General features: G+C 67.1%; 54 protein-coding genes, 1 tRNA gene and 1 other RNA gene. 35 read left to right on the top strand and 21 right to left on the bottom strand.

Annotated elements, in window-relative coordinates:
• Positions 1–15: 15 nt before the first annotated feature.
• From ACFSC3_RS08130 to ACFSC3_RS08110, 5 genes are all read right to left on the bottom strand, one after another.
• On the bottom strand, positions 16–1,551 hold the full coding sequence (locus tag ACFSC3_RS08130; protein WP_380939906.1) for a hypothetical protein: 1,536 nt from the start codon (positions 1,549–1,551) through the stop codon (positions 16–18).
• A 175-nt stretch (positions 1,552–1,726) separates the two neighbouring features.
• Positions 1,727–3,013, bottom strand: a complete 1,287-nt coding sequence (glyA, locus tag ACFSC3_RS08125; RefSeq protein WP_380939905.1) for a serine hydroxymethyltransferase — start codon at positions 3,011–3,013, stop codon at positions 1,727–1,729.
• Positions 3,010–3,735, bottom strand: coding sequence for a type 1 glutamine amidotransferase (locus ACFSC3_RS08120; RefSeq protein ID WP_380939904.1), 726 nt, complete (start codon positions 3,733–3,735; stop codon positions 3,010–3,012). Before ACFSC3_RS08120 ends, glyA begins: the two co-directional genes overlap by 4 nt.
• 2 nt (positions 3,736–3,737) lie before the next feature.
• On the bottom strand, positions 3,738–4,565 hold the full coding sequence (pdxY, locus tag ACFSC3_RS08115; RefSeq protein WP_380939903.1) for a pyridoxal kinase: 828 nt from the start codon (positions 4,563–4,565) through the stop codon (positions 3,738–3,740).
• Positions 4,562–5,242 carry a YggS family pyridoxal phosphate-dependent enzyme gene (locus ACFSC3_RS08110; protein ID WP_380940891.1) on the bottom strand — a complete coding sequence of 227 codons (681 nt, stop codon included), beginning with the start codon at positions 5,240–5,242 and terminating at the stop codon, positions 4,562–4,564. Before ACFSC3_RS08110 ends, pdxY begins: the two co-directional genes overlap by 4 nt.
• Between ACFSC3_RS08110 and ACFSC3_RS08105 the strand changes: the two genes are divergently transcribed.
• The 3 genes from ACFSC3_RS08105 to ACFSC3_RS08095 all read left to right on the top strand — a co-directional run bounded on the left by ACFSC3_RS08105 (position 5,144) and on the right by ACFSC3_RS08095 (position 8,800).
• Complete coding sequence (locus ACFSC3_RS08105; protein ID WP_380940930.1) at positions 5,144–5,533, top strand: hypothetical protein; 390 nt, start codon at positions 5,144–5,146, stop codon at positions 5,531–5,533. The two genes, ACFSC3_RS08110 and ACFSC3_RS08105, sit on opposite strands and share 99 nt — an antisense overlap.
• On the top strand, positions 5,488–6,948 hold the full coding sequence (gene pdxR, locus ACFSC3_RS08100) for a MocR-like pyridoxine biosynthesis transcription factor PdxR (protein ID WP_380939902.1): 1,461 nt from the start codon (positions 5,488–5,490) through the stop codon (positions 6,946–6,948). The genes ACFSC3_RS08105 and pdxR overlap by 46 nt, the downstream gene beginning before the upstream one ends.
• Positions 6,949–7,096: 148 nt before the next feature.
• Entirely contained in the window at positions 7,097–8,800 is a 1,704-nt protein-coding gene (locus tag ACFSC3_RS08095) for a glycoside hydrolase family 43 protein (protein ID WP_380939901.1), read from the top strand.
• 12 nt (positions 8,801–8,812) lie between these two features.
• Here the strand turns inward: ACFSC3_RS08095 and ACFSC3_RS08090 are convergent, their stop codons facing one another.
• The gene (locus ACFSC3_RS08090; RefSeq protein WP_380939900.1) at positions 8,813–9,880 is read right to left on the bottom strand and encodes a LacI family DNA-binding transcriptional regulator; all 1,068 of its coding nucleotides are present in this window, start codon (positions 9,878–9,880) and stop codon (positions 8,813–8,815) included.
• Between ACFSC3_RS08090 and ACFSC3_RS08085 the strand changes: the two genes are divergently transcribed.
• The 4 genes from ACFSC3_RS08085 to ACFSC3_RS08070 are packed head-to-tail and all read left to right on the top strand — an operon-like array spanning position 9,812 to position 13,845.
• The gene (locus ACFSC3_RS08085; RefSeq protein WP_380939899.1) at positions 9,812–11,401 is read left to right on the top strand and encodes an oligosaccharide MFS transporter; all 1,590 of its coding nucleotides are present in this window, start codon (positions 9,812–9,814) and stop codon (positions 11,399–11,401) included. The two genes, ACFSC3_RS08090 and ACFSC3_RS08085, sit on opposite strands and share 69 nt — an antisense overlap.
• Positions 11,402–11,405: 4 nt before the next feature.
• A complete protein-coding gene (locus ACFSC3_RS08080; protein WP_380939898.1) occupies positions 11,406–12,596 on the top strand; it encodes a glycoside hydrolase family 88 protein in 1,191 nt (396 codons plus the stop codon).
• 25 nt (positions 12,597–12,621) lie between these two features.
• A complete protein-coding gene (locus ACFSC3_RS08075; protein ID WP_380939897.1) occupies positions 12,622–12,858 on the top strand; it encodes a hypothetical protein in 237 nt (78 codons plus the stop codon).
• Positions 12,859–12,870: 12 nt separating this feature from the next.
• The gene (locus ACFSC3_RS08070) at positions 12,871–13,845 is read left to right on the top strand and encodes a hypothetical protein (RefSeq protein ID WP_380939896.1); all 975 of its coding nucleotides are present in this window, start codon (positions 12,871–12,873) and stop codon (positions 13,843–13,845) included.
• Positions 13,846–14,100: 255 nt separating this feature from the next.
• Here the strand turns inward: ACFSC3_RS08070 and ACFSC3_RS08065 are convergent, their stop codons facing one another.
• Positions 14,101–15,123 (bottom strand): alpha/beta fold hydrolase, encoded by a 1,023-nt coding sequence (locus ACFSC3_RS08065; RefSeq protein ID WP_380939895.1) that lies wholly within the window; start codon positions 15,121–15,123, stop codon positions 14,101–14,103.
• 241 nt (positions 15,124–15,364) lie between these two features.
• A complete protein-coding gene (locus ACFSC3_RS08060) occupies positions 15,365–15,625 on the bottom strand; it encodes an ArsR/SmtB family transcription factor (RefSeq protein ID WP_380939894.1) in 261 nt (86 codons plus the stop codon).
• A gap of 208 nt (positions 15,626–15,833) precedes the next feature.
• On the opposite strand from ACFSC3_RS08060, the gene ACFSC3_RS08055 reads away from it, so the two are divergent.
• The 5 genes from ACFSC3_RS08055 (at position 15,834) to ahpF (ending at position 20,314) form a co-directional block, all read left to right on the top strand.
• On the top strand, positions 15,834–16,556 hold the full coding sequence (locus ACFSC3_RS08055) for a hypothetical protein (protein WP_380939893.1): 723 nt from the start codon (positions 15,834–15,836) through the stop codon (positions 16,554–16,556).
• Positions 16,553–16,978: a hypothetical protein gene (locus ACFSC3_RS08050; protein WP_380939892.1), complete on the top strand. Its 426-nt coding sequence runs from the start codon at positions 16,553–16,555 to the stop codon at positions 16,976–16,978. Before ACFSC3_RS08055 ends, ACFSC3_RS08050 begins: the two co-directional genes overlap by 4 nt.
• Positions 16,975–17,880: a 3'-5' exonuclease gene (locus ACFSC3_RS08045; RefSeq protein WP_380939891.1), complete on the top strand. Its 906-nt coding sequence runs from the start codon at positions 16,975–16,977 to the stop codon at positions 17,878–17,880. Before ACFSC3_RS08050 ends, ACFSC3_RS08045 begins: the two co-directional genes overlap by 4 nt.
• A 229-nt stretch (positions 17,881–18,109) precedes the next feature.
• A complete protein-coding gene (gene ahpC / locus ACFSC3_RS08040) occupies positions 18,110–18,673 on the top strand; it encodes an alkyl hydroperoxide reductase subunit C (protein WP_380939890.1) in 564 nt (187 codons plus the stop codon).
• Between the two features lie 60 nt (positions 18,674–18,733).
• Positions 18,734–20,314 (top strand): alkyl hydroperoxide reductase subunit F, encoded by a 1,581-nt coding sequence (gene ahpF, locus ACFSC3_RS08035; RefSeq protein WP_380939889.1) that lies wholly within the window; start codon positions 18,734–18,736, stop codon positions 20,312–20,314.
• 320 nt (positions 20,315–20,634) lie between these two features.
• Here ahpF and ACFSC3_RS08030 read toward each other — a convergent pair whose 3' ends face one another.
• The 6 genes from ACFSC3_RS08030 to ACFSC3_RS08005 form a co-directional block, all read right to left on the bottom strand.
• On the bottom strand, positions 20,635–21,207 hold the full coding sequence (locus tag ACFSC3_RS08030) for a hypothetical protein (protein WP_380939888.1): 573 nt from the start codon (positions 21,205–21,207) through the stop codon (positions 20,635–20,637).
• Between the two features lie 169 nt (positions 21,208–21,376).
• Complete coding sequence (locus tag ACFSC3_RS08025; RefSeq protein WP_380939887.1) at positions 21,377–22,099, bottom strand: hypothetical protein; 723 nt, start codon at positions 22,097–22,099, stop codon at positions 21,377–21,379.
• 735 nt (positions 22,100–22,834) lie between these two features.
• Positions 22,835–23,575, bottom strand: coding sequence for a hypothetical protein (locus tag ACFSC3_RS08020; RefSeq protein ID WP_380939886.1), 741 nt, complete (start codon positions 23,573–23,575; stop codon positions 22,835–22,837).
• An 88-nt stretch (positions 23,576–23,663) separates the two neighbouring features.
• Positions 23,664–24,491 (bottom strand): hypothetical protein, encoded by an 828-nt coding sequence (locus ACFSC3_RS08015; RefSeq protein ID WP_380939885.1) that lies wholly within the window; start codon positions 24,489–24,491, stop codon positions 23,664–23,666.
• A 3-nt stretch (positions 24,492–24,494) separates the two neighbouring features.
• Complete coding sequence (locus ACFSC3_RS08010; RefSeq protein ID WP_380939884.1) at positions 24,495–25,184, bottom strand: hypothetical protein; 690 nt, start codon at positions 25,182–25,184, stop codon at positions 24,495–24,497.
• Between the two features lie 122 nt (positions 25,185–25,306).
• A tRNA-Gln gene (locus tag ACFSC3_RS08005) sits at positions 25,307–25,380 on the bottom strand.
• Positions 25,381–25,457: 77 nt separating this feature from the next.
• Here ACFSC3_RS08005 and ACFSC3_RS08000 point away from each other — a divergent pair.
• Both ACFSC3_RS08000 and ACFSC3_RS07995 read left to right on the top strand, forming a co-directional pair.
• Entirely contained in the window at positions 25,458–26,567 is a 1,110-nt protein-coding gene (locus ACFSC3_RS08000; RefSeq protein ID WP_380939883.1) for a Ppx/GppA phosphatase family protein, read from the top strand.
• A complete protein-coding gene (locus ACFSC3_RS07995) occupies positions 26,564–27,235 on the top strand; it encodes an RlmE family RNA methyltransferase (protein WP_380939882.1) in 672 nt (223 codons plus the stop codon). The genes ACFSC3_RS08000 and ACFSC3_RS07995 overlap by 4 nt, the downstream gene beginning before the upstream one ends.
• Positions 27,236–27,565: 330 nt before the next feature.
• On the opposite strand, the gene ACFSC3_RS07990 is transcribed toward ACFSC3_RS07995, so the two are convergent.
• Positions 27,566–28,723: a PQQ-dependent sugar dehydrogenase gene (locus ACFSC3_RS07990; RefSeq protein WP_380939881.1), complete on the bottom strand. Its 1,158-nt coding sequence runs from the start codon at positions 28,721–28,723 to the stop codon at positions 27,566–27,568.
• Positions 28,724–28,863: 140 nt separating this feature from the next.
• Here ACFSC3_RS07990 and ACFSC3_RS07985 point away from each other — a divergent pair, with 140 nt between their 5' ends.
• The 15 genes from ACFSC3_RS07985 to ACFSC3_RS07915 all read left to right on the top strand — a co-directional run bounded on the left by ACFSC3_RS07985 (position 28,864) and on the right by ACFSC3_RS07915 (position 46,129).
• On the top strand, positions 28,864–29,865 hold the full coding sequence (locus ACFSC3_RS07985) for a glycosyltransferase family 2 protein (protein WP_380939880.1): 1,002 nt from the start codon (positions 28,864–28,866) through the stop codon (positions 29,863–29,865).
• Between the two features lie 149 nt (positions 29,866–30,014).
• Positions 30,015–30,557, top strand: coding sequence for a ribosome maturation protein RimP (gene rimP / locus ACFSC3_RS07980; protein ID WP_380940890.1), 543 nt, complete (start codon positions 30,015–30,017; stop codon positions 30,555–30,557).
• 5 nt (positions 30,558–30,562) lie between these two features.
• The gene (nusA, locus tag ACFSC3_RS07975; protein ID WP_380939879.1) at positions 30,563–32,212 is read left to right on the top strand and encodes a transcription termination factor NusA; all 1,650 of its coding nucleotides are present in this window, start codon (positions 30,563–30,565) and stop codon (positions 32,210–32,212) included.
• 126 nt (positions 32,213–32,338) lie between these two features.
• Complete coding sequence (locus ACFSC3_RS07970; protein WP_380939878.1) at positions 32,339–33,037, top strand: DUF448 domain-containing protein; 699 nt, start codon at positions 32,339–32,341, stop codon at positions 33,035–33,037.
• Positions 33,038–33,045: 8 nt separating this feature from the next.
• Positions 33,046–35,802 carry a translation initiation factor IF-2 gene (gene infB, locus ACFSC3_RS07965; RefSeq protein ID WP_380939877.1) on the top strand — a complete coding sequence of 919 codons (2,757 nt, stop codon included), beginning with the start codon at positions 33,046–33,048 and terminating at the stop codon, positions 35,800–35,802.
• A 146-nt stretch (positions 35,803–35,948) separates the two neighbouring features.
• Complete coding sequence (gene rbfA, locus ACFSC3_RS07960) at positions 35,949–36,335, top strand: 30S ribosome-binding factor RbfA (RefSeq protein ID WP_380939876.1); 387 nt, start codon at positions 35,949–35,951, stop codon at positions 36,333–36,335.
• 12 nt (positions 36,336–36,347) lie between these two features.
• Positions 36,348–36,947 (top strand): thymidine kinase, encoded by a 600-nt coding sequence (locus ACFSC3_RS07955; protein WP_380939875.1) that lies wholly within the window; start codon positions 36,348–36,350, stop codon positions 36,945–36,947.
• A 1-nt stretch (position 36,948) separates the two neighbouring features.
• On the top strand, positions 36,949–37,947 hold the full coding sequence (gene truB, locus ACFSC3_RS07950; protein ID WP_380940889.1) for a tRNA pseudouridine(55) synthase TruB: 999 nt from the start codon (positions 36,949–36,951) through the stop codon (positions 37,945–37,947).
• Between the two features lie 25 nt (positions 37,948–37,972).
• Entirely contained in the window at positions 37,973–38,242 is a 270-nt protein-coding gene (gene rpsO, locus ACFSC3_RS07945; RefSeq protein ID WP_380939874.1) for a 30S ribosomal protein S15, read from the top strand.
• A 207-nt stretch (positions 38,243–38,449) separates the two neighbouring features.
• Positions 38,450–40,816, top strand: a complete 2,367-nt coding sequence (pnp, locus tag ACFSC3_RS07940; RefSeq protein ID WP_380939873.1) for a polyribonucleotide nucleotidyltransferase — start codon at positions 38,450–38,452, stop codon at positions 40,814–40,816.
• A gap of 188 nt (positions 40,817–41,004) precedes the next feature.
• Complete coding sequence (locus ACFSC3_RS07935; protein ID WP_380939872.1) at positions 41,005–42,963, top strand: radical SAM/SPASM domain-containing protein; 1,959 nt, start codon at positions 41,005–41,007, stop codon at positions 42,961–42,963.
• 64 nt (positions 42,964–43,027) lie between these two features.
• Positions 43,028–43,999, top strand: a complete 972-nt coding sequence (gene bla / locus ACFSC3_RS07930) for a class A beta-lactamase (protein ID WP_380939871.1) — start codon at positions 43,028–43,030, stop codon at positions 43,997–43,999.
• Complete coding sequence (locus tag ACFSC3_RS07925) at positions 43,996–45,147, top strand: serine hydrolase domain-containing protein (protein ID WP_380939870.1); 1,152 nt, start codon at positions 43,996–43,998, stop codon at positions 45,145–45,147. The genes bla and ACFSC3_RS07925 overlap by 4 nt, the downstream gene beginning before the upstream one ends.
• Positions 45,148–45,261: 114 nt before the next feature.
• Positions 45,262–45,825 (top strand): outer membrane protein, encoded by a 564-nt coding sequence (locus tag ACFSC3_RS07920; protein WP_380939869.1) that lies wholly within the window; start codon positions 45,262–45,264, stop codon positions 45,823–45,825.
• Positions 45,826–45,862: 37 nt separating this feature from the next.
• On the top strand, positions 45,863–46,129 hold the full coding sequence (locus ACFSC3_RS07915) for a UvrB/UvrC motif-containing protein (RefSeq protein ID WP_380939868.1): 267 nt from the start codon (positions 45,863–45,865) through the stop codon (positions 46,127–46,129).
• Positions 46,130–46,137: 8 nt separating this feature from the next.
• Here the strand turns inward: ACFSC3_RS07915 and ACFSC3_RS07910 are convergent, their stop codons facing one another.
• Positions 46,138–46,905, bottom strand: coding sequence for a class II aldolase/adducin family protein (locus ACFSC3_RS07910; RefSeq protein ID WP_380939867.1), 768 nt, complete (start codon positions 46,903–46,905; stop codon positions 46,138–46,140).
• Between the two features lie 119 nt (positions 46,906–47,024).
• Here ACFSC3_RS07910 and ACFSC3_RS07905 point away from each other — a divergent pair, with 119 nt between their 5' ends.
• Positions 47,025–47,387 carry a DUF4440 domain-containing protein gene (locus tag ACFSC3_RS07905; RefSeq protein ID WP_380939866.1) on the top strand — a complete coding sequence of 121 codons (363 nt, stop codon included), beginning with the start codon at positions 47,025–47,027 and terminating at the stop codon, positions 47,385–47,387.
• Between the two features lie 294 nt (positions 47,388–47,681).
• Here ACFSC3_RS07905 and ssrA read toward each other — a convergent pair.
• Positions 47,682–48,036: a transfer-messenger RNA gene (gene ssrA / locus ACFSC3_RS07900) on the bottom strand.
• 39 nt (positions 48,037–48,075) lie between these two features.
• Between ssrA and ACFSC3_RS07895 the strand changes: the two genes are divergently transcribed.
• Complete coding sequence (locus tag ACFSC3_RS07895) at positions 48,076–48,507, top strand: RrF2 family transcriptional regulator (RefSeq protein WP_380939865.1); 432 nt, start codon at positions 48,076–48,078, stop codon at positions 48,505–48,507.
• Positions 48,508–48,640: 133 nt separating this feature from the next.
• On the opposite strand, the gene mscL is transcribed toward ACFSC3_RS07895, so the two are convergent.
• Entirely contained in the window at positions 48,641–49,078 is a 438-nt protein-coding gene (gene mscL / locus ACFSC3_RS07890; protein ID WP_380939864.1) for a large conductance mechanosensitive channel protein MscL, read from the bottom strand.
• Between the two features lie 95 nt (positions 49,079–49,173).
• On the opposite strand from mscL, the gene ACFSC3_RS07885 reads away from it, so the two are divergent.
• From ACFSC3_RS07885 to ACFSC3_RS07870, 4 genes are all read left to right on the top strand, one after another.
• Positions 49,174–49,764 (top strand): LemA family protein, encoded by a 591-nt coding sequence (locus ACFSC3_RS07885; protein WP_380939863.1) that lies wholly within the window; start codon positions 49,174–49,176, stop codon positions 49,762–49,764.
• Between the two features lie 105 nt (positions 49,765–49,869).
• Positions 49,870–50,718 carry a TPM domain-containing protein gene (locus ACFSC3_RS07880; protein ID WP_380939862.1) on the top strand — a complete coding sequence of 283 codons (849 nt, stop codon included), beginning with the start codon at positions 49,870–49,872 and terminating at the stop codon, positions 50,716–50,718.
• On the top strand, positions 50,718–51,389 hold the full coding sequence (locus ACFSC3_RS07875; protein WP_380939861.1) for a TPM domain-containing protein: 672 nt from the start codon (positions 50,718–50,720) through the stop codon (positions 51,387–51,389). The genes ACFSC3_RS07880 and ACFSC3_RS07875 overlap by 1 nt, the downstream gene beginning before the upstream one ends.
• Positions 51,386–51,910: an NUDIX hydrolase gene (locus ACFSC3_RS07870; protein WP_380939860.1), complete on the top strand. Its 525-nt coding sequence runs from the start codon at positions 51,386–51,388 to the stop codon at positions 51,908–51,910. The genes ACFSC3_RS07875 and ACFSC3_RS07870 overlap by 4 nt, the downstream gene beginning before the upstream one ends.
• A gap of 257 nt (positions 51,911–52,167) precedes the next feature.
• Here the strand turns inward: ACFSC3_RS07870 and ACFSC3_RS07865 are convergent, their stop codons facing one another.
• From ACFSC3_RS07865 to ACFSC3_RS07855, 3 genes are all read right to left on the bottom strand, one after another.
• The gene (locus ACFSC3_RS07865; protein WP_380939859.1) at positions 52,168–52,449 is read right to left on the bottom strand and encodes an ETC complex I subunit; all 282 of its coding nucleotides are present in this window, start codon (positions 52,447–52,449) and stop codon (positions 52,168–52,170) included.
• A 10-nt stretch (positions 52,450–52,459) separates the two neighbouring features.
• Positions 52,460–54,967 (bottom strand): ATP-dependent helicase HrpB, encoded by a 2,508-nt coding sequence (hrpB, locus tag ACFSC3_RS07860; RefSeq protein WP_380939858.1) that lies wholly within the window; start codon positions 54,965–54,967, stop codon positions 52,460–52,462.
• A gap of 152 nt (positions 54,968–55,119) precedes the next feature.
• Entirely contained in the window at positions 55,120–56,568 is a 1,449-nt protein-coding gene (locus ACFSC3_RS07855) for a helicase HerA domain-containing protein (protein ID WP_380939857.1), read from the bottom strand.
• Positions 56,569–56,647 lie beyond the last annotated feature (79 nt).

Genomic DNA, 56,647 nt, shown 5'->3' with positions numbered 1-56,647 from the left:
GGTCGTTGGGAACGATTATGCGCCGTCGTTCGACGCGAGGGCCGCGAGAGCGTCGCCGAGCATGATCACGCCCTCACCCTTCGCGAACCGATCGAAATCGCTCCTGAGCTGATCGGGAACTTCGACATCTGCGGCGTGGAATGCGTATCGCTCCAGGAGGATGGGCTTGCCGAATTCGAGCAGCAGCCGGTCGTCGTCGTGAACCCGATCGACGACAGGAAACTTTTGAACCGCGCCGAAGCACCAGTCGCCGACCTGAACGACGCCGTAGCCGACTGCCACTCGGGCGACGGGGACCGGAACGTCAGGCAGCAGCACCGCTTCGAGGCGCATGTCCGTCGCCGTCACGAACCGATGGAAGAGTTCGACGCTCGTGACGGAAGCGACGACTTCGGCGATCGAGACTTCCGGGCGAACGGTCTTCAGATGCCTCGAGGCGAGATCGAGCGCTGTGACAAGCTCCGCGAGATAGGCCAGATCGTCCCGTCCGGGCAACGGATCCATCGTCGCGGCCGCACCGAGGGTGAGTCTGTCGTCGATGCTTACCCGGACGTCGATCCCCCCTTGACCGGCCCAACTTGCGAACCTGAGCGTCTTCCCCAGCTCGGCTGGATGCTGGCGTTCCGCGTCGTCGAGGCGTCCGTTGATCGTCGCCGTTCCTCCTGTCGACCATATGATGTCGACGAACGAGCCGCGGAACCGGTATTTGTAGGACTCCTCGGGCAGACCGAGGTCCGGCGGCATGAGGAGGTCCGCCGCCGTTTCGATCTCATGGCCGTCCGGGCCTCGCATTCGGATATCGGCCGTAGCAGCGGGATGCGCCTGCATCGAGGCATGGAAGACGTCGCCATTCTCCAGCGGCATCGGCAACGGCATGTCGATCCCGAAGCGACGCGCGTTGAGTTCGAAGCCGGTCACCGGAATGGAGTCGGTGAGGCCTATGGCGTGATCGATCAGTTCCTCGACGGACGTAAGCGGCCCGACGCTGATCTTGCCGACGATCTGCGGGGACGGGACGAGCGCCGCCTTCGCAGCGGCGTAGTTGGGCCCATGCGTGCGGACGGTCCTCGCCATCCAGGCGATCAGATCGCTCTCGTCGCGAAGATCCTCCGGGCGCATCGTGAAGCGGAACCACTTGCCGCGGAAGTCGAGCACGGAGAAGCCCTTGGCGCTTTCCGCCCGCGCCCGCTGGAGGATGCGCTCCAGCAGATCGTCCCAGACGTGGACCGCATGCCACTCGACGTCGGAGCCGTCTCCGGGGATCGTAGCCAGCGCGACGAAGCACGGGTTCGGGCTCATAGCGAGATTGAGGGCGTTGCTGAGCTTCATCCTGACGCCGAGTCCGTCGGCTTCGTGGCTCTTCGTCTGCACGAAGGTTGTCGGCATGCGGATCTGCATGTCTGCCGACAGTCCTTCGATCGGCTCGTGCGGGAACTCGACGGCGTGGTCCCAGCCATGCTCGTCCTCGATCGCCGGATTGCACGTGACGCCTGCCTCGGAGCAGAGAAAACTGAAGCGCTTTTCGCCGGAACGGCCGAGGAATCGGGACATTTGGACCCAATACCGCAAGCCGTGGCCGCTGACGAATAATCACAATCTCGCCGTCAGCGGAGCGGGGGCGACGTCACCGCCGCCCGAAGCCGTGAGCCTCGGTCGCCCGCCCGCTCGACCGCCGACAATGGTCCTCGCCGATTGCGGAGTCCGCTCGCGGCGAGGTCCGGTCGCATCAGGCCCCGTAGATGGGGAAGCGTTCACAGAGATCTCGCACGCGCGCGCGGACGTCAGCCTCGACCTGCGGGTCCCCCGTCTCGCCTCGGGCGCGCAAGCCGTCAAGAACGTCGGCGACCATGTGACCAACCTCCCGGAATTCCGCGACGCCGAAGCCGCGGGTGGTTCCTGCGGCCGACCCGACGCGGATTCCGCTGGTCCTGGTGGGCGGCAGCGGGTCGCCGGGTATGCCGTTCTTGTTGCAGGTGATGCCCGCACGTTCGAGCGCCTCGTCCGCGTCCTTCCCCGTGATCCCGAGCGGCGTCAGGTCGACGAGGGCGAGGTGCGTGTCGGTCCCGCCGGAAACCAGATCGGCGCCGCGCTCCTTGAGCGTCGCCGCCAGCACCTTCGCGTTTTCCACCACGCCAGCGGCGTAGTCCCGGAAGTCCGGCCGCAAGGCTTCGCCGAGCGCCACTGCCTTCGCCGCGATGACGTGCATCAGCGGGCCGCCCTGAAGGCCGGGGAACACCGCCGAGCCGATCTTCTTCGCGATCGCCGCGTCGTCCGTGAGGATCATGCCACCGCGAGGTCCGCGCAGCGTCTTGTGGGTGGTGGTCGTCACGACATGGGCATGGCCGAACGGCGTTGGATGGGTGCCTCCGGCCACCAGACCCGCGAAATGCGCCATGTCGACCATCAGGATCGCGCCCACCTCGTCGGCGATGGCGCGGAAGCGCGCGAAGTCGATGTGGCGCGGGTAGGCCGAGCCTCCGGCGATGATGATCCGGGGGCGACGGTCCTTCGCGAGCTCCTCCACCTGCTCGTAGTCGATGCGGTGATCGTCGCTGCGGACGCCATACTGCACCGCGTCGAACCACTTGCCGAGCATCGCCGCCTTCGCGCCGTGCGTGAGGTGCCCGCCGGCATCGAGACTCAAGCCCAGGATCGTTTCGCCCGGTTTGGCCAAGGCTAGCATGACCGCGCCGTTGGCCTGCGCGCCGGAGTGCGGCTGGACGTTGACGAACCTGCAGCCGAAGATCTGCTTCGCGCGATCGATGGCGAGGGTCTCGACCGTGTCCGATGGCGCGCAGCCCTGATAGTAGCGTCTTCCCGGATAGCCTTCCGCATACTTGTTGGTGAGGACCGACCCCTGCGCTTCGAGCACCGCGCGGCTGACGATGTTCTCGGACGCGATCAGCTCGATCTGCGACTGCTGGCGGACGAGCTCCTGCGCGATGCCGGCGCCGACGGCGGCGTCCGCGCCGGCGAGCGTGTCGCTGAAGAATCCAGACGGTCGCACGCTCATGCCTCCCCCGCCTTGCCGTATTCGGCCTCGAGCGCGTCGAGAAAGCCGTAGAGTGCGTTGTTCATCTCGCCGTAGTCGTTGGCGCGCAGGTCATCCGCCTGCTGGACGAAGCGATGCTCGGTTAGGGTGGGCAGCTCGGGCGACGCGGCGATGAGGAGCTCGATCACTTCGGGCGTGAATTCCAGGTGGCACTGGAAGCCGTAGACGATCGGAGTGTATTCGACGATCTGGCGCGGGCAGCCCTCGCTCACGGCGACGATCGTGGCGTCGGGAGTCAGGCCGGGCATGTCGTTGTGCCAGTGACCGACCGCCAGCTCGTCGCCGAAGTGGGAGAATTTGGGGTTGGCGTGGCCTTCCTCGGTCAGCGTGATCGGGAACTTCCCGATCTCCTTCTCCGGACTTTTCCAGTGGGGCGCCCCCAGCGCCTCGCCGATCAGCTGCGAACCGAGGCAAACGCCGACAACCGCCTTGCCCGCGGCAATCGCTTTCCCGATGAGGGCCTGCTCCGAAGCGGCGTCGAAGTGCGCGCATTCGTCCGTGGTCGTCGAGGGCGACTGCGGGCCGCCCATGACGATCAGCAGGTCGATGCCGGCGACGTCCTGGGGCAGCGTCTCGCCGTCGTGGAGGCGGGTCAGCGTGACGCCGTGCCCGCGCTCGCGGGCCCAGACCTCGTAGGCGCCTGGCGCCTCGAAGGCTTCGTGGACGATGAAATGGACGTTCAAGCTCAATCTCCCAGTCGAGGTTCGAAGGTGTGGCCAACGATGCGCATTTCGCTCGAGCCGGCGGCGCAGGTGCGCTCCAGCACGGCGAAGACCGCGCGTGTCGCTCCGGCCGCCGCGGCATGGGCGTTGTCTCCGGCGATCAGTCGCGTCACGAGGAGGGCGGTGAACAGATCGCCTGTGCCGCAGGGCCTGATCGGCAGCAGCGGAACCCCGCAACGGCTGGCGGAGTCCGCGGTGCAGGTCAGCGTCTCGACCGTGCCTTGCGGGGTGTCGTCCAGCCGGCAGCCCGTCGCCACCACGGCGCCGATGCCGCGTGCCCGGAGCAGGTTCGCGGCATCCGTCACGGCGGCAGCGACGTGGATCTCGCATCCGCTCAGCAACGACAGCTCGTAGCGGTTGGGGGTGATCACGTCCGCCATCGGCACCAGGACGTCGCGGAAGACGGCGATCAGCCCCGCCTCGACAAATACGCCGAGGTCGTCGTCGCCGATAACCGGATCGCAGACATGGGTCATTCGGTGGTTTCGCGCCTTCGCTCGCGCGATGAAATCGGCTACAACCAGGCCGGTCTCCACCGAGCCGAGGTAGCCGGTCACGACCACGGCCGCATGGTCGACCAGCCCGCGCTCCTCCACGCCGCACAGCAGGTCCGCCACCAGATCGGCCGGCATGGTTCGGCCGCGGACGGTCGGGTAGTGCGGATGGTTCGAGAGCAGCACCGTCGGCACCGCCGCAACGTCGAGCCCGGCGGCCTGCATCGGGAACACCGCAGCGCTGTTGCCGACGTGGCCGTGGACGACCTGGCTCTGGATCGAGATCACATGCGTCATGCGCCGACGAGGCCCGGCCAATAGTGGCTGTCCGGGGTCGGCCGGCGACCGAAGATCGCCTGGCCGACGCGAACGACGTCGGCGCCTTCCTCGATCGCCATCTCGAAGTCGCCCGACATGCCCATCGAGAGCTCGGCTATGCGCGAGTCGCGCCGGGCGGCCTCGTCGCGCAGCCGCCGCAGCAGTCGAAAGCAGGTGCGCACCCTCACCATGTCGTCGCTGAAAGCCGCCAGCGTCATCAGGCCCCGCGGTCGAAGCCGCTCGAAGCGCGGCAGCGTGTCAATGAAGGGCAGCAGGGCGTCGGGATGCAGCCCGAATTTTGTGTCCTCGTCGGACGTGTTGACCTGAACGTAGACGTCCAGCGTGCGGCCGTCGCGAGCCAGCCGCGCGTTCAATGCGTCGGCGAGCCTCATGCTGTCGAGCGCGTGGAATTCGTCCGCGAAGCGCGCGGCGTTCGCCGCCTTGTTGGTCTGCAGGTGTCCGACGATGCTCCAGCGGATCGGCAGATCGGACAGCGCGTCGCGTTTGCCCGCCGCCTCCTGGATCTTGTTTTCGCCGAACGACGTGACGCCCGCCGCGTGGGCGAAGCGCAGGATGTTGGCGGGCACCGTCTTCGTGATCGGCTGGAGGCGAACGTCGGCACGTGGGCGGGAGCTCCGGGCGCAGGCGTCGGCGATCCGCGCCTCGACCTGAGCCAGGTTGGCGCGGAAGGTTGCTTCGGGGTTCTCGCCGAACCGGGCGGCATCGACAGACGAAATCACGCCGCCGCGCCCAAGATCACGGCTGACGGTGTGTCCGAGACCGTCGGCGATGCGATGATTGTAGGTGTGAAGATTGGTCTCGCTCTCGCCGTTGCCGTGTTCTCAAATGCGCTTTATCGGACGACTGGCGCTGCAAGAACGGCCAGTTCGGAGGAATTCACGTGGTCCAGTCGTCGCGTGTCGGCGCACACCGTCGAAGCGGCATAGGTGCAAGGCAGATCGCCGATGCGCTGAAGGATCAGCTTCTCGCGGGCGTGTTCGGCTCGGACCGGCGGCTGCCGTCGTCGCGAGCGCTCGCGCAGGAGCTCGGGGTGTCGCGAACCACGGTCACGGCCGCATACGACCAGCTGCTCGCGGAAGGCTTCATCGAAGTGCGTCAGGGCAGCCGCCCGAGGGCGGTTGCCGCCATGATCGGTTCACCTGCTGCGCCGATCCCCGCGCAGGCGCATGCAGCGGCGAGGCTGTCGGCCTATGCCCTGCGCGTCAAAGGCCACGAACCCGAGGCCAAATCCGATCACGCTCCGCTGTTCGCCGACTTCCGGCACGGCGTTCTGTCCGCGACCGACTTTCCGGTCACCGCATGGAAGCGGGCGATGAACGCGGCGATCGACAGACGCGCGGCATCGCTCGATTACGGCTCGCCGAGCGGATCTCTGCGACTCCGAAAGGCGATTCAGGGGTATCTGTGGAGGGCCCGGACGATCCGTTGCGATCCGGAGCAGATCATCGTCGTGGCGGGTGCGCAGCAGGGGTTCGATCTGTGCGCTCGCCTCCTTCTCGATCCTGGGGACCAGTTCGTCGCAGAGGACCCGTGCTACCCGACCGCCAGAAGCGCATTCGCCGCCGTCGGGGCCGACTGCGTCGCCATCCCCGCAGATGCGTCGGGTCTGGAGACGAGGAGGCTAAGCGACGTCGAAGCCCGTCTGGCGTATGTCACGCCCTCGCACCAGTTCCCCCTCGGGGGAGTCCTGCCGGTGTCTCGTCGACAGGAGCTTCTGCGGTGGGCTCGGGACCGGCAGGCCTATGTGATCGAGGACGATTACGACAGCGAATACCGCTACGACATTCACCCGGTGCCGCCGCTGCACACACTGGATGACGGCGAGCGCGTCATCTACGGGGGAACGGTCTCCAAGACGCTCTCGCCGGGTCTGAGACTTGGCTATCTCGTGGTACCGCCCGGGCTTGCGCGGGTGTTCGCGGCCGCCAAGGATCTGTCGGATCGCCACGCGTCGCTGAACGAGCAGGCCGCGTTAGCTTCGCTGATCGAGGACGGCGGCTACGAAAGACATGTCCGCCGAGTGCGGCGATTGAACCACGAGCGGCGGGCGACGCTGCTGAACGCCCTGGATTATGGCTTGGGGGATCGGGCGACGGTCGAAGGGGCCGACGCGGGACTGCACGTCGTGCTGTGGCTGAACGAAGTGCCTCGCGATCGGGAGGCGGCGCTGGTTCTCGCGGCCCGGGCGGCGGGAGTCGGCCTCTACGGGATCGGTCCGCTCTATCATGGTTCCGGCGAGGGCGTGCGGCCGGACAGAGCCGGCTTCGTCATGGGCTATGCGTCGCTCGACACGCGTCGGATCGAGCGCGGCGTGCATGCGCTCGCGGGATTGGGTCTTTAGGTAGTTTGATGACACACGAGACGATCGCGAGTTGGCGGATCGACAATCCGTCCTTCCGCGCGTTAGATATCGATATCTATATAATAATCGTGACGAGGATGCTTGCGCCATGCGGATCAGACTTTCGAAGCGGGCGCGGTCCGCGTGCTTGGCTTTCGGCCAAGTCGCGTGCGGTATTCTGCTGTTGGGCGCGGTCGACGGGCCTGAGCGGACGTTCTCTCCGGATCCCGGCGACGGCACCTATCTGAACCCGGTCCTCGCCGGGGACTATTCGGATCCCGATGTCCTTCGCGTCGGCGACGACTACTATCTGGTCTCATCGTCTCTGGTGAACGTGCCGGGTCTGCCCATTCTCCACTCGCGGGATCTGGTGAACTGGTCGCTGATTGGGCACGCCTTGCCGCGCCTCGAACCGGCAGGCCATTATGCGACGCCCAGGCGCGGCGGCGGGGTGTGGGCCCCGGCCATCGTTCACCACCGCGGCCTGTTCCGCATCTACTACCCTGACCCCGATCGCGGCATCTTCGTCGTCACCGCTCGCGATCCGCGCGGCCCGTGGAGCGCGCCGGTCCTCGTCGACGACACCCGGGGGGCCATCGACCCGGCGCCGTTCTTCGACGACGACGGCACCGCTTGGCTCGCCCACGCCTATGCCGCCAGCCGAGCCGGCATCTCGAACGTGATCGTCCTGAAGAGGATGAACCGCGAGGGGACGCGGACTTTGGATGCCGGACAGAGGATCATCGACGGCGACCGACTGCCCCAGGTCCGGACCAGTATCGGCATGCGGCCTTGGCAGACGACCGAAGGGCCGAAGCTATACAAGCGCAACGGCTTCTACTGGATATTCGCGCCGAGCGGCAGCGTGAAGGGCGGGTGGCAGGGCGTCTTCAGGGCGAAGCGCCTCACCGGGCCGTGGGAAGGCAGGAACGTCCTCGATCAGGGGCCGACGCAGATCAACGGCCCTCACCAGGGGGCCTGGGTGCGGACCGAGGCGGGCGAGGACTGGTTTCTTCATTTCCATGACACCGACAGCTACGGTCGCAGGGTCTTCCTCGAACCCATGCGTTGGCGCGACGGCTGGCCGGTGATCGGCGAGGATCCCGACGGCGACGGGATCGGCCAGCCGGTTCTGCGCCATCGCAAGCCGCGGCTGGCTTCGGTCGCGCCGACCAGTCCCGAAGGCGACGACGATTTCGCCACGGGCAGCCCCTCCCTTGCGTGGCAGTGGAACGCCAATCCGCAGGAGGACTGGGTCCTGCCGGCGTCCGCCGGGTGGCTTCGCCTCAAATCGGCCTCGACCCCGGCGAACCTGTGGGAGGCGGGCAATCTCCTGTCGCGCAAGCTGCCGGCACTGCGGTTCACCGCGACGGTGAAGCTCCGCTTCGCGCCCGTTCGCGACGGCGAGCGCGCGGGTCTGGCGCTGCTCGGCAGCGACTACGCCTGGGTCGGCGCCGAGCGCATTGAGGGCAAGATGCGTCTCGTCCAGGTGACCCGCACGGGTGCGAATGCCGCGACTGGAGATGAAGCGATCGCGGAAGGACCGCCGATCACGGCGTCGACCGACCTCTGGCTTCGGATCACCGCGCAGCCGGTGACGGTGAGCAACCCGCCGCCCGACTTCTCGCCCTACTGGCCGTCGATGCTGCGGTCGACCCACGCCCGGGCGACCTTCGCCTACAGCTTCGACGGCAGATCCTTCGTTCCCCTCGGCCAACCGTTCGAGAGCCGCCCCGGACGGTGGGTCGGCGCGCAGCTAGGGATCTTCGCCCAGGCCCCGTCGGGGACGCCGGCCTTCGCGGCGACCAGCGTCGGTCATGCCGACGTCGACTGGTTCCGCCTGACCCCTTGATCGAAGCGTTCGCTAGGCGCGCGGCCCGGTGGAGCCGCGATGCATCAGCTTGAAGGTGCAGACGTGATGGCGCACGAGCGGCTCCTTGCCGGAGCGGCGGTGACGCACGGACTCTCCGAGTATCTCGACCGCCTTCGACGCCATCTCGCTTATGGGCTGATGGATGGTCGTCAGCGGCGGCCACATGAGAGAGGCGATCGGCGTGTCGTCGAAGCCGGCGACGCTCAGTTCGCCTGGAACGCTGATCCCCAGACCCAGGGCGACGGCGGTGATCGCGGCAGCCATGTCGTCGTTGCTGGCGAACACGGCGCTCGGCCGCTCGGCCGGGTCTACCTCGAGCAGCTGCCTGCCGGCATCGAGCCCCGAGCGATAGGTGAACATGCCGTCGATGAGACGCGCGCGATCGATCGGGACGCGTGCCTCGGCCATCGCCGCCCGGAAGCCCTCCTCGCGGCGTAGAGCCGGTGAATGCCCGGGGTCGCCCCGGACGAACGCGATGTCGCGGTGGCCGAGCTCGATCAGGTGGCGCGTCATCGCGCGCGCGCCTTCGAAGTCGTCGATGAGCACCGCCGAGGAATGGGAGCGCGGATCGGCGGTCGCGAAACTCAGCGCGGGAATGCCGGCCGCCCACACGACGTCGAGCGCCTCGAGGGAATCGCACAGAGGCGGGGGAAGTATGATCCCGTCCGCCCCCATCTCGACGAGCTTGCGGACCGCATCCACGGCGTGCCTGTGGCCTGCGGCGGGTTCGACGATGATCTGCGTGCCGTCGGTTCCGGCCTGCTGGAACGCACCCATCAGGAAGTCCCCGAGGTTGGAGGACCGCGGGTTGCTGAAGAGGACGCCGATGCGATTGGTTCCGGACCGGGCCGCGCGGGCGGCCACGTTCGGCACGTAGTTCAGCTCCTCGACCGCCGCCTGCACCTTGACGCGCAGGGGTTCGCGCACCTTCGTTCCGTTTACCACGCGCGACACGGTCATCGATGAGACGCCCGCAAGCCGGGCGACGTCGTGAACGGTGACGGTCGACCGGCGCGTCGGCTGCTGGTCGTCCTTCGGCTTTTCGTCGGTTTCGTTCACCCGCATCCTCTTCCACTGCCGGTCGCCTTGCCCCGGACGCGTAGTCTATCCCCGAGAAGAAAACATCAGCCTCTCTCGGATCGGACGCTCCAGGACAGTGACCGACGAAGGTGGTCGGTTCGCCCGCTCACACCCCCGTTGCCAGGTCACAAATTCACTGATAACGATAACCGAAACATAGTCAAACGATCGTGGAAGAGGACGAAATTTGTGGCTGACGAGTTAGGAAGCCGGCGAAACTACGTCCTCCTCAGCGCCTTCATGTTCCTGTTCTTCTTCGCGCAGGCCTGCGCGATGTCGTTCCTGGCCATATGGCTGAAAGGGCACATCGGGCTGAACGGCGTCGAGGCGGGCACGGTGTTTTCCGCGAACTTCATCGCCGCGATGGCCTGCCAGCCGCTCTACGGATACGTCTCCGACCGGCTGGGACTCCGACGCCACGTTCCAGTCTTCCTCGCCTGTCTGGTGCTGATGTGCGGGCTGTTCTTCACTTTCGTCTACGCGCCCCTGCTGCGGTTCAACCTCGTCGCGGGCGCCGTGGTCGGGGGTCTCTATCTCGGACTCACGTTCGTCTCGGGCAGCTTCGCGCTCGAATCCTTCGTTGACCGCGTGGGTCGCAGGTATGGCTTCGAATACAGCCGGGCCCGCCTGTGGGGTTCGCTGGGCTTCGCGACCGCAGCCCTCTTCTCCGGCCGCCTCTACAACCTCGATCCCCGCATCAACTTCGTCCTCGCCTCGGCAGCGGGCCTGCTTCTGATCCCGATCATCCTCGCGACCCGGATCTCCGATCCCGCCGATGCGCCGGCCGCCCCGGCGCTGACGCCTAGGGAATCCCTCTCGGTGCTGGCCGACCGGAAGTTCTGGGGCTTCATGGTCCTGATCCTCGGGGTGACCAACCTCTACCTGGTCTATGACCAGCAGTTTCCCGTCTACTTCGCATCCATGTTCCCGACGCGCGAGGAGGGAAACGTGATGTTCGGCTACCTCAACTCGGCGCAGATCTTCCTCGAAGCGGCTCTGATGCTGGTCGCGCCGCTGATCGTGATGCGGACGGGAGCGAAGCGCGGACTGCTGCTCGCGAGCGCGATCATGGTGCTGCGCATCGGCGGATCGGCGCTCGCGACCGGGCCGCTGACGATCTCGGCATGCAAGATGCTCCACTCGGTCGAACTTCCCATTCTTGCCGTGTCGATCTTCCGCTACATCGCCTACCACTTCGACACGCGCTTTGCCTCAACCGTCTATCTTGTCGGCGTGAGCTTCGGCCATTCCCTGGGTCTGGCCGTCCTCTCTCCGCTGGTTGGGCGCGGCTATGACGTGATCGGGTTTCCCGCCACCTACGCCCTCATAGCCGGCGGCGCGCTCGTCTTCTGGATCGCCTCCTGGTTCGCGCTTTCCCCGACCCCGCGGACCGACGCGAGGGGGCGGCCGCTGGACGTTGCCGAACCTCCCCCGCCGGAGAGCGCTCCGGCGCTCGCCCAGCTTCAACCGGCCGCCGACGTCGCGCCCTTCAGACACTGATCCAATGACCAACATCATCCACGAACCCGTCCGCGATCGCGCTCGATTCGATGCCATCGCCATTCCTTCAGCCGAAGCTGTCGACGGTGCGGTCGACCGCGCGTTGGCGCGCGTCCAGCGAGCGCTGCCGCAGTTCACGCGTCGATATCCCGCGCCGTCCAGCGAAGGAGGCTTTTATCCGGCCATCGACAACGTCGAATGGACCAACGGCTTCTGGACGGGCGAGCTGTGGCTCGCCTGGCAGCTGAGCGGTGACGACGGCTATCGGGAAGTCGCGCTCGCGCAGGCACGCGATTTCCTCGACCGCGCCGAGCGACGCATCAACGTCGCCCATCACGACCTCGGCTTCCTCTACACGCCTTCGGCGTGCGCGGCGTGGTCGCTGGTCGGCGACGAGCCATCGCGCCGCGCCGGGCTGATGGCTGCCGAGCTGCTGCTCGAGCGGTTCGATCCCGTGTCGGGGGTGATCCAGGCCTGGGGCGACCTGAACGATCCGGAGCAGGCCGGACGGATGATCATCGACTGCAACCTCAATCTGCCGCTGCTTTACTGGGCGACCGCACTGACCGGCGACGGACGCTTCCGCGACGCGGCGGAGCGGCACCTGACGCAGGCGGCCCGCCATCTCGTGCGGCCGGACGCATCGACCTTCCACACCTTCCACATGGACACCCGCACGGGCGAGCCGTCGCACGGCACGACCCATCAGGGCTACGCCGACGACAGCTGCTGGGCGCGCGGTCAGGCCTGGGGCATCTACGGCTTCGCTCTCGGATATTCGCACAGCGGCCGCACCGAGCTGATCGAGCTCGCGGCCACCAACCCGGGAAAATCGAAGCCGAGCGACATCGACACGATGTCGGCGCCGCCGGCGCTGACCCAGTGGAGCGCATCGAAGACCATCGCGGAGTCGCCGAGACCGTCGTTGCCGCGTTGGACGAGCGGTGCGCGACATCCACACATGGAAGCGCAACGCCGGCGCGACGACCATCATCGACAAGCGGCCGACCGAGTTCGGATACGCCCTGCCGCGCGTCCTGAAGACCAACGTCACGCCGCCGTTCATGAAGGTGGGCAAGGAGACGCTCTACTGGCTCCCGGACGTGCTGCTTGTAGTGGAGAGCGGAAAGGTCGGGGCGGTCGCCTACGACATCCTCGACGTTCGGTGGCAGGATTCTCGGTTCATCGAGGATAAGCAGGTTCCGCCTGACGCGCAGATCGTGGGCCAGACGTGGAAGCATCCCAACAAGAGCGGCGGGCCGGATCGTAGGTTCGCCGACAACCGGCAGCTGCCGATCTGCCTCTACGAAACGATCCATCTGCAGAGCCGCAACGGACTGAACGAGCTGCTGCAGGTCTCGTCCAACGGTCGCGCCCAGGCACTGGCTTCGGCTGCTGGCCGACTTGCATCGGTGCTGGGTGCACCAAGCCAGACGCCGGCGCTGCCCCCGCTCTAAGGAGATAAAGCGATGGTGTTCAGCCTTTTCCGCCGCAGACCCGCCGCGGCCACGGCACCGGCCCCCGCTCCTTCTTCGGAAGCCGAGCATGGACCGGTGCCGCGCGCATCTGACGGGGCGGAGGCGCTGCCGAACTCGGTCGTGGCGCAGGCGGTCGGCCCCCTGCTCTGGCAGGACGTCGCGTATGGAATGACGCCCGACCAGGTGCGAGCGACACGCCCGGAGGCCATTCCTTCGGTTGACGCCAGAACTCTGGCCGACGGGGCGTCTAGCTTGCTTCGGATCCCGAGCCTGGAGCTCGCGGGCCACGACTATTCTGTGCACTTCTATTTCAGGAACGGTTCGCTGACGCAGGTGACGATCGCCACCAACGATCAGCTCATCCAGCCGGAGGACGGTTCGCGACAGGTGCGGCTCAACGAGGAGGTTAAGGGTGTCATGCGCCTCGATGTCGAGGATGCGGCGCCCGGACGGCCCCTTCAAATCGAGGACCTGAGCCGCATTCTGAGCTTCGATCTGATCGAGGAGGAGCTCGACTGCGGTCACTTCACGATCTTCTGGCGCGGCAACGGCTGGGCGACGATGTTCGACTTCCGCAACGGCCGGGCCCGTTGCGCGGAATTGCTGGCAAGTGCGCTGCAGTTCGTGGCGACGGCCCGGTTCTCCGTGGAGAGCGGGTTTGGCGCGCCCGCGGTCGACACGCTGTTCAGCGCGTGCGAGCTGCTGAGCAAGGTTCAGCTGATCCTCAGCCACAGCTCGGCCGGAGATTCGCGCAGCCACAAGAGCGTGGCGAGCGGCATCAACCTATGGACCAGGCTGGGAAACGGCGACGCCAACTTCGTCAGGCTGTTCAATCGGCTATCCAACGATCGGACGCGGGCGCGATACGATGCATCGGGGCATGCGGTGGTGCCGACGCTCGAGGAGGTCGAGCTCGCCGAGCGAGTCGGACGCGCGCTGGCCGACGAGGTCCGCCAGCGCGACTAGAGCCGTCAAGTGTAAAGGTGCAAGCTGACCTTCGCCTTCGGTTTGGCTGCGGTTCTCAAGAGACTTTCCCGCTTCCCGCGCGCGCTCGAGCGTGCGGATTACCGGCCGTCCCCGGCGTTGCTCGGGGGTGGCGAAACGGCCCCCTAAGGGCCGGTAAACTGCTGATCTTCGAAGCATCACGTCGAGCGACTCAGCCGCGGCGCGGTCGCCGGAGAAGGGCAGCGTCGAATAGCGAAGGAGGCGATTGACGCCCCGTCATGCGGAACGCCAGGCGTCGGCGATAGCGGTAACGACCTGTTCGGGCACCCAGTAGTGAAGAAGATGACCCTGCCCGCTCACCGTTCGCAACTCGGCACCGTCTATCTCACCGACAAGCCGCTCGCTGTGCTTTCCGACGTGCGCGATGAGATCGCCCTGGCCGGCCATGAGGATCACGGGAAGATCAAGTTCGCCATATCGCTTGCTCAGTCCGACAGCGCACGGGACCATCATCGCGGCGTCGGCCGCCGTAGCGCGGACCTGCGACGGACGCAGGGCCAGGGCCCTCGGGAAGGAAGCGAACTTTTCCGAGACTTCTGCGGGCGCGAAGCTCGCCTTGACCGCGGCCGGTCCGGTCAGGAGCGCGGTCAGTGGCGCTGTCGTGTTGGCGATGACGTCTCCCAGCAGCGGGATGGCCGGTATCGATGACGGCAGGACGTCCGGGCGGACGGTGCCATAATAGTATCCCGATAGCAGCACCAGGCCGGCGGTCGCCTCGCGGTGATCGAGAGCCATCGCGAGCGCGACCAGCGTTCCCCAGCTGTGACCGACCACGACTGCCGGCCCTACGCCGATCCGCCTAAGCGCTTTCGCGATCAGATCGGCCTGCGCTGCTGCAGTCCAGACCGTGGAACGCGGACGATCGCTGTGGCCGAAGCCGGGCCGATCGAACGCTATGACGCGGTGATGCTGCGCGGCCAGTTCGAGCACGCCGCTGAGCTCGAAGTCCTGCAGCATCGCGCCGTTGCCGTGGAGAAGCAGCACGGCGGGGCCGGAACCACGATCGACGTAGTGGAGCCTTACGCCATCGACTTCGACGAATTTCCCGGTCGGCGGAGAATCCGTCTCGGCGCGTCTTGCCCTCGCCCGGTTGAACACGCCGAGGGCCGCTAGCACTGCCACGCCGGAGCCGCCCGCGAGCCACTTCTTGTCACTGTTGATGCTGCGGAGCCAGGACGACTTGGATGGGGTAGTCCGCTCTGCTTGGCGGACAGACTTTCTGTTCGGCTTCTGTGTCATGCCGCCTCAACCGTTGTGCACTGCACAAAGTTTCTTTGATCGACGCCTCCGCGCCGTGGATCAACGCAGAGCGACGATGTTCCGACCGCGGCAGACTGATATCGATTGAGCGACCCGTGCGGGGGGCGCGACGGACGTTACCCCGCCATTTGCCGCGACAATGCTGGCCTCGCCCCTCCGGCTCGAGAGCGAGCAACGCGGTCCACCGAACCCGTCGACACCGGGCTCCGCCTTTCGGACTTCAGCTGTTTGGCGACTGGGGCAGGAGGACGTCCATCAGCGACGACGAAGCGCCCGGCGCGGCCCGGTAGATGATCGACCGGCTGCGACGCTCGGAGGTGGCAAGCCCGGCGTTGACCAGGATCGCCAGGTGGGCGGACAGCGTGTTGTGCGGAACGCCAAGCTCCTTGGCGATGTCGCCGGACGCCATGCCGACGTGGCCGGCGCGCTGCAGGCTGAGAAACGCGGAGAGGCGCGTCTCCTGCCCTAGCGCCGCGAACATTCTGACGGCCTCGGCTGGTCCCATATAGTGGGCATTAGCGCGCTGACTGGGTCAAGTCGAGCGACATCGTCACGCGTTAACCTCCTTTCGCGAATTTATCATTGCAATATTTCCACGAATACCGAAGTATCAGGTGGGACGCCGGGTTGCTGGGCGTCGGCTTGATGAAATCGGATCATAATCACGGGAGTTCGCGATGCAGCTAGCCATGTTCGCCGGTGCGGGATTCGACCGCCGCCCTGACCTCGACGTCGACGGCGCCGCCGTCTTCGCGCCGGCCGATCCGTTGGAGCCGGACGGTCTGGACGATCTGCCGATCGTCACCTCGCATCGTCGCCTCCAGCGGCTCGCGACCGTCTCGGCTGCGACCGGAGCGCGCTTCGCCGAGGATGGCATGGGCATCGATCCGGTGGACTGGCTGACGGCGCCGCAGGCGCTGTTCCGCGGCGCGGCCGCGATCGACGCTTGCCAGAACCACGACGGCTTCCTGCGCGCGACGATCCTCCACGGTCTGCGCCTCCGCCTAGACGCCGGGGCCGACGAGATGGACGAACTGCTCGAGGAAGGCGACGACGTCGACGACGACGGCTTCGACGATGAGGGCGAGCCCGTCCAGGCCGCCTCCGTAGGCGGCAGGCTCTTCACCTGTTTCATCGACGGGTTGGAATTCGGAAGGGAGCGTCGCGTCCAGGCCTTCTGCGCATCGGTCCAGCCCGACCCTAAAGCGATGCGCCGTCACCTCGCGCGCCGCTTCGGCAGCGCCTTGACGCGCGACCTCGTGATCGTCGAGGGGATCGACCTCGACCATCCGTCGGCCGGGGTCCTCGTTCCGGATGGGCTGCTGGGCGTGCTGGCCTTGGCGGAGAGCGAGCCGCAGGGGGAGTTCGGTCGCGGGCTGGACATCGTCCTCGAGCGGAGGTTCGCGGCGTGAAGCCCGCTTCGGGGAGCGCCGGCGATGGCGCCGTGGCGAGGGACCTGCTGTTCGAGGACGATGGCCGCGAATGCCCGGCGCATGGGCTAGCCGCGGTGGTGCGCCCGAACGCCGCCGGTTCCGGGTCGAGACGTCTATTCACCGCCATCCTCGACCTGGATGGCGCCGGCGATCGTCCGTCGCTCGCCTTCTGCGCGATCGTGTCCGGGAGCCGTCGCTCGTTCCTCGGGAGGCTGGCCGCCAGATATGGCGGCTGGATCGCGTCGGAGGCTGTCGTGACGGAAGGCGTGGACCACGCGGACTCCAGGGTGGCGGAGCTGGTCACGCCCTCGCTCATGGCGCTTCTGGACGAAGCGGCGAGCCCTACCGGCAGCGGGTCCGCCGCCGAATTCGACGTCACGATCGAGCGGAGGTTCGCATGAAGTGGGGACGTGACGCGGACTACGCTGCGGTCAGCGTGCCCGCCAACGCGATCGCGATCGCGCTCGACAGACATCCGCGCTTCAGGGTGCTTCGGCTTGCCGACGGCATGGGGCGGCGGACGATGCGCCAGAAGTCGCTGTCCGACCTGACGATCGCCGTGGTCGACGTCGAGACGACGGGCCTCGATCCCCGGACCGACGAGATCATCGAGCTGGGCATCCAGTGCGTGACGGTCGACGGCGAAGGCGAGCTCGTCTCGACGGGCGCGACGCGCAACTGGCTCGAGCAGCCGAGCGCGCCGATACCGCCGAAGATCACCAGGCATACTGGCATCACCGACGCGGACGTGGCGGGCCGGTGCATCTCGGACGGCGAGGCCTATGCGATGCTGGTGTCCGCCGACGCGATCCTGGCGCACAACGCGGGCTTCGACCGCCCTTTCGTCGACAGGCGGCTCGAGCTTCCTCCGCGACCGTGGATCTGCAGCCTGCGCGACCTCGACTGGTCGGGCCACGGGTTCGAGTGCAGCAAGCTCGGCTGCCTGCTGCATCGCTGCGGGGGCTTCCACGAGCCCCACCGGGCCTCCGACGACGTGCACGCGCTGGTGCGGGTGCTCGACCACCGCCTGGGCTCGGGCGAGATCGTCATCCGGGAGCTCATCAGGAACGCTTCGCGCCCGAACTGGCTCATCGAGGCGCCGGGAACGCCGTTCGCCATGAGCGCGGCTCTACGCGAGCGCGGCTACGCGTGGGACAAGGACCGGCGGCAGCGGTGGCGCTTCGTCGCGACCCGGGAGCAGTGCGAGGAGGAGATCGACTGGCTGGTCAACGACGTCTACGCCGGCTCGCGCGAGCCGATCGTCACGCGCAAGACCTGGCGCGAGCGCTACGCGCTCAGGTGACGACGGCGTCCTCGGCGTCCTCAGCCAGCGGCTGGCGGCAAGGCACGTTGCACGCGAATTCCGGCGGTGTCAGCGGCCGGCCGCCGTCACCATTCCGTCGTGTGAGTCGGCCGGCTGCTCGCTCGGTTTCGGACCGAGGCGTTCACTGTGATCGATGAAACCAATCGCGACCCCTGTTCCATCGCTCTGCCGGATGACCCATATGCCGCAGTGCAACAAAGGAGCGAAAATGTCACTCATCGGAACCGAGCTCAAGCCGTTCACCGCGCAGGCCTACAAGGACGGGAAGTTCGTCACCGTCACCGACGCCGACGTGCGCGGGCGGTGGGCCGTCTTCTTCTTCTACCCTGCCGACTTCACCTTTGTCTGCCCGACCGAGCTGGAGGATGTCGCGGACAACCACGACACCTTCGCGCGCATGGGCGTGGACATCTACTCGGTGTCGACCGACACGCACTTCAGCCACAAGGCGTGGCACGACGCTTCGCCGGCGATCGGCAAAATCCGCTTCGCGATGCTGGGTGATCCGACCCATGCGCTCGCGCGCAACTTCAACGTGCTGCGCGAGGGACAGGGTCTCGCCGACCGTGGAACGTTCGTCGTCGACCCCGACGGCGTGATCCAGCTGATGGAGGTCACGTCGGAAGGCGTGGGCCGCAACGCGATGGAGCTGCTGCGCAAGATCAAGGCGGCGCAATACATCCGTGCGAACCCTGGCCAGGTCTGCCCCGCGAAGTGGGAGGAGGGCGCCGAGACGCTCGCTCCCTCGCTCGACCTCGTCGGCAAGATCTGAACGATCGCGGGGCCGGTCTCCCGCCGGCCCCGCATCACCGAATTCCCCTGGAGTCCTCCCGTGCTCGACGAATCTCTCAAGTCCCAGCTGAAGGCGTATCTCGCCAATCTGCGCCAACCGGTCGAGCTCGTGGCCTCGCTCGACGAGGATGCGAAGTCGCGCGACATGTGGTCGCTCCTCAACGAGATCGCCGAGCTTCACGCCGACGTGTCGGTCGTCAGGAGCGACGATGACGCCCGCCGTCCGTCGTTCCTCATCCGTCGCGTCGGCACCGAGGTGGGCGTGCGCTTCGCGGGCATCCCGCTCGGCCACGAATTCACTTCGCTGGTGCTCGCCCTGCTTCACGTCGGCGGTCATCCGCCGAAAATGTCCGAAGAGGTTCAGGCCGCGATCCGGGAGCTTCCCGGCGACTACGAGTTCGAGACCTATTTCTCGCTCACGTGCCAGAACTGCCCGGACCTCGTGCAGGCGCTCAACGCCATGAGCGTGATCAATCCGCGCATCCGCCACACGTCGATCGAGGGCGGCCTGTTCCGCGGAGAGATCGAGGCGAGGCAGATCATGTCGGTGCCCTCCGTCTTCCTGAACGGCCAGCCCTTCGCGCAGGGCCGGATGGACGTGGAGCAGATCCTCGCCAAGCTCGACACGAACGCCGACGCGCGCGCCGCCGAGAAGATCGCCGCGAAGGAGCCTTTCGACGTGCTGGTCGTGGGCGGCGGCCCTGCGGGGGCCGCGGCGGCGATCTACGCCGCGCGCAAGGGCATCCGCACGGGCCTCGCGACCGAGCGGTTCGGCGGTCAGGTCCTCGACACCCTGGCGATCGAGAACTTCATCTCGGTCCAGCGCACCGAGGGGCCGAAGCTCGTCGCCCAGATGGAAAGCCACGTCGCCGAATACGGCGTCGACGTGATGACGCTGCAGCGTGCCGAGGCGCTCTTTCCCGCGCGCAGCCCTGGCGGTCTCCACGAGGTGAGGCTCGAGAGCGGCGCGACGCTGCGGGCCCGCTCGGTGATCCTCTCGACGGGGGCGCGCTGGCGGTCGCTCGGCGTGCCGGGCGAGGACACCTATCGCAACAGGGGCGTGACGTATTGCCCTCACTGCGACGGTCCTCTCTTCAAGGGCAAGCGCGTCGCTGTCGTCGGCGGCGGCAACTCGGGCGTGGAGGCCGCCATCGACCTCGCGGGCGTCGTCGCCCACGTGACGCTGCTCGAGTTCGGCGATCAGCTTCGGGCTGACGCCGTCCTTCAACGCAAGCTCCGCAGCCTGTCGAACGTCACAGTGCTGCTGAACGCGCAGACAACCGCCATCGACGGTGACGGCGGCAAGGTCGATGGGCTGACCTATGTCGACCGTGCAGCCGGCGAGACCCGACGGGTGCACGTCGAGGGCGTCTTCGTGCAGATCGGGCTCGTGCCGAACACGGACTGGCTGCGTGGCGTCCTCGACCTGTCGCCGCATGGGGAGATCGAGGTCGACGCGCATGGTCGCACCTCCGTCCCGGGCGTGTTCGCCGCGGGTGACGCGACGACCACGCCGTTCAAGCAGATCGTGATCGCGATGGGGGAAGGTTCGAAGGCGTCGCTGTCCGCGTTCGACCACCTGATCCGAATGCCGGCGAGTTCGGAATCCGAAGCGGCCTAGGAGGTGGCGAAGGGTTGCGCGGCGTGCCGACGAGGACGTGCTCGCCCCTTCCCTCCAGGCTTTCGACGCCGCAGTCGTTGCGCGCGCCGCAGCTAGGCCTGCCATCACGGCCAGGTAGTCGAAGGTATCGCTGATCCCATCGGGCAGCCGGTCGATCAACGGCAGCGTTGGAAAGCTGTGAGCGGTCAGCGCTGGGTCGAAGTCGTAGGTTCAGCGGAGCGTCGACGAAGCGACGATAGGGTTTGGGCCCGAGCATGCCCACCGCTGGGACTCGGTCGGGCGACAACCACGTCCCGCGGATTCCGCAGTGGGGCGGCGATTCATCTTGGTTCGACGAGTGCCTTGAGCGCCTCGCGCAGTCGGCTCGCACGTAAAGGCGGAGCCGGCGGCGAGGTGTCTGACTGGGCGAGCGTCGCCACGAGAACGGTTGCGCGCGCACGAGCGCGATCGATGGTCTCCGGACTGAGCTTCCCGATCACGGTCAGATAGTCGACTGTCTCCCCGATCCGGTTGGATGCGGGATCGATCGAGGGCAGCGATGGGAAGCCGTGGGTCGTCAGCGCCTGGTCGAGGGTCGCTAGTTCCAGAGGCATGTCGAAGAGGCGACCGTAGGTGTTGGGATGAAGCAGCGCCCGGCGGACGGACGCCGTCCGGCGCGACAGCCATGCCAGCGGCAGCCTTTCTGGTCGCTGTTCGAACGAGAGCGAACGGCGCACGATCCAGTCGCCGATCGTGATGCCGACGATGAGCGTGGATGTCGCCAGCACCCACTTGTCGAGGATGAGGGCGTCGACCGAGGCGATCGCGGCAGGTGCCTTGGTGAGGAGGCTGCTGAGACCCAGGGCGTCGACGGCGCTGTCCAGGTTTCGCGCGATCACGACCCCGGCGACCACTTGAAGCGCATTTCGCGTGCGAGACATGTACCGAGCATGGCAAATTTCCTATAAGGGATCGTGAACTCTGCTTTTGAAAGCGGTTGGGCTTCGCCCGGGTGGCCTGCGTTCGTCTCATCCCGTCTCAAGAAGGCTGAGATGGCCGCTTTCCGAGCGAAGCCGGGATCTCTCAGCCACCGGAGAAGTGCGCCAGGAAGCCGATTCCGACAGCGACGGCCGCCAGGCCGATGAGCGCGGTCACGCAGCCGATAACCCGATCTGAACGAAAGACCGGCAGGTGGCTCCTTCCGCAACCGGAGCCAATGAGAGCTCCGCCGATGAGGGCGATGAAGAGATGAAGGAGCTTCTGGACGGTCTGACGGCGTTCGGTTCGGGGCTGGACGAGACCGCGCTCGGCGCTCTTCTCGGAGTCACGTTCACCTGCTTTGTCGCGTATGCCGGACATGTGGTCACTCACTGGGGTGCCAGGTCCTCGCTCCGGCTGGCCGTAGCGGAGAAGCGTGCGATCCTGGCCGTCCGGGGGCTCGCGCGCGATGCGGCCGGCACCGGTCTCGAAGGACGGCTTGTCAACCTCGGTCCGACCGTCGCGAACCGCGTCCGCCTCGAGATTGACGACGACGCTATCTCGCTTGGTGCGATCGGGCCGGGGGAGACGATTGACTTCCGGCTCGCTCCCTCCGTGGTCGACGGCGCTCTGCTGCGGCTGAGCTTCCGCGACTTCGTCGATCGCCGCCGCGGCGACGCGTATCTCGTCTCCGATGCTAGCGGGACGATCCGCTTGAAGCCGGCTTCCTTTCTCCGCAGGTTGCGCCGGTGAGGCGGCAAGGAACACGCGGGCGTCGGACGATTGGGCCGTCGTCACGGAAAGGACGATGGCGGTCAGGCCGTGCATTTCGATCTCCTTGATGCCGACGCATCATCGCTCTTGCCTGCCGCGCGCGGAGTGAGCCGCTGGCCCAACTCCCGCTCGGATGATTTCCATTCGCCAAGAGTCACGGCTCGGACCGCGCAACCAGCGCCGGCGCGACCGCATGCAAGCAGGGCTGTCAGAGGAGGTTCCTCGCCAGAACGTAGCCGCAGCACACGCAGGCGACGACGCCGAGACAGCCCGCGAGGCGACCAGGCAGGGAGCGGCTCCTAACCGCCCGATGGACGAAGACCGCGGCGATCACCGGCGTCGCCGAGTAGGCGACGAAGGTCGCGAGCTGCGTGAGAAATTTCCCAACTTCCATTTCCTAATCCATTCAGATGAACACTCTGGAATTTTCGACCTTCACAGTGGCGTGGGCGGGAGCCGCCCTCGCTTGGGTCGGCGCATTCAGCAGCATCAGGACCGCAAAGGCGGACCTGGCCAAGGTCGTCGCCGTGGATGTCAGCTCGGCCGGAACAGGCGTGGTGCTGCAGGTGCGGAACGTGGGGAGCAAAGGCGCGACCGACGTGCAGGTCTGGCTGGGCGACACCATGCTCGCCTTCAGAGGATGGATAATCGCCGGCGAGTTCTGGCAGGTAGGCATCCCTGCGAACGCTGGAGCTCCGCGATTACCATCACCAGCGTCGATACGTCCGGGAAGTCCAGGTCGGAGGCCTACGTCACCACGGCCAATCCGGGCGGATCCGGGCTTTCCCGCTAGGTCGTCGTCGCGGGCCCTCCGCCGCACTGACCCTGCGATCGCTCTCGCTTCGCGTCCATCAGGAGGTCGGCCCGCCTCTCCAGCGCCTTGAGCCCCGGGAGCCTGATCGGCAGCAGGTCCTTGCCCAGCAACGCGCGCGCCGCGTTCACGCGCTCGGCGCGGTGCCAGATCTGAACCTGCAGCCAGAAGCCGCCGTAGCTGAACCACCCCCGGTCGATGTCGACCTCGATCTGCACCAGCCGGTCGATGATCTTCGGCATCGGCACCCCTTCGTAGAGCTCGATTGCCAGCAGATCGACGTCCTCGCCGCGCTCGATCCCCGGAGGCCTGTCTGGGGTGGCCGCGACGATCTCGATGGCGCGCGTCGTGAAGCCGACGTCTTCGGGATCGAACATGCGCGAGGCGACCTCGGCGAACTGCTCGGCCAGGATCATGCGCGTCCCCAGCGAAGTCTCCGGCGGGACGCCAAGGGGGTCGTCGACGAACTCGGTTGCCCCCATCCATTCCGGATACTCCGCCGGGTCGGCGTGGCGCCACTTCCACATGGAAAGGGCCAGGCCGCTGCGCCAGACGGGACCGACCGCCGCGACCGTTCCGAAGCCGACGCGTCCGTCGCGGACGATGGCCGAGCCCTTCGTTCGCCCCATCACCTCTGACCGGATTTCATCGAACATCCTGCGATGCTTCTCGATGATGAAGTGGCTGACTCCGGGATCTTTGAACGGATACTGCTTCAACGCCTGTTCCTTCCGTTGGAGTGAGTCGGTGGTCTCGCTCACCCGCCTGCGTCGGTGCCGAGACCGGGGATCGAGCGACGCTGCGATCCTATCGATAGTCCGCCTGCATCATGGGGGGCGCTTCAGGACGATGGGGCTGCAGCGAGGACGCCATCACCGAAAGCAGCTTGTGGGTGAGCTCCTTCGCGCTGCTGTTCCCGGCGATCTCGGACCATGCGTCCCACCGGTCCATTCGAAAGCAGATCCATTCGAAGAAGTTGTCGCGGGCGAGCTCGGTCTCGAAGGCGAGCGCCCATACGGTCTGCTTCAGCGGCACCGGTCCGTCGCCGCGCCGCGTCAGGATCACCGAAGGCCGGCCGGCGTCCATCTGCCGCATGAAGCAGACGTCCCAGGTCATCGCGGTCCTCTCGACCCTCGCCAGCCGCTCCTCGCGCTCTTCCGGCCCGAGCCCGACCTCGAGGAGGTCGCGGACGGTCATGCCCGACGGTCGGCGCTGGCGCATCGAATATGGTCGCGTCGCGTGCAGCATCGCAAGCGCCGACCAGCCCTCGGGGGTCACCAGCGTTTCGATGCCCGGATCGCCCGACCTGCCGAGGAGGCCCGCTGCGAACATCCAGTCGTAGATGATCCCGCGGAAGAGGCGGCTGCCGGAGAACAGGTCCGCGACCTCCTCGGGCTCCTGGACGTATGCGCGACGCGCACGGGTGGCGAGCACGGCATGCACCAGCTCGAGATGCTCGGGCGGCGGCTCCTTGTCGTCGGCCTGCATGCCGAGCCGACCCTTCCAGAAGGCGGACCGCAGCGTCCGCCACTGCTCGCCGGTCTGGTCGTCGACGAACACCGGGGCGCCGCGGACGCTCTGGACGCGGAGCCAGTAGCCCCACGGGAGTTCGGGATCGATCTGCTCGGGGGGCATCGCTCACGCCCTCCAGTGGTCGTGCAGGTCGTAGGCGGCGGTGGCGGGACCGGGGTCCGCTTCCGTTGGGTGCCTCCCCTGCTCGACGGCCTTCAGCTGGAGCGCCAGGCGCAAGCACTCTCGATAGACGAAGTGCTCATCCTTGTAGGTGGCGGCGTTTACGCCGTGGACGGGCTCGTTCGTGTGCACGATGCCATAGGCTCCCGGCCAGACGTCGCCGGGCTGGTTGCAGGAGAAGCCGAGCCACCAGGCGTCGTCGTGCGCCTTCGCCGCGTCTTTCTCGTATATCTTTTCGGGGCGCCGGACGATCTCACGCACGTGACAGATGCTGCGATACTCAGGCTCGTGCCGCTGACAGTCGCGTGCGTAGTCGAGCCCGCCGTGGATGCCGATCTGGTATCCGATGAGCGAACCGGTCGAGCGGCCGAAGAAGGGATGGCTGGGCGGCACGCCGACGAAGCCGCGCAGGTGCATCCCCCTCGCGTCGCGCAGGATGATGCAGGCGTAGCCGGTCATCGGGTCGGTCCAAGCGACCTTGTCGGCCTCCAGCTCCCAGGGCCCGCCCTTGGGCTTGCGGATGTCAGGATTGCGGAAGGCGGCTTCGACGCGGACCAGTTCGCTCCCGAACTGCCGCTCGAGGGGCTGATTCGTGGGAACGACGGCGAGGCGCGTTGGCTTCTTTTTGGTTGGCAAGCTCGTTCTCCAGTGGGTGGCTGGAGAATGTGAGGAGCGAGCGGCCGCGCTAGCTAGGACCCATCGTGGTCAGGGTCTTTTGACCCTCTGGGCAAACGTACGGCGGCAAAGGATAGGTTTTTTGGATGCCCGACAAGGACTCGAACCTTGATTGACGGAGTCAGAGTCCGCTCTCTTACCATTAGAGGATCGGGCAATAATGGAGGCGGGCGTCTAGTCCGGGTGTGCGGGGCATGTCAACCGGTTATGGCGACATGCCTTGTCGTTTCCGCGATGAGCCGTTACCTTCGCGGCCAAGCACCGAGCGGCCGGTTCGCGGTCGTGACGGACGAGAACGATAAGAAGAAAGTTACGGCCGTGGGGGATGTATCCGCCCAAGGGCCGTACGGACCGCGTGCCCACGCGCCCCGTCCGGCCCCCCGATCGCCAGCGCATGGCCGCTGGCCGCAGGCGCGTCACTATGCCGCGCTGGATCTCGGTACGAATAACTGCCGCCTGCTGATCGCGCGCCCGCAGGGCCAGGGCTTCGCGGTGGTCGACGCGTTCAGCCGAATCGTCCGCCTGGGCGAAGGGCTCGCCGCGACGGGCAAGCTCAGCGACGAGGCTATCGAACGGACCATCGCCGCGTTGCGGGTCTGCGCCGACAAGCTGAAGCGCCGCGACGTGGCGCTCGCCCGGTCGGTCGCGACCGAGGCCTGCCGCCGGGCGTCGAACGGCCCCGACTTCATCCAGCGCGCCTATCGCGAGACGGGCATCATGCTCGACATCATCTCCGCCGAGGAAGAGGCGCGGCTGGCGGTGCTGGGCTGTCACGCGCTGATCGAACCGGGTGAAGGCGCGGCGCTGGTATTCGACATCGGCGGCGGGTCGACCGAGCTGGTGCTGATCGACACCCGGACGGAAACGCCGACCGTGCTCGACTGGCACAGCGCGCCATGGGGCGTGGTGTCGCTGACCGAAAGCGTCGGGCCGGCGGGACCGGACACCTATGCCGAGATGCGCGCGCTGGTGCGGGCGAGTTTCGCCGCCTTCGCCGCCCGCCTGCCCGACGACGTCACAGGGCGGCGATTGCTGGGGACGTCGGGAACGGTGACGACGCTGGCGAGCGTCCACCTGGGCCTCGACAGCTACGACCGTTCAGCGGTCGACGGACTTATCATGCCGGCCGGCGCCATGCGCGACGTCAGTCGGCGAATCGCCTCGCTCGACGTGGCCGGCCGTGCGAAGGTGCCGTGCATCGGCCCCGAGCGCGCTGACCTGGTCGTCGCGGGCTGCGCGATATTGGAGGAAATCCTGGACATCTGGCCCGCCGAACAACTCGGCATCGCCGACCGCGGTATCCGCGAGGGAATCCTGCGCCGTCTGATGGGGGCGCGGAAGTGAGCCGGGACGGCGGCGGCCTGCACACCCGCGTCAAGACGGCGCGCGGGCGCACACCCCAGTCGACGCGCTGGCTGGAGCGTCAGCTGAACGACCCTTATGTCAAGCGCGCCAAGGCGGAGGGCTATCGCAGCCGCGCGGCGTACAAGCTGATCGAACTCGACGAACGCTTCACCATCCTGCGCGGTGCGCGGCGCGTCGTCGATCTCGGCATCGCACCCGGCGGCTGGTCGCAGGTCGTACGCAAGAAATGCCCGAAGGCGGCGGTGGTCGGCATCGACCTGTTGCCGGTCGACCCGATCGACGGCGTCACCATCTTCCAGATGGACTTCATGGACGACAAGGCGCCCGATACGCTAATCGAGGCGCTGGGCGGCGCGCCGGACCTCGTCATCTCCGACATGGCAGCGAACACGGTCGGCCATCCGCAGACGGACGCGCTGCGCACGATGGCGCTGGTCGAAACCGGCCTCGCCTTCGCCGTCGACGTGCTGGAGAAGGGCGGGACCTTCGTCGCGAAGGTCTTCGCGGGCGGTGCCGATTCGGCGCTGGTGGCGGAAATGAAGCGCAATTTCACGAGCGTGAAACATGCCAAGCCCCCGGCGAGCCGCAAGGGGTCGAGCGAATGGTATGTAGTCGCGCAGGGGTTCAAGGGGAGAGCAGCGGAATAGCATAGCTATTCCGCGTCCAGGCTCGACCCCGGCCGGCGTCCTGAAACGACGTCCGACGACGCGGCTTCGCCGCGGCGGGGTTTGCGAAACCGCCACCTCTTCATTCGTGTTGGCTTTGTCGAAGCACCGGTTTCGATCAGCCCCTCCGGCGCTCGCGGAACGAAGAACGGTGCTTCGACAAGCTCAGCACGACGGAGAGAGTTCAGTCCGAACGGATAGAGCGCACCTCGCTCCCCAATTCGTTCGCCCTGAGCCTGTCGAAGGGCCGTTCTGCGATACACGCGCCGAAACATCGCGGCACGAAGTCCGGCGCCTCGACACTCGCCGGCCCTACCGCTTGGTGAGCTTCATCACCTTGCCGTTCGACCCACGGCCGCCGTCCTCCAACACCCAGATCGCCCCGTCCGGCCCTTGGTCCGCATCGCGGATGCGCGTGCCCATCGGCCACTGGTCGCCCTTCGCCGCGGACGTGCCGTTCACGTCGACCCGGATCAGCGCCTTCGACGACAGCCCGCCGATGAACAGGTCGCCCTGCCACTCCGGGAACATCGCGCCGGTGTAGAGCAGCAGCCCACCCGGCGAGATCACCGGGTTCCACCAGACCTTGGGCGCTTCGAACCCGTCACCCGGCGCATGATCGGGGATGTCGTCGGTCGCCGCGCCATAGTTGCGGCCGTTGGACACTTTGGGATAGCCATAGTTGCGGCCCGGCAGGATCAGGTTGACCTCGTCCCCGCCCTCGGGACCCATTTCCTGCTCCCACGGATTGCCGGCCCGATCGAAGGCGATGCCGAGCAGGTTGCGGTGGCCGTAGGACCAGACGGCGGGATGGAATCCCTTGGCGGTCAGCCCCGGATCGCCCGCCGGCTTTCCGTCGAGCGTCAGGCGCAGCACCTTGCCAAGCGTCGCCTTGGGGTCCTGTGCCGGCGTGAACTTCTGCCGCTCGCCGTTGGTGAAGAACAGGTGGCGGCCGTCGGGTGCGAAGGCGATGCGGCCCGAATAATGGCCGTTGCCATCGACGAACGGCGTCGCGCGGAACAGTTCGGTGATGCCGGTCAGCTGCTCGGCACCCGCCGCGCCCGACAGGACGCCACGCGCCAGCACCACGCCCTTGCCGCCGGCACCTGCCGTCGAATAGCTGAAATAGACCTGGCGGTTCTGCGCGAAGCCCGGCGCGGCGACGACATCCATCAGCCCGCCCTGCCCCGCGCTGTCGACGAGGATCGTCGCCACGGTGCGCTTCTGCTTGCCGTCCGCCGAGAGCAGCAGCATCTGCCCCGCCTTCTCCGTCACCAGCATCCGACCATCCGGCAGGAAGGTCATCGCCCAGGGCGCATCGAGGTCGGCGACCTCCGTCACCGTGAACGGCAGGCCGGCGGCCGGCGACGCAGCCTGGGGCGCGGGGGCGGTGCCATTCTGCGCATTGCCCGGTGTGGCTTCGGTACAGGCGATGAGCGTCGTGGCGAGCGCGATTGCGGTCAGGCGCATGAACGGTTTCCCTATGATCTGGATCGGTTCCGCAACGCCCGAGCCCGATCCCGGTTGCGCGCGCCGTCCGGCGGCGGACACGTTGACCTTTGGTTAACCATCCGCGCCTACCTCTGATCGCGCTCCAGCGAGAGGCGCGCATGTCGTATATCGATCCCACGGCCAAGGTCTTTGCCGCCACCCGCGCGGCACCATGGCCGGAGGTGCGCCCGCTGCTGTCACTGATCGTGCCGGTGCAGGACGAGGAAGCCGCGATCGCGCCGTTCGTCGCGCGGGTCGTCCCGATCCTCGATGCGCTGGCCGCGGACGAGGGCTGGGAAATCCTGTTCGTCGACGACGGCAGCACCGACGCGACGCTGCCCGCGATTTTCGCCGCACGCGCCCTCTACCCCTCGATCCGCTGTCTGTCGCTGTCGCGCAATTTCGGCAAGGAAGCCGCGCTCAGCGCCGGGCTCGATCGCGTCCGCGGCCGCGCGGTCGTACCGATCGACGTCGACCTCCAGGACCCGCCCGAAGTCCTCGATCAGATGCTCGACGCCTGGCGCGCGGGGAACGAGGTGGTGCTGGGCATCCGTCGCTCGCGCTCGACCGACGGCTGGCTGAAGCGACGCACCGCCGACCTCTTCTACCGCGCGCACAACCGGCTGTCGCGCGACAAAATTCCGGCGCACGCCGGCGACTTCCGCCTGCTCGACGCCCGGGTCGTCGATGTCATCCGCGCGATGCCGGAACGCAACCGCTTCATGAAAGGCCTGTTCGCCTGGGGCGGCTTTCGCCAGGCCAGCGTCGAATATGACCGCGCCGAACGCGCGAACGGCACGACGAAGTTCAACTATTGGCGGCTATGGACGCTGGCGCTCGACGGCATCACCTCGTCCTCGACCATGCCGCTGCGCATCTGGAGCTATGTCGGCGGCATCGTCGCGCTCGCCGCCATGACCTATGCCGCGGGCATCGCGATCAAGACGCTGCTTTTCGGGTCGAGCGTCGCGGGCTATCCTTCGCTGTTCGTCGCGGTGACCTTCCTCGGCGGTATCCAGCTGCTGTCGCTCGGCGTGCTCGGCGAATATGTCGGCCGCATCCTGATCGAGGCGAAAGGTCGTCCGCTCTACGTCGTTCGCGACGCGATCGGGTTCGACTGAGGCGATTCCCGAGCGCACGCGGCTAGCCGCTTGCGCGGACAGGGGCTTCGCTCTATATCGCGCTTGCCTTCTCGACATCGTCATACATGCCGAGGCTGGTCCCACCGGGGCCGGCAGCGAGGCTGCATGGACGTTTGGAGAAGAACCGCTTGGTCGACATCGCGAACCTGACCGCGCTCATTGAACCCGAGGCCAAGGCTTTGGGGCTGGACCTCGTGCGCGTGAAGATGTTCGGCGGCCAGTCCGACCCGACATTGCAGGTGATGGCGGAGCGGCCCGACACCCGCCAGCTGACGATCGACGACTGCGCCGACCTGTCGCGCCGCATTTCCGACGTGTTCGACGCGCTGGAAGAGGCGGGCAAGGATCCGATCGACTATGCCTATCGCCTCGAAGTATCCTCCCCCGGCATCGACCGCCCGCTGACGCGGTTGAAGGACTATGCCGACTGGGCGGGCCATGAAGCACGCGTGACGCTGACCGAGAAGGTCGACGGCCGCAAGCAGCTGAACGGCACGCTCGCCGGCGTGGAAGGCGATGCCGTCACTGTCGACGTCCGCGGGCATCAGCCGATGACCGTCGCCTTCGACCAGATTTCCGATGCGAAGCTCGTCATCACCGACGAGCTGATCGCCGCCACCGCACCCCTGTCGGCCGATGGCGCCGACAAGATCATCGAAACAGAGGAATAACCCGCATGGCCTCGTCCCCCTCCGGCGGCATCACCGCCAACCGCGCCGAACTGATCGCGATCGCCGATTCGGTCGCGAAGGAGAAGCTGATCGACAAGGCCATCGTCATCGAGGCGATGGAGGACGCGATCCAGCGCGCCGCCAAGAACCGCTACGGCTCGGAAAACGACATTCGCGCCAAGCTCGACCCGAACACTGGCGACCTGCGCCTGTGGCGCGTGGTCGAAGTGGTCGAGGTCGTCGACGACTATTTCAAGCAGGTCGACCTGAAGGGCGCGCAGAAGCTCCAGAAAGACGCGCAGGTCGGCGACTTCATCGTCGATCCGCTGCCCCCGATCGAATTCGGTCGCATCCAGGCGCAGGCATCCAAGCAGATCATCTTCCAGAAGGTCCGCGATGCCGAGCGCGAGCGCCAGTATGAAGAGTTCAAGGACCGCCAGGGCGAGATCATTATCGGCGTCGCCAAGCGCGTCGAATTCGGTCACATCGTCGTCGACCTCGGCCGCGCGGAAGGCGTCATCCGCCGCGACCAGCAGATTCCGCGCGAACTCGTCCGCGTCGGCGACCGCGTCCGCAGCCTGATCAAGGAAGTGCGCCGCGAGAACCGCGGTCCGCAAATCATGCTCAGCCGCGCGCACCCTGACTTCATGAAGAAGCTGTTCGCGCAGGAAGTGCCCGAAATCTACGACGGTATCATCGAGATCAAGGCCGCCGCCCGTGACCCGGGCAGCCGCGCGAAGATCGGCGTCATCAGCCATGACTCGGGCATCGATCCGGTCGGCGCCTGCGTCGGCATGAAGGGCAGCCGCGTGCAGGCGGTCGTCCAGGAAATGCAGGGTGAGAAGATCGACATCATCCCTTGGTCGCCCGACACCGCGACCTTCGTCGTCAACGCGCTGCAGCCGGCAAACGTCGCGCGCGTCGTGATCGACGAGGAAGAGGATCGCATCGAAGTCGTCGTTCCCGACGATCAGCTGAGCCTGGCCATCGGCCGCCGCGGCCAGAACGTGCGCCTGGCGTCGCAGCTGACCGGCAAGGCGATCGACATCCTGACCGAGACCGATTCGAGCGAGAAGCGGCAGCAGGAATTCGTCCAGAACAGCGAGACGTTCCAGAACGAACTCGACGTCGACGAGACGCTGGCCCAGCTGCTGGTCGCCGAAGGCTTCAGCGCGCTCGAAGAGGTCGCCTATGTCGAGCTCGACGAACTGGCGAGCATCGAAGGCTTCGATGAGGATCTGGCCCAGGAACTCCAGAGCCGTGCCGCCGAAGCGCTCGAGCGTCGCGAAACCGCGCAGCGTGAAGAGCGTCGCGCGCTGGGCGTCGAGGACGCTCTGGCCGAACTGCCCTACCTGACCGAAGCGATGCTGGTCACGCTGGGCAAGGCGGGCATCAAGACGCTCGACGACCTGGCCGATCTCGCGACCGACGAACTGATCGCCAAGAAGCGGCAGGAACCGCGCCGCCGCGCCGACGCCGACAAGCCGGCACCGCAGCGCGAGGGCGACAAGGGCGGCGTGCTCGGCAGCTACGGCCTGTCGGAAGAGCAGGGCAACGAGATCATCATGGCCGCCCGCGCGCACTGGTTCGCGGACGAAGAGGACACTGGCGCGTCGCCGGCTCAGGAGGACGCGCATGCGGAATCCGGGCAATGACACGGGTCGGCTGACCAGCACCGTAAGCTGTCATCCCGGACTTGATCCGGGATCCAGAGTCACAGGCGTCGCCGTTCGTGGCACTGGATGCCGGATCAAGTCCGGCATGACGATGGGAGGTGTGGCATGAACGACCGCACCTGCATCCTGTCGCGCGAATCATCGCCGCGCGAGGGCCTGATCCGTCTTGCCCTGTCGCCCGATGGCGAGATCGCGCCGGATGTGCGCGCCAAGGCGCCCGGCCGCGGCGCGTGGATCGGCGTGACGCGCGCGGAATTGGAAACCGCGATCGCCAAGGGCAAGCTTCGCGGTGCACTGGCCCGCGCCTTCAAGGGCGAGAAGCTAACGGTTCCCGACGACCTGCCCGTACGGATCGCGCAGCAGCTTGAACGCCACGCACTGGATCGACTCGGGCTGGAGGCAAAGGCCGGGCACCTGCTGATCGGTGCGGAACGGATCGAAACGGCGGCACGTAGCGGGCAACTGCATCTGCTGCTTCACGCGTCCGACGCACGTCCCGATGGCGCCGCGAAGCTGGCCCAGGCATGGCGTGTCGGGTCGGATCGTGAAGGCACCGACCTCAAGGGCTTGGTTTTGCCGGTGACCCGCACCACATTGTCCGTGGCGTTGGGCCGCGAAAATGTGGTACATGCCGGTTTGACGGACGCCCAGGCGGCCAGGCGGGTGCGCGACGCGCTGACCCGCTGGCTGCATTTTATCGGACCCGAACGTGCCGCTGAACCTTGCGCCGACGACGCGCGAGGCCCATCGGCACCCGAAATTACGGCCGACCCGACCGCGGGTTCGGCGAGCACAGGAATTTGAGCGAGCGCATGAGCGACACCGACAACGACAAGCCGAAACTCGGGATGCGCCAGCCGCTGGGGCTGAAGCGCACGGTCGAGACCGGCAAGGTGAAGCAGAGCTTCAGCCACGGCCGCAGCAATACGGTGGTGGTCGAAGTGAAGCGCCGCCGCATGCTCGGCCCGCAAGGTTCGCAGCCGGCCGAGACGGCCGTGCCGGAGGCTCCGGCCGCCGCGCCTGCGCCGACTCCGGCAGCAGCCACCCCCGCCCCGCGTCCCGCACCCGCCGACAATCTGTCGCCGCAGGAACGCCAGGCGAAGCTGCTGCGCGAGGCCGAAGAGCAGCGCATGACCGCGCTCGAGGACGCACGCCGTCGCGAGGAGCAGGCCCGTATCCAGGCCGCCGAGGACGAGAAGCGCCGCGCTGCCGAGCGTGCCGCCGCCGAAGCCGCGCCGAAGGCCGAGCCCGAACCGGCTCCGGCCCCGGAACCCGCGCCGGAGCCGACCCCGGCACCCGCGCCGATGCCCGCCCCCGCGCCCGTTGCAGAAACGCAGGCACCGGCTCCGACCCCGGCTCCAGTCGCCGCCGCTCCGGCCCCGACGCCGACCCCGGCCTCCGCGCCCGCCCCGGCTCCTGCGCGCGAGCCGATCACGCTGACCGCCGACGCCACCCGTCCGGCGCCGCGTCGCTTCACGCCCGTGCCGCGCCCGGAAATCCCGAAGCCCGCGCCCAAGCCCGAGCCGGCGCCTGCCCCCGCGGCAACGGCGTCGTCTACGGGTCCTTCGGCCGGCGCGCCGCAGCAGCAGTCGCGCTCGATGCCCTCGGGCGTCGCGACCCCGCGCAACAATGCCGCCCCGGCGCGTCCGCAGCAGCGCGATCGCAAGGGTGACGAGCGTCGTGGCGGCAAGCTGACCGTCACGCGCGCGCTGAACGAGGACGGCGCTCGCGCCCGCAGCCTCGCCGCGCTGAAGCGTGCCCGCGAGAAGGAAAAGCGTGGCTTCGGCGGCCCGCGCGAGCCGCAGGCCAAGCAGGTCCGCGACGTGCAGGTGCCGGAAACGATCACCGTCGGCGAACTCGCCAACCGTATGGCGGAGCGCGGTGCGGACCTGGTGAAGGCGCTGTTCAAGATGGGTTCGCCCGTCACGATCAACGCCACGATCGATCAGGACACCGCCGAGTTGCTGGTGACCGAATTCGGCCACAACATCGTTCGCGTCAGCGATTCGGACATCGACCTCGTCACCGATACCGTCGAGGATGCGCCCGAAAGCCTGCGCCCACGTCCGCCGGTCGTGACCATCATGGGCCACGTCGACCACGGCAAGACCTCGCTGCTCGATGCCCTGCGCGGCACCGACGTCGTGCGCGGTGAAGCCGGCGGCATCACCCAGCATATCGGTGCCTATCAGGTGACGCTGAAGGACAAGTCGAAGATCACCTTCCTTGACACGCCGGGCCACGAGGCGTTCACCGCCATGCGCGCCCGCGGTGCCGACGTGACCGACATCGTGGTGCTGGTGGTCGCCGCCGACGACGGGCTGATGCCGCAGACGATCGAGGCGATCAATCATACCAAGGCGGCCGGCAAGCCGATGATCGTCGCGATCAACAAGATCGACAAGCCGGAGGCCAATGCCCAGCGCGTACGCGAGCGTCTGCTCGAACATGACGTGCAGGTCGAAGCCATGGGCGGCGAGACGCAGGACGTCGAAGTGTCGGCCAAGAACCGCACCGGCCTTGAGGACCTGATCGAGAAGATCCAGCTTCAGGCCGAGCTGATGGAGCTGACCGCCAACCCCGATCGCGCCGCCGAAGGCAGCGTGATCGAGGCGAAGCTCGACAAGGGCCGCGGTCCTGTCGCGACGGTGCTCGTCACCCGCGGCACGCTGAAGGTCGGCGACGTGTTCGTCGTCGGCGCCGAAAGCGGCAAGGTCCGTGCGATCGTCGACGACAAGGGCCGCCAGATGAAGTCGGCCGATCCGTCGATGCCGGTCGAAGTGCTGGGCATCACCGGCACGCCGTCGGCGGGAGACACGCTGAGCGTCGTCGAGAACGAGGCGCGTGCGCGTGAAGTCGCCGAATATCGCCAGGGCGTCCTGACGCAGAAGCGCACGACCTCGGCGCCCGCCAGCCTGGAATCGATGTTCTCGGCGCTGAAGGCCAAGCAGGCGATCGAATATCCGCTGGTCGTGAAGGCGGATACGCAAGGCACCGTCGAGGCGATCGTCGCCGCGATCAACAAGATCTCGACCGACGATATCCGCGCCCGCATCCTGCATTCGGGCGTCGGCGGCATCACCGAGAGCGACGTGAACATGGCGGCCGCCAGCGGCGCCCCGATCATCGGCTTCAACGTGCGTCCGAACGCGAACGCGCGCCAGATCGCCGAGCGGCATAAGGTCGCGCTGAAGTACTATGACGTTATCTACGACCTGACCGACGAAATCCGCGCCGGCATGGCGGGGCAGCTGGGTCCGGAAGCGTTCGAAACCGTCGTCGGCCGCGCCGAAATCCGCGAAGTCTTCTCGGCGGGCAAGCACGGCAAGGCGGCCGGTTTGCTCGTCACCGAAGGCGTCATTCGCAAGGCGCTCAAGGCGCGCATCACCCGGGCCGATGTCATCATCTACCAGGGCGAAATCGCCTCGCTGCGCCGCTTCAAGGATGACGTTGCCGAAGTGCGCGCGGGCCTCGAATGCGGTGTCACGTTCAGCCAGAACTTCACCGACATTAAGGCCGGCGACTATCTGGAAACGTTCGAAGTCGAGCTGCGCGAGCGGACTCTTTGATCTGAAGTCCCTCTCCCATCGGGAGAGGGAGGGAGCTGCCGAAGGCAGCGGAAGGGTGAGGGCAGGTGAGGACGCTGATCGCGACCCTCACCCTCCCACTCGGCTTCGCCGAGCGGGCCCCTCCCTCTCCCGCTGGGAGAGGGCCAATGAAGAACGACCAACCCGAAAAATCCGTCCGCACGCTGCGCGTCGGCGAGCAGGTCCGCCATATCCTGAGCGAAATCCTGCAGCGCGGCGACGTGCATGACGATGTGCTGACCAGCCATGTCGTCAGCATCACCGAAGTGCGCATGTCCCCCGACCTGCGCCACGCGACCGTGTTCGTGAAGCCGCTGCTCGGCAAGGACGAAGAGGCCGTGCTGAAGGCGTTGCGCACCAACACCGCCTATCTCCAGCGCGAAGTCGCGCACCGCGTGAAGATGAAATACGCCGCGCGGCTGAAATTCCTGGCCGACGAAAGCTTCGACGAGGGCAGCCACATCGACAAGATCCTGCGCTCGGATCAGGTGGCGCGCGACCTGGATAGCGACTAGCGTCCGGGCCCAATGGCCAAGCTCTATTTCTACTACGCCAGCATGAACGCGGGGAAGTCGACGACCCTGCTTCAGGCGGATTTCAACTACCGCGAGCGGGGCATGCGGACGATGCTGTTCACCGCGGCGATCGACGATCGCTTTGCGGCGCGGACGATCACGTCGCGGATCGGCTTGGCCATGCCCGCGATCGCGTTCGACGGCGCGACCGATATCGGCGCGTGCGTCGCCGAAGAGAACGACCGCGCGAAAGTCGATTGCGTGCTGGTCGACGAAGCGCAGTTCCTGACCCCCGAGCAGGTCGCGCAGCTGGCTTGGGTCTGCGACGTCGTCGGTATTCCCGTGCTCGCCTATGGGCTGCGCACCGATTTCCAGGGCGCGCTGTTTCCCGGTTCGGCGCGGCTGCTGGCGGTTGCCGACTCGCTGGTCGAGATCAAGTCGGTGTGCCTGTGCGGGCGCAAGGCGACGATGAATGCGCGGATCGGTGCCGATGGGCGCGCCGCAAGCGAAGGCGCGCAGACCGAGATCGGCGGCAACGACCGCTATGTCGCATTGTGTCGCCGCCATTTCGCCGAGGCGCTGGCCGGCACGCTGGTGCTGGCGCGTGACTGACGTGCACGGCTGGATCATCCTCGACAAGCCGCTGGGCTTGGGCTCGACGCAAGGCGTGTCCGCGGTGAAGCGAGCGCTCAGGCAGGGCAGCTATGGCAAGGCGAAGGTCGGGCATGGCGGGACGCTCGACCCCCTGGCGACAGGCGTGCTGCCGATCGCGGTCGGCGAGGCGACGAAGCTCGCCGGGCGGATGCTCGACAGCAACAAGGTCTATGATTTTACGGTTCGGTTCGGGGTGCAGACCGATACGCTCGACACCGAGGGCGCGGTGATCTCGGAAAGTAGCGTGCGGCCGACGCTGGCTGACCTGGTGGCGGTGCTGACGCGCTTCACTGGGCCGATTGCGCAGGTGCCGCCGAAATATTCGGCGCTGAAGGTGGACGGCGCGCGGGCGTACGACTTGGCACGGGCGGGCGAGGATGTGGTTCTCGCGAGCCGGGATGTGGTGGTGCACGGCATCAAGCTCCTCCCCGGCACGGGGAGGGGGATTGCCGGCGAAGCGGGTGGTGGAGGGGCCGAGCCGCAAGGAACGTCCTCTATGGAGCCCCCCCTCCACCAGCCTGCGGCTGGTCCCCCTCCCCGTGCCGGGGAGGAGTTGGACGAGGCCACGTTTTCCGTCCATGTCTCGAAGGGCACCTACATCCGCAGTCTCGCCCGGGACATTGCAGCAGCCCTCGGCACGGTGGGCCATGTCACCATGCTCCGCCGCACCAAGGCCGGGCCGTTCACCCTGCCGCAAGCGATATCACTGGACTTTCTCGACGAAACCGCTAAGGCCCGCACCCTTGAACAGATACTCCTGCCGCTGAGGGCTGGGCTGGACGACATCCCGGCTCTACCCCTCGACCCCGACCAGGCAGGGGCGCTCCGACAGGGGCGTGTGCTGGTCGGGATCGCCGAAGACGATGGCCAATATTTCGCGCTCTTGGAGAACACTCCGGTCGCGCTGGTCGAGGTCATTCACGGGGAAGCCCGTGTCGTCCGCGGTTTCAATCTTTGAGAATGATGTCGAGGAACTGGATTTTATGACGATTACCGCAGAGCGCCGCCAGGAAGTCATCAAGGAACACGCCCGCGCCGAAGGCGATACCGGGTCGACCGAAGTCCAGGTCGCAATCCTGACCGAGCGCATCCGCAACCTGACCGAGCATTTCAAGGGCCACGCGAAGGACAACCACTCGCGCCGCGGCCTGCTGATGATGGTCAACAAGCGTCGTTCGCTGCTGGATTATCTCCGCAAGTCGGATGGCGATCGTTACCTCGCCCTCATCGCGAAGCTCGGCCTTCGCAAGTGACGAAAAGGCGGCCACTGGCCGCCTTTTTGTCATCCCCGCGCAGGCGGGGATCTAGGGTTGCAGAGGATAGACCCTCGTAACCCTGGGCTCCCGCCTCTGCGGGAGCACATGCGGGAGTTGGGACACTCCGGTCCTCTCCCCACGAGCCGACAATGGCTCGCTCAATAGGCCCCCACCGCATCTGGCGGTGGGAGTGAAGGAAACATAATGTTCGACAAGAAGACTGTATCGATCGAGTGGGGCGGCAAGACGCTGACGCTCGAAACGGGCAAGGTTGCCCGTCAGGCCGATGGCGCGGTGATCGCGACGCTCGGCGAGACCGTGGTACTGTGCGCCGTCACCGCCGCGAAGTCGGTGAAGGAAGGGCAGGATTTCTTCCCGCTCACCGTCCACTATCAGGAAAAATTCTCGGCCGCCGGTCGCATCCCGGGCGGCTTCTTCAAGCGTGAGCGTGGCGCGACCGAAAAGGAAACTTTGGTCAGCCGCCTGATCGATCGCCCGATCCGCCCGCTTTTCCCCGAAGGTTTCTACAACGAAATCAACGCGATCTGCCAGGTTCTCAGCTATGATGGCGAGAATGAGCCTGACATCCTCGCGATGGTCGCGGCTTCGGCTGCGCTGACCATCTCGGGCGTGCCCTTCATGGGCCCGATCGGCGCCGCGCGCGTCGGTTACGTCAACGGCGAATATGTCCTGAACCCGACCGACGAGCAGGTTGCCGAGGGCGACCTGGATCTGGTCGTAGCCGCCACCTACGACGCGGTGATGATGGTCGAATCCGAAGCCAAGGAACTGTCGGAAGAGGTCATGCTGGGCGCGGTCATGTTCGCGCACGATGCCTGCCGCGAGATCGTCAAGGCGATCGTCAAGCTGGCCGAGCAGGCTGCAAAGGATCCGTGGGAGCTGAGCAAGGTCGACGACAAGTCGGCGACGCTCAAGAAGTTGGAGTCGGTGATCGGCAAGGACATTGCCGCCGCCTACAAGCTGACCGACAAGCAGGCCCGCCAGGTCGCGCTGAACGACGCCCGCACCAAGGCTCGCGAAGCGTTCGCGGACCTCAAGGAAAGCGATCCGGCCCAGTATCTCGGCACGCTGAAGCTGGTGAAGAAGCTGGAAGCGAACATCGTCCGCGGCGCCATCCTGAAGGACGGCAAGCGCATCGACGGTCGTACCACCACGCAGATCCGCCAGATCGAGGCGGAAACGCACTTCCTGCCGCGCGCGCACGGTTCGGCGCTGTTCACCCGCGGTGAGACGCAGACGATCGCCACCGCGACGCTCGGCACCCGCGATGCGGAGCAGATGATCGATGGCCTGGGTGGCCTGTCGTACCAGCACTTCATGCTGCACTATAACTTCCCGCCCTATTCGGTCGGTGAAGTCGGCCGCTTCGGTGCGCCGGGTCGTCGCGAAGTCGGTCACGGCAAGCTCGCCTGGCGCGCGCTGCACCCGGTGCTGCCGACCAAGGAGGAATTCCCCTACACGATCCGCCTGACCAGCGACATCACCGAGTCGAACGGCTCGTCGTCGATGGCGTCGGTTTGCGGCGGTTCGCTGGCGCTGATGGACGCCGGCGTGCCGATCAAGCGCCCGGTGTCGGGCATCGCGATGGGCCTGATCCTGGAAGGCAAGGACTTCGCGATCCTGTCGGACATTCTGGGTGACGAAGATCACCTGGGCGACATGGACTTCAAGGTGGCGGGCACGTCCGAGGGCATCACCACGATGCAGATGGACATCAAGATCGCCGGCATCACCAAGGAGATCTTCGAGGCTGCGCTGCACCAGGCGAAGGAAGGCCGTGCGCACATCCTGGGCGAGATGAACAAGGCGCTGGGCGAGACTCGCTCGGAGCTGTCGGCGCACGCGCCGCGCATCGAGACATTCTCGATCGACAAGTCGAAGATCCGCGAAGTCATCGGCACCGGCGGCAAGGTCATCCGCGAGATCGTCGCGACGACCGGCGCCAAGGTCGACATCGACGACGAGGGCGTGATCAAGGTTTCGTCGAGCGACCCGTCGCAGATCGAAGCCGCCATCAACTGGATCAAGGGCCTGGTCGAAGAGGCCGAGGTCGGCAAGATCTACAACGGCAAGGTCGTCAACATCGTCGACTTCGGCGCGTTCGTGAACTTCATGGGCGGCAAGGACGGTCTCGTCCATGTCAGCGAAATGAAGAACGAGCGCGTGGAAAAGCCGACCGACGTCGTGTCGGAAGGCCAGGAAGTTAAGGTCAAGGTCCTCGAGATCGATCCGCGCGGCAAGGTTCGCCTGTCGATGCGCGTCGTCGACCAGGAAACCGGCGCCGAGCTGGAGGACACCCGCCCCGCACGCGAGCCGCGCGGCGAGCGTGGTGAGCGCAGCGATCGCGGCCCGCGCCGTGACGGCGGCGACCGCGGTGGTGACCGTGGCGGCCGTGGTGGTGACCGCGGCGGCGATCGCGGCCCGCGCCGTGACCGTGGCGATCGTGGCCCGCGCGGCGACGGTGACCGTGGCCCGCGCCGGGACGGTGGCAAGGACGAAGGCCCCGAGCCCGAGTTCGCGCCGGCCTTCCTGACGGGCGACAAGGACTAAGTCCTTCGCGTAGAGATACCGTGCCGGAAAGGTATGGGGAGGATGGGGCCTCGGAGAGCGATCTCCGGGGCCCTTCTCGTTTCTGGGCCGGACGTATTGGCGCGGCGCGTTTGAGAATATGTTAACTATCCTTCGTCAGGGTTTCGCCCGATCGTCCGTGCAGTCGCGCGGCGCAGGAGCCTGAAGCCGTGAAGCATGCCGCCATCCTCGCCTCGCCCGAGCCGCTGTCGATCGATGCCCTTGCCATGCTGCCGATCGACGACCCCGTCGTTCAGGACCGGTTGATCGACCTCATCGCAACCACGCTCGATGCGATCGACGCGGGCCGGGCCTGGCCGGCGCTCGCGACGCTTGCTGCGCTGCCGCCGTCGCTGGCCGAGCTCGCCTACGAACTTCTGCTCCTCGCACGTTTTCCCGACGGCAGCGGCAGCACCGCAGACCTCGACGACGCATCGCTCCTGTCCCTAGTCGTCCTGACCGGCGTGGCGAGCGAACGCGCCGTCGCCATGTCGCTCCTCAACGACGAGCTCACGCGTCGCACGACTCCATTCTTTTACGCCGGCGCCTGTGCCGCGCGCGCCGTGCTTGCAGGTTACGCCAGCCTCGCCAGCGTCTGGCCGGCTGCGACGCTTGCCGATCCCGCCCGGATCGCGACGCACCCGCTCGACGTCGCCGCGCACCGGGCGCATGTCCGGGCGCTCGCCGATCGCGGCGACCTGCGGGCCGCGCTCGACGCGCTGACGACCGCCCTCTCGCTGCCGCTGGGCGCGGGCGAGAAGACGCCGCTCGGCACCGAACTCGCGGTCCTGTTACCAATCGCACTGTCGCACGGCATGGCCGAAGCGGTCGGCGCGTGGCGCGTGAAGCTCGCGCTCGGTGCCAATACCCCGGTCGTCGTCTATGCGACCCGCCTGCTCGACGAGTTGCCGCAGATCGCCGCGGTCGCGCTGCCGGAGGCGATGGTCGCCGCGCGCGAATTCCTCTCCACCTATGCCGCGCCGACCCGCGACCTCATCAGCCCCTATCCGATCATCGACGGCAAGCCGCATATCAACATGCTGTTTCTGGAGGTGACGAACTACTGCAACCAGAAGTGCACCTTCTGTCCCGACATGCACCGCGAGGTCGCGCGCAGCTGGCTGCCGCTGGAGCAAGTCAAGGCGCTGATCGACCAGATCGCCGACACGCTGCACCTCAACATGCTGGCGCTGAACGCCTATGGCGAGCCGCTGCTGCACCCGGACATCGACCAGATTATCGCTTATGTCCGCGAAAAGAACATGTCCTGGCCGACGTTCATGACCACACATGGCCTGACCCTGGTCGACAAGAAGTTGAAGCAGCTGTCGAACAATTATCCGACCGGCATCGCCGTCTCGATGCACAACGACAATCAGGCGAGCTACGCCGCGACGCGCAGTGCCAAGATCGGCGATTACGAGACGCTCGTCACCCGCGTGTCCAATCTTGCGCGCCAGATGGTCAACGAACGCGCGCCCTGTCACATGCGGCTATATCAGATGGTCAACAACGGCCATGAGGATCTGAAGGTGCCGCCGGAAATCCGCGCCGCCTTCCCGTCCAACGGTGACCGCGTCGCCCTGCACGTCCGCAAATGGGAAGCCATCGCCGCCGAGATCGTCGCCCAGGCCCCGCCCGAGGCGCAGGCGATCGCCTTTGTCACCGATCGCGACTTTATCGAACACGCCTTCCGCGATGCGTTCGACGACCACGGCATCCCGATGCCGCTGATCGAATGGACCGACGTGAACGGCGCTCGCCAGCGCCTCTTCATGTCGTGCCGCCCGCTGGAAACCTATGCGAATCTGCTGCTGGAGCAGCATGACGACTGGACGGTCGAGCACAAGCTGCTCAACCCCGAGCCCTGCCGTTTCCTGCCCGATCCGTCGCTGACGATCTTCGCCACCGGCAAGCTCGGCGTCTGCTGCCTCGATCTCAACAACACGGCGAACTTCGGCAGCCTGTCGGACTATCCGTCACTGGTCGACGCACTGCACAGCCCGGAGGCGCGCCAGATGTTCGCCGAGCTGTCGAACGGCATCGCCGTGTCGAAGGGGTGTCAGATTTGTCTGGGCGAAGGCACCGCGCGGTGCGGATCGAAGTCGGCGGAGATGGCGCCGGTCTGATCCGCCTGCCGCGATGCGTCGATAAGGCTTGCGTTGCGGCAGGCTTTGCGGCGGTATCGGGCGTATGATCCGCCCCATTCTCGCCCTGCTGCTCGTCGCGGCCCCGGCCTCCGCGCAGACCCTCCCCCCTGCCCTGACGGCGCGTGTCGAGCAGATCGCGAAAACCGACGCCGGCAAGGTCGGCGCCTATGCGATCGACCTCGACACCGGCGCGACGGTCGCCGTCAACGCCGATGAGAGGTTTCCGATGGCGAGCGCGGTGAAGCTCGCCATCGCCGCCACCTATCTCGATGGCGTCGACAAGGGCCGCTGGAGCCTGGCGACGATGCACACACTCGACGAGGCGATGCGTGTCCGATCGGACGGCATCACCGACACACTGCCCCATGCGGGCGTCGCACTGTCGGGGGCGAACCTGATCGAGCTGTCGCTGACGGTCAGCGACAATACCGCGACCGACATGCTGCTGAAGGCGGTCGGCGGCCCCGCCGCGGTCACGCGCTGGCTGAAGGCGAAGGGTATCGACGGCCAGCGCGTCGACCGCAGCATCGCCCGCCTGCTGATCGACGTCAGCGGCCATTCGACCGATCCGAAGCAGGCCGATGGTCCGGCGCTCGCCACCTTCATGCCGGTCGAGCCGTGGAAGACCGACGACGAACGCTGGCCGGTCAACGCGGCGTTCGACGCCGATCCGCGCGATACGTCGACCCCGCGCGCGATGGGCGACCTGCTCGTCCGCCTGCGCAAGGGCGCGTTGTTGAAGCCCGCCAGCACCGATTTCCTGTTCGACGTCCTCGCCCGCTGCAAGACCGGCACGAAGCGGGTGAAGGCCTTGCTGCCGGCCGGAACGCCATGGGCGCACAAGACGGGGACGCTGCCCGGTATCTCAAACGACGTCGGCGTGATGACCCTGCCGAACGGCCACCGCGTCGTCATCGCGCTGCTGTCCTACGGCATCGCCGATCCGGCCGCGCGCGATACGCGGCTGGCGGAGATCGGGCGGACGGTGTTCGACGGCTTCCAGCTCCAGCAGTGAAGCGAGCCGCCCTTTCCCTCACGCTGATCCTCGGCGCGTGCGCGGTGCGGCCGGCCGAGGTCCGGGTCGATTTCGATGCCGCCGGGGAAACATCGGTCATGGCGCGCGGCCTGGCCGATCGCGCGACACGTCGGCCGGTGACGGCGGACGATCCGGTGCGGGTCGCCAGCGTCTCGAAGCTGGTCGTTGCGCTCGGCGTGATGCGGTTGCTGGAGGCGGGGACGCTCGACCTCGACCGCGATGTGTCGGACTGGCTTGGATGGCGCTTGCGAAACCCGGCACATTCGGACGTACCGATCACGCTTCGCCTGCTCCTGTCGCATCGCTCCAGCCTGACCGACGGCATCGACTATATCGTCCCGCTCGGCGTGCGGATGCAGGATGCCGTCGCCGATCCGAAAGCGTGGGACGCCGAACGCGTACCCGGTACCTATTTCCGCTACACGAACCTCAACTTCGGCGTGATCGCGACGGTGATCGAAGCCGCGACCGGGACGCGGTTCGATCAGGTCATGGCGCGCGAGGTGATCGGGCCGCTCGGACTCGATGCCTGCTATAACTGGGGCGCGGGGTGCAGCGATGCGGCGATCAGCCGCGCGGTGATTCTCTACCGGGCGAATGGCGACGTCGCGCGCGATGCGCTCTGCGGACGCCGCCCTGACTGCCCGGTCGTGACGCTGTCGGGCTGCGACCTTCCCGGCTATCGGCCCGGCGAGAACGGTGCGATCTTCTCTCCTCAGGGCGGCCTTCGCATATCGATGCGCGATCTCGGCCGGATCGGTCGCATGTTGCTGCGCCGTGGCGACGGCTTCCTTCGCCCCGAATCGATCGCCGCGATCGAGGCTGTGCAATGGACCTTCGATGGCAGCAACGGCGACACGGCAGGGGGCTTCTACTGTCGCTATGGGCTCGCGACCCAGATCGTGCCGACCCGCGCGGCGGGCTGTGCGGACGATCTGTTTGGCGACAGCGACATATGGGTCGGCCATGCGGGAGAGGCCTATGCGCTCCGCTCCGGCCTGTGGATCGATCGCAGCAATGGTCGCGGCATCGCCGTCTTCGTCACCGCGGTACCGGACGGCAGCACCGGACGCCGCTCCAGCTTTAGTCGGGACGAGGAGCGTCTGGCCCGACCGCGCCGCCGCTAAAACTGCGTCGATTGTAACATAGATAAACACGCCCTTGCGGCGGGGGAGTCGGTGACCGCATACGCCCGCCGTCGAATCGCCCGGAGGCGATCGACATGCATTTGGGGGGTATCAATGAAGACGATTCTGGTTGCTGCCATCGCGGCGGCGGGTGTCGTGCCGAGTGTCGCGTCGGCACAGAATTTCAACGGACCGCGGATCGAAGCCCGCCTCGGCTACGAAACGCCGGCCATCGCTGAGAATGACAGCGATGATATCTACAAGATTGGAAGCGCGGTATCCTACGGCGCCGAAGCAGGCTATGATATCCGAACCAAGCGTGTCGTTGTCGGCCCGTATGTGAATTACGAAGTGTCGGGTGTTAAGCTGTGCGATGACGACATCTGCCTGGCCGAGCGCGGTAACTTCAGCGCCGGCGCGCGTGTCGGCTTGGTCGCTGGCCAGCGTGGCCTGGTCTACGGCAAGCTCGGCTACGCCAACATTACGTTAGAAGCGCGTGACGGCGGCAGCGTCATCGATTCCGCAAGCAAGGGCGGTATCCAGAGCGCGCTTGGTTACGAATTCGGCCTGGGCGAATTCTATGGCTTCGTCGAAGCTGCCTATTCCCACTATGGCAAGTTCGACGACATCAACCTGGAGCGCCGCCAGGTCGCGGGCGGGATCGGTATCCGCTTCTAAAGCGGATCAGCCGGCGTAGCGGGGCGTTGTCCCCGCTATGACCGACCGTCTCGCCGATCTTCAGGCCCGCATGGATGCCGCCGCCGCCGCACTGGATTTCGAGACGGCGCGGCGGCTGCGTGACGAGATCAGTCTGCTCCGTGCCGGCGGCGATGTCGCCGACGCCGACACGAGCGGCCTGACCCGCCAGCAACCCGGTAGCATGGGGCTAGGCACCAGCCAGGCGCGCTACACACCGCCGGCGGGGTGGGTGAAGCCCAAGAAGCCCGATCCGATGACCAAGGGTCGCGGGCGGCGTCAGTAAGCCCCACCTCACTCCCGATAGCCCGGGTCGATCCGGTCGAGCTTTCTCAGCAACGCCGGCCACGCCAGCGCCTTTGCCAGCATGCCCATCCCCGCGGGTGCGGACTGGACCGCAACCTTTTCCGGCGTACCCTGCGGCGGGGTGTTGAGGTTCTCGCGGCCCGCCGACAGCATCTTCACCTGTGCCTGGCACGCCCGCTCCAGGAAATAGAGCCGCAGGAAACACGACGCGACCGAATCGCCGACCGTCAGCGTCCCGTGGTTGCGCAGGATCATCGCGTTCTTCGCCCCCAGATCGCGCACCAGCCGTTCGCGCTCCTCCAGGTCGGTCGCGATGCCTTCATAGTCGTGATAGGCGACGTCGCCGCCCGCGATCATCGATGTCTGGGTGTGCGGCAACAGCCCGAATTCCATCGCCGACACCGCCTGGCCGTCCGGGGTGTGCAGGTGCATGACGGCCGCCGCATCCTCGCGTGCCATATGGATCGCCGAATGGATGACGAAGCCCGCCGGGTTGACCGGATAAGGCGTCGGCACGACCGGTTTCCCCTCGGTATCGATCTTCACCAGCGACGACGCAGTGATCTCCTCGAACATCATGTTGTACGGGTTGATCAGGAAGTGGTGCTCCGGCCCCGGCACCCGGCTCGACAGATGGGTGAAGATCAGGTCGTCCCAGCCATAGAGCGCGACAAGGCGATAGGCGGCGGCGAGGTCGACCCGCGCTTCCCACTCACCGGGGGCCATCGTCTCCGTATCGCGGGCAAGCGTCGCCATCGGCTCTCTCCTCATCGTCTTTTGCCCGGCAGGATAGGCGGCCGGGCGCGGGTCCGCAATCGCACGGGAACATCGCCCGCCGCCGACCGCTTGACGCACTCGCTTGGAGGAGACGGACGATGGAAGACGATCGCGTTTGGGCGTTCGAGGAAAGCCTGTGGACCGGTGATGCGGAGAATTACCGCGAGAAAATGGACGCCGAATGCCTGATCGTCGTGCCGGCCGAGCCATATGTCCTGTCGGGCGACGATGCGGTGCAGGCGGTGTCGAACACGCCGCGTTGGGAGCAGGCGGAGCTCGCCGACGGCCGGATCGCGCGTCCGCAGGAAGGGCTGATCGTCGTCGCCTATCACATGACCGCGAAGCGCGGCGACGAGACCTACGAAGCGCACTGCACCTCGACTTACCGCCGGATCGAGCATGAGGTGTGGACGGTGGTCCAGCACCAGCAGACGCCGAAGCTGGTCGCGGGCGGGGCTTGAAGGCTGATCCAGCTAGTTAGGAGCTATTCTGTGCTCCGGCCTGCGTCGGAGCACAGTTGGTATCTGGATGGGTGGATTTCAGTAAATCAGACTGTTCGCATAGGTGTGCGGCGGCGGCTGGACGCGTATCGCCGCCGCCAGCCGTTCGGGCTGAGCCTGTCGAAGCCCTGTCCTTCTTCGTATCCACCTGCCGTTCGGGCGCGAAGAAGGACAGCCCTTCGACAAGCTCAGGGCGAACGGAGGTATGTGTCACGTGAGTGGGGAGCTTCTGTTGCCCGGTGCTCCCCGAACCGCTGGATTCCCCTTCTGTTGCCCGGTGGGGTCCGACCGCGCTATTTTGGTGTAACGTCAGGCCGTTAGGCCATCAGTTACGCCGCAATCGCGAGTGCTTCGTTATCGTTGGCACTTGTGTAATGGGCCGTTGCGGTGGTCCCATTCCGAGCGAAAGACAGCGCTTTTCAATACACGTCGATCCTGGTTCGGCCCCGTCAGAAACGGTGTCCAAGTACACCACCACTTATGGTGGAGCCGCCGGGTACTGCCCCCGGGTCCGCTGCATCTATTGCACGCAATCCTTTATCGCCATAGCCGGGCAGGCAAGCCCGCCGGCCCGTCCGATATAGGAAGGGCGGGTCGGGAAGGAAAGGCCTTCACAGCGCCATAATGTAAGCGCATGGAATAGCGTATCATGTTGACGCAGCGTTCCCGTTACGCGCTCCGCGCGATGCTGTTCCTCGCGACACAGCCGCCCGGCGGGCCACCCGTGCCGATGAACCGCATCGCGGTCGCCGCCAACGTGCCGCGCAAATTCCTGGAACTGATCCTGGCCGATCTGCGAGAGGCGGGGTTCCTTCACTCGCACCGTGGCAAGGCGGGCGGCTACTGCCTGTCGCGCCCGGCGCGCCTGATCTCGCTCGGCGAAGTGATCCGGGTGATCGAAGGGCCTCTGGCCTTGGTCCCCTGCGTCAGCCGCACCGCTTATCGCCCCTGCACCGACTGCCGTGACGAAGCCGCCTGCGCGATTCGCCGCGCAATGGCGCGGGTGCGGGACGAGACGGCGCGCATCCTCGACGGCACCAGCCTGGCCGACGCGACGGCAGAGGAACTGGCGGCGGCCTGACATTATCATCCTCCCCTGCAAGGGGAGGTGGCCGGCGTCAGCCGGTCGGAGGGGTGTCACCCTATCCGGATAGCTGGACACCCCTCCGTCAGCCCTGCGGGCTGCCACCTCCCCTTCCAGGGGAGGATAGGTATCACGTCCTCCGCGCGCGCAGCTCATCGCGGATCTCCCGCAGCAGCGCCACGTCCGCCGCTTCCGGCGCCGGGGCAGCGGGTGCCTCTTCCTTCTTCGCCAGCACCGCGTTCACCACCCGCAGCAGCAGGAAGATGATGAAGGCGACGATCAGGAAATTGACCGCCTGCGTCACGAATTCGCCATAGCCGAGCAACGGCACGCCCGCCTTTTTCAGCGCGGCATAGTCGGTCGACCCGCGCAGATTCGCCGGCACCTCCCCCAGCACCAGGAAGTAGCTGGAGAAGTCGAGCCCGCCGAAGATCCGGCCGATGACCGGCATCAGGATATCCTCGGTCAGCGAGGTCACGATCTTGCCGAACGCCGCACCGATGATGACCGCGACCGCGAGGTCGAGCACGTTGCCGCGCATGATGAAGGTCTTGAATTCCTTGAGCATCGCCGTCCCTCCGTGCAGGGCCAAACCGATTCCCCATTGTAACGATCGGCCGTCCGCCTAAATGTTGCGCGCCTGAGGGTAAGAGGACAAGTCCCATGAAGCTTCGCGTCGCACTCGTCGGTTTCGTTGCTTTCGCGCTGTCGGCCTGCGGGCTCAACAGCGTGCCCACCGCCGAGGAGAATGCGAAGGCGCGCTGGGCGGACGTCCAGAACCAGTATCAGCGCCGCGCCGACCTGATCCCCAATCTCGTCGCGACGGTGAAGGCCGCGGGCGCGCAGGAAAAGGCGATCCTGACCGAAGTGACCCAGGCTCGCGCTTCGGCCAACCAGATCCAGGTGTCCGGCGACGATCTGGCCGACCCGAACAAGATGGCCGCCTATCAGCGCGCGCAAGGATCGCTGACGCTGTCGCTCCAGCGCTTGCAGGAGGCCTATCCCGAGCTCAAGAGCCAGGCCAACTACACCACGCTGATGAGCCAGCTCGAAGGCACCGAGAACCGCATCACCATCGCGCGCAACGATTACAACCAGGCGGTGCAGGCCTATAACACCCGCATCCGCACCTTCCCCGACGCGGTGGGCGCGAAGATCTTCTATGGCGCCAAGCCGCTGACGCCGTTCCAGGCGACGACGCCGGGCGCGGAAACAGCCCCGTCCGTCGGCGCGGCGTTCGGAAACACGAACTAACCACCGCCCCCCTCCGTTCGGGCTGAGCTTGTCGAAGCCCTGCCCTTCTTCTTTCCTGTGAGGTGCAAAGAAGTGCAGCCCTTCGACAAGTTCAGGGCGAACGGGATGGGCAGAGCCATTCTCGTCCTGCTGCTCGCTCTGGTCGCGATCGTCCCCGCCTCCGCGCAGACCTTCCCCAAATTCACCGGCTTCGTCGTCGATGATGCCAACATCCTGCCGCCCGATGTCGAGGCGTCGTTGGCGCAGAAGCTCGACCAGTTGCAGAAGGACACCAAGCGTCAGGTCATCGTCGCGACCATCCCGTCGCTGCAGGGCTATCCGATCGAGGAATATGGCTACAAGCTGGGTCGCGCCTGGGGCGTGGGCCTGAAGGACGCGGACAATGGCGCGATCCTGATCGTCGCGCCCAACGATCGCAAGGTACGTGTCGAGGTCGGACGCGGGCTGGAGCCGATCCTGACCGACGCCTTTTCGAGCGTCACGGTCAACCAGCAGATCCTGCCCCGCTTCCGCGATGGCGACATTCCCGGCGGCGTCGTTGCCGGCACCGACGCCCTCATCGCCCAGCTGCGCGCCAGTCCCGAGGAGCAACAGGCCAAGGTCGACGCCGCGATCAAGCAGTTCGACCAGAGCCGCCAGGGCCAGCGGCGCAGCGGCGGTGGCGGCTTCCCGATCGCGCTCGTCTTCTGGGGCATGGTGGTCGTCTTCGTACTTCTGTCCTTCGCCCGACGCGGCAAGGGGCGGCGCTATCGCGGCGACGGCGGCTCGGGCGTGATGCCAATCGTCCTCTGGTCGATCGCCAACGAAATCGGGCGCGAGGCGAGCCGTGGCGGCGGCGGTTTCGGCGGCTTGGGCGGCGGCGACGGTGGCGGCGGTGGCGGCTGGGGCGGCGGTGGCTTCTCCGGCGGTGGTGGCGGATCGTTCGGGGGCGGTGGCGCCTCGGGGAGTTGGTGATGCGGCTGACCGATCAGGATCGCGCAGCCGTCGCGGCGGCCGTCACTGCGGCCGAGGCCAATACCGATGGCGAGATCGTCACGATCGTCGCGCGCCAGTCCGACAAATATCATGACGTCGCGTTGCAATGGAGCGTCATCGTCATGCTCCTCGTCCTTGCGCTGCTCGCGGTGTTTCCGGGCGTGGCGGAGGGCGTCCACCTGCGGCTGGTCGACGGCTGGGCGGAGACGGTACCGGGCAGCGCCTATTATACCATCGCGCTGGTGTTGATGGCGGTGACTTTCCTCCTCTGCCGCCTCGCCTTCGCACCGCTCGCCGTCCGCATGGCGCTGACGCCGGGGGCGACCAAGACGCGCCGCGTGCGGGCAAAGGCGATGCAGCTGTTCCGCACCGGCGCCGAAAAGCGCACTGTCGCCGCCACCGGCGTGCTGCTGTACCTGAGCCTTGCCGAGCATCGCGCCGAGCTGATCGCCGACGAGGCCATCCACGGCCGCGTTCCCGACGACGTCTGGGGCCATGCGATGGCCAGCCTCATCACCGCAGTGAAGGACGGCCGCCCCGGCGACGGCATGGCCGATGCGGTGCGCGAGATCGGCAAGGTACTGGCCGAACATTTTCCCATCAGCGAGGGCGACGTGAACGAACTCCCCGACCGGTTGATCGAACTATGAGCGTCCCGGATTCCGATGCGGTCGAACAGACCGAATGGGCCGGCAAGTGGCTGGTCGTCCAGCGTCGCGGGCGGTGGGAATATGTCAGCCGCGTCGGGATGCGCGAGGCGGCGGTGATCGTCGCGGTGGATAACGACGGCAATGTCCTGCTCGTCGACCAGTATCGCGTGCCGATTGGCCGCCGCGTGCTCGAACTCCCCGCCGGCTTGGTCGACGATGGCGAGGATGTCGAAACCACCGCAGCGCGCGAGCTGGAAGAGGAAACCGGCTATCGCGCCGGCCGGGTGTCCCGGATCGGCGACTTCATCACCACGCCCGGCATGTCGAGCGAGTGCGTGACGCTGGTACGCGCCGAGGACCTGACCCGCGTATCGGACGGCGGCGGCGAGCCCGGCGAGGGCATCACCGTCCACCGCGTGCCAATGGCGCAGATCGCCGACTATGTCGCGGCGCGGCGGGCGGAGGGCATGGCGATCGACGCGAAGCTGTTGCTGTTGCTGGGCGCGTCGATCCTCGGCTGACATCGAAAGACTGAGCCTTCAACCTGATCGGTTCGCCCTGAGCGAAGTCGAAGGGCCTGGGACCCAGGTGCTTCGACTTCGCTCAGCACGAACGGGAAAGGGCGAGCCCGATCAGCCGCTCAATGCTTCAGGGTTGCATCTCAAGCTCTCGGCCCAGAGAGGCCGACACCTGCCTCAATCCTTGCCTCGAACTTGGTGATGGAGAACTAGGTCAGCCCTTCGACACGCTCAGGGCAATCGACTATCAGACCGACGCGTTACCGGAAATTATCCGCATACGCCTGCAACTTCAAAGTCCGCTCCGGCGCCGGCACGACATGATAGGGCAGGCCTTCCTTCTCGGCATAGGCGGTCGCCGCCTCCAGCGTTGGGAAGGTCAGGCGCAGCTGGTTGCGCGTATCGCGCGAGCCGGCCCAGCCGGTCAGCGGGTCCGGGCGCTGCGGCTCGGCGGGGTCGAATTCGAGCACCCAGATCATCGTGCGGGCGCGGCCGGACTGCATGGCGTTCTTGGGACGCTGAAAGATGCGGGCAGAGGACATGGACACTCCCTTATCGCGATCCGCGCGCGCGTGCATCCGCATTTTTGGTCCGCAGCGTCGGGTCCGCCCCCGCCGGATCGTCGGGCCAGGGATGTCGCGGATAGCGCCCGCGCATCTCCTTCGCCACCGCACTCCAGCTGCCGGCCCAAAAGCCGGGCAAGTCGCGCGTCGTCTGGATCGGCCGCCCCGCCGGCGACGTCAGGCTCAGCACCAAAGGCACGCGGTTCGCGCCCACGCACGGATGCTCGGCAAGCCCGAACAGCGCCTGCGGACGCAGCTCGACGGTCGGCCCCGCCTCCGCCGGATAGTCGATCTCATGGCTCGACCCCGCCGGCGATGTGAAGCGCGGCGGGGCGAGGCGGTTGACCAACTGCACTCCGTCCCAGCCCAGCACGCCCTCCAGCGCCCCCGTCAGCCCCTCGACCTGCTCAAGCCGGCGCTTGCCCACGAGCAGCGGGGGCAGCCAGTCGTCGAGGGTTGCGATCAGCGCCTCGTCGGAGAGCGCGTCGAACCCGGCGTAGGCGGCACGGGTGCGCAGCGCCTCGGCGGAAGCGCTCCACGGCAGCAGCGCAAGGCCGTGGCGGCGGACGCCTTCGAGCAGCGCGGCAGCAATCTCGTCTGGCTTAGCCGCCGAATCGGGACCCGACGCGAGCTTGATCGCTCCCAGCCGCGTCTCGCGGGCGGCCGTAATGCCGCCAGTGGCAGGATCGAACTCGACGAAGCGCCGGGTAACGATGCGATCGGCGAACAGCGCCTCGACCGTGGCGCGATCGATCTCGACCGCCGACAGGATGCGCGCGCCCGCCGCCATCCCGGCGGTCTCGGCAACCGCGAGCCATTCGGCGCGGGCGAGGCTAGAGGTCGGGTCGAGCTTGAACCCGCGCCCGCCGACCGACGCCCATGTCTCGCCCGAAGCATCCCGCCGCCGAGCGATACGATCCGGGTAGGCGAGGGCAATGGCCGTAGCTAGCCCCTCCCCTTTAGGGGAGGGGTTGGGGTGAGGCCTGTCCGCGGGCGCTGACCTGGGTGAGACACCTTCCCCTCTCCCCGACCCTCTCCCCTGAATGGAAGAGAGCGCTAGGCGCGCCCATCGCTCCGCCAGCCGCCGGCCACCGTCCGCGCGCTGCCCCCGCTCTCCGGCCCATCGCCGCAGCCGCAGGTCAAGGTCGACATCGCCACCGCCCAGCCCGCGCTCGCTGAGCAGCACCGCCGCCTCGGCCGCGACCGTCGCCAGCCCCATCTCGCCTGCCCGCACCAGCATATGCGCCAGCCGCGGCGGCAGGGGCAGTGCGGCGATCGCGCGGCCGTGCGCAGTCGGGCGGCCGTCGCCATCGATCGCCTCCAGCGTCGCCAGTCGCTGCTTCGCTTCGCTAACCGCCGCATCGCTCGGCGGATCGAGCCATTGGAGCGCCCGCGGGTCCAATACGCCCCAGATCGCGCAGGCCAGCACCAGCGCCGACAGGTCGGCCTCCAGGATCTCCGGCGGGTCGAACCGCGGCATCCCGGCGGTCGCCGCTTCCTCCCACAGCCGATACGCGACCCCCGGCCCCTGCCGCGCCGCGCGGCCCGCACGCTGCACGACGGCGGCCTGGCTCGCGCGCTCGGTCACCAGCCGCGTCATCCCCGCCGCCCGGTCATAGCGCGGCCGCCGCGCCAGTCCCGAATCGACGACGACGCGAATGCCATCGAGCGTCAGCGACGTCTCCGCGATCGAGGTCGCCAGCACGACCTTGCGCATGTCCGACGGCGCGATCGTCGCGCGCTGAGCGGCGGGGTCGATCTGGCCGTGGAGCTTGTGGAGCGCGATGCCGGCGACGCCGGCCAGCCGCTCCGCCGTCCGCTCGATCTCGGCCACGCCGGGCAGGAAGGCGAGCAGGCCGCCCGCCTCGTCCCGCAACGCGGTGCGGACGGCCGCCGCGACCGCATCCTCGATCCGGTCATTCGCCGCCCGGCCGATATGACGCAGCGTCAGCGGATAGGACCGCCCTTCGCTCTCGATCACCGGCGCCCCGTTCATCAACGCCGAAAACCGCGCGCCATCGAGCGTCGCCGACATCGCCACCAGCCGCAGGTCGGGCCGCAGCGCCCCTTGCGCATCCAGCGCCAATGCCAGGCCGAAATCCGAATCGAGGCTGCGTTCATGCACCTCGTCGAACAGCACCGCCGACACGCCCGCGAGTTCGGGATCGGCCTGGATGTGGTTGACGAAGATGCCTTCGGTCACGACCGTCACCCGCGTCGCCGCCGACCGCCGGCTGTCCATCCGCGTCGCGTAGCCGAAGGTCTTGCCGACGCTCTCACCCGCAAGCGCCGCCATCCGTTCGGCAGCGGCGCGGGCGGCGAGACGGCGGGGGGAAAGGAGCAGGACTTCGCCGGTACACCAGGGTTCGGCGAGCAGGGCGGGGGCGATGGCGGTGGTCTTGCCGGCACCCGGCGGCGCGACGACGACGGCGTTCGACGACTGGCGCAGCGCCGCGAGCAGGTCGGGAAGGACGGCGTGGATCGGCAGCGCGGTCATGATTGCACCGATTGGCAGAACGGACAGGGCTTTGAAAGTCGGCCGCCCGCCCAGAGCCTGACGTGCTCCCGCGCAGGCGGGAGCCCAGGGCCAAACCGCGACCGTCTCGTTCGACAACCCTGGGCTCCCGCCTGCGCGGGAGCACCGAGACGTCACCCCTCCGCCGACGCCGTGCTCCACCCCAGCCGCGGGATCGTGATCGACCGCCGCCCGGACAGGTCGGTCCGCGTCACGATGATGTCGCGGCTTTCCATATAGCCGAGCATCCGCCGCGCGCGCCCCAGCGAGCTGGTGCCATAGGTCTGCGCGATCGCGGCGTCATCGGGCGTCGCCAGCCCCTCGCGCGCGCACCGGGCGATCAGCAGGAACGCGCCGAGCATGTCGTCGGGCAGCCCCTGCGCGGCGGCCAGCACCTCCGACCACTCGCCCTCCAGCGCCTCGAAGATGCCTGCCCGCGCCGCCGACAATCGCCGCGCGAAGCCGTTCGCATCGAGCGGCGACTTGCGCACACCCATCATCCGGCAGCGGACCCCGAAATCCTGATACAGCACCGCCGCCGGCTTGGTCGCGGCCTCGGGATCGGCGACGATCGCACGCAGCGCCGCCTCGACCACCGTATCGGGATCGGGCGCATCGGGTTCGGGAAAGTCGAATCCGTTGGGATTGGGCTGTGGCCCAAGGTCGCGCAGCACATCGTTCACCGGCATCGGCGGCGGGGGTGCGGGCGGCGGCGGGGGCGGCGGCAGGTCGAGATCGGCGAACAGCAATTCGCGCGATCCTTCGGCATGCGCCGTCGGCAGCGGGACCAGCTTGGGACTGGACGACCGCGCAGAGGTGGCGACCGCGCCGATCTTCACGGTCACCGGCCTCCGCGCGATCGCCGGACCTAGGCCCAGGAACGTGCCGCGCTGAAGGTCACGGATCGTCTCGGCCTGGCGGCGCTCCATTCCCAGCAGATCGGCGGCACGCGCCATGTCGATGTCGAGGAAGGTGCGGCCCATCAGGAAATTCGATGCTTCGGCCGCGACATTCTTGCTTAGCTTGGCCAGCCGCTGCGTCGCGATGACGCCGGCGAGGCCACGCTTGCGCCCGCGCGACATCAGATTGGCCATCGCGCCGAGACAGGTGCGGCGCACTTCCTCGCTGACCTCCGCGCCCCCGGATGGCGCGAAAATCTGCGCTTCGTCGACCACCACCAGCGCCGGATACCAATGCTCGCGCGGGGCATCGAACAGGCCGTTCAGGAACGCGGTGGCGGAGCGCATCTGCCCCTCCATCTCCAGCCCCTCCAGGCTGAGCACCACCGACGTGCGATGCTCGCGCGCGCGGCCGGCGAAGCGGATCAGTTCGGGGATCGCATAGTCGACCGCCTCGATCGCGACATGGCCATAGGCATCGGCCAGCGTCACGAAGTCACCCTCGGGATCGACGATCACCTGCTGCACCTGGTTCGCGCTGCCCTCCAGCAGGCGACGCAGCAGGTGCGACTTGCCCGAGCCCGAATTGCCCTGGACGAGCAGGCGGGTGGCGAGCAGTTCCTCCAGGTCGATGGCGATCGGACGGCCGGCGGTGTCGGTCCCCATGTCGACGGCGAAGGTCATGAACCACTCACGGCCGAGAGGCCTGCCCCCACCCCGTTCGTGCTGAGCTTGTCGAAGCACCGTACTTCGTGCCGCAGGC

The sequence above is a fragment of the Sphingomonas floccifaciens genome (assembly GCF_042681125.1).
Taxonomy (GTDB): domain Bacteria; phylum Pseudomonadota; class Alphaproteobacteria; order Sphingomonadales; family Sphingomonadaceae; genus Sphingomonas; species Sphingomonas floccifaciens.
This window is presented reverse-complemented; position numbering and strand designations above follow the sequence as displayed.

What these genes read in the sequence shown, in the direction of transcription:
- ACFSC3_RS07985 (WP_380939880.1), top strand. Translation starts at nt 28,864, where the DNA reads ATGTCGTATATCGATCCCACGGCCAAGGTCTTTGCCGCCACCCGCGCG.
- ACFSC3_RS07955 (WP_380939875.1), top strand. Translation starts at nt 36,348, where the DNA reads ATGGCCAAGCTCTATTTCTACTACGCCAGCATGAACGCGGGGAAGTCG.
- hrpB (WP_380939858.1), bottom strand. Translation starts at nt 54,967, where the DNA reads ATGACCGCGCTGCCGATCCACGCCGTCCTTCCCGACCTGCTCGCGGCG.
- pnp (WP_380939873.1), top strand. Translation starts at nt 38,450, where the DNA reads ATGTTCGACAAGAAGACTGTATCGATCGAGTGGGGCGGCAAGACGCTG.
- ACFSC3_RS07920 (WP_380939869.1), top strand. Translation starts at nt 45,262, where the DNA reads ATGAAGACGATTCTGGTTGCTGCCATCGCGGCGGCGGGTGTCGTGCCG.
- glyA (WP_380939905.1), bottom strand. Translation starts at nt 3,013, where the DNA reads ATGAGCGTGCGACCGTCTGGATTCTTCAGCGACACGCTCGCCGGCGCG.
- ACFSC3_RS07865 (WP_380939859.1), bottom strand. Translation starts at nt 52,449, where the DNA reads ATGTCCTCTGCCCGCATCTTTCAGCGTCCCAAGAACGCCATGCAGTCC.
- ACFSC3_RS08000 (WP_380939883.1), top strand. Translation starts at nt 25,458, where the DNA reads ATGAGCCGTTACCTTCGCGGCCAAGCACCGAGCGGCCGGTTCGCGGTC.
- ACFSC3_RS07870 (WP_380939860.1), top strand. Translation starts at nt 51,386, where the DNA reads ATGAGCGTCCCGGATTCCGATGCGGTCGAACAGACCGAATGGGCCGGC.
- ACFSC3_RS07875 (WP_380939861.1), top strand. Translation starts at nt 50,718, where the DNA reads ATGCGGCTGACCGATCAGGATCGCGCAGCCGTCGCGGCGGCCGTCACT.
- ACFSC3_RS07880 (WP_380939862.1), top strand. Translation starts at nt 49,870, where the DNA reads ATGGGCAGAGCCATTCTCGTCCTGCTGCTCGCTCTGGTCGCGATCGTC.
- ACFSC3_RS07915 (WP_380939868.1), top strand. Translation starts at nt 45,863, where the DNA reads ATGACCGACCGTCTCGCCGATCTTCAGGCCCGCATGGATGCCGCCGCC.
- ACFSC3_RS08080 (WP_380939898.1), top strand. Translation starts at nt 11,406, where the DNA reads ATGACCAACATCATCCACGAACCCGTCCGCGATCGCGCTCGATTCGAT.
- nusA (WP_380939879.1), top strand. Translation starts at nt 30,563, where the DNA reads ATGGCCTCGTCCCCCTCCGGCGGCATCACCGCCAACCGCGCCGAACTG.
- bla (WP_380939871.1), top strand. Translation starts at nt 43,028, where the DNA reads ATGATCCGCCCCATTCTCGCCCTGCTGCTCGTCGCGGCCCCGGCCTCC.
- ACFSC3_RS07910 (WP_380939867.1), bottom strand. Translation starts at nt 46,905, where the DNA reads ATGGCGACGCTTGCCCGCGATACGGAGACGATGGCCCCCGGTGAGTGG.
- mscL (WP_380939864.1), bottom strand. Translation starts at nt 49,078, where the DNA reads ATGCTCAAGGAATTCAAGACCTTCATCATGCGCGGCAACGTGCTCGAC.
- ACFSC3_RS07855 (WP_380939857.1), bottom strand. Translation starts at nt 56,568, where the DNA reads ATGACCTTCGCCGTCGACATGGGGACCGACACCGCCGGCCGTCCGATC.
- ACFSC3_RS08065 (WP_380939895.1), bottom strand. Translation starts at nt 15,123, where the DNA reads ATGACACAGAAGCCGAACAGAAAGTCTGTCCGCCAAGCAGAGCGGACT.
- ACFSC3_RS08070 (WP_380939896.1), top strand. Translation starts at nt 12,871, where the DNA reads ATGGTGTTCAGCCTTTTCCGCCGCAGACCCGCCGCGGCCACGGCACCG.
- ACFSC3_RS08025 (WP_380939887.1), bottom strand. Translation starts at nt 22,099, where the DNA reads ATGCACGGCCTGACCGCCATCGTCCTTTCCGTGACGACGGCCCAATCG.
- ACFSC3_RS07885 (WP_380939863.1), top strand. Translation starts at nt 49,174, where the DNA reads ATGAAGCTTCGCGTCGCACTCGTCGGTTTCGTTGCTTTCGCGCTGTCG.
- ACFSC3_RS08055 (WP_380939893.1), top strand. Translation starts at nt 15,834, where the DNA reads ATGTTCGCCGGTGCGGGATTCGACCGCCGCCCTGACCTCGACGTCGAC.
- ACFSC3_RS08045 (WP_380939891.1), top strand. Translation starts at nt 16,975, where the DNA reads ATGAAGTGGGGACGTGACGCGGACTACGCTGCGGTCAGCGTGCCCGCC.
- ACFSC3_RS07895 (WP_380939865.1), top strand. Translation starts at nt 48,076, where the DNA reads ATGTTGACGCAGCGTTCCCGTTACGCGCTCCGCGCGATGCTGTTCCTC.
- ahpC (WP_380939890.1), top strand. Translation starts at nt 18,110, where the DNA reads ATGTCACTCATCGGAACCGAGCTCAAGCCGTTCACCGCGCAGGCCTAC.
- ACFSC3_RS08130 (WP_380939906.1), bottom strand. Translation starts at nt 1,551, where the DNA reads ATGTCCCGATTCCTCGGCCGTTCCGGCGAAAAGCGCTTCAGTTTTCTC.
- ACFSC3_RS08015 (WP_380939885.1), bottom strand. Translation starts at nt 24,491, where the DNA reads ATGCCCCCCGAGCAGATCGATCCCGAACTCCCGTGGGGCTACTGGCTC.
- ACFSC3_RS07970 (WP_380939878.1), top strand. Translation starts at nt 32,339, where the DNA reads ATGAACGACCGCACCTGCATCCTGTCGCGCGAATCATCGCCGCGCGAG.
- rbfA (WP_380939876.1), top strand. Translation starts at nt 35,949, where the DNA reads ATGAAGAACGACCAACCCGAAAAATCCGTCCGCACGCTGCGCGTCGGC.
- infB (WP_380939877.1), top strand. Translation starts at nt 33,046, where the DNA reads ATGAGCGACACCGACAACGACAAGCCGAAACTCGGGATGCGCCAGCCG.
- ACFSC3_RS07905 (WP_380939866.1), top strand. Translation starts at nt 47,025, where the DNA reads ATGGAAGACGATCGCGTTTGGGCGTTCGAGGAAAGCCTGTGGACCGGT.
- ACFSC3_RS07990 (WP_380939881.1), bottom strand. Translation starts at nt 28,723, where the DNA reads ATGCGCCTGACCGCAATCGCGCTCGCCACGACGCTCATCGCCTGTACC.
- pdxY (WP_380939903.1), bottom strand. Translation starts at nt 4,565, where the DNA reads ATGACGCATGTGATCTCGATCCAGAGCCAGGTCGTCCACGGCCACGTC.
- rpsO (WP_380939874.1), top strand. Translation starts at nt 37,973, where the DNA reads ATGACGATTACCGCAGAGCGCCGCCAGGAAGTCATCAAGGAACACGCC.
- ACFSC3_RS08060 (WP_380939894.1), bottom strand. Translation starts at nt 15,625, where the DNA reads ATGTTCGCGGCGCTAGGGCAGGAGACGCGCCTCTCCGCGTTTCTCAGC.